The sequence below is a fragment of the Singulisphaera rosea genome, assembly GCF_054877945.1.
In genome coordinates this window covers 1-57671 of sequence record NZ_JBTYIP020000012.1, presented here as the reverse complement: position 1 = coordinate 57671, position 57671 = coordinate 1, and the positions used below count along the sequence as shown (strand labels likewise).

General features: G+C 63.6%; 35 protein-coding genes and 1 pseudogene (1 of these 36 running past the window's edge). 15 read left to right on the top strand and 21 right to left on the bottom strand.

Going from position 1 to position 57671, the window contains the following annotated elements; all coding sequences use genetic code 11:
• Positions 1 to 2029, top strand: partial view of a protein kinase domain-containing protein gene (locus ACYOEI_RS20420; protein WP_462851409.1) — the 3' portion only. The gene continues 1574 nt to the left of window position 1, outside the view; the window shows 2029 of its 3603 coding nt (coding positions 1575-3603); its start codon lies beyond the left edge, outside the window; the stop codon is at positions 2027 to 2029.
• Between the two features lie 98 nt (positions 2030 to 2127).
• Here ACYOEI_RS20420 and ACYOEI_RS20415 read toward each other — a convergent pair whose 3' ends face one another.
• Positions 2128 to 2631: a hypothetical protein gene (locus tag ACYOEI_RS20415; RefSeq protein ID WP_462851408.1), complete on the bottom strand. Its 504-nt coding sequence runs from the start codon at positions 2629 to 2631 to the stop codon at positions 2128 to 2130.
• Between the two features lie 370 nt (positions 2632 to 3001).
• Here ACYOEI_RS20415 and ACYOEI_RS20410 point away from each other — a divergent pair, with 370 nt between their 5' ends.
• Complete coding sequence (locus ACYOEI_RS20410) at positions 3002 to 4057, top strand: aldo/keto reductase (protein ID WP_462851407.1); 1056 nt, start codon at positions 3002 to 3004, stop codon at positions 4055 to 4057.
• Between the two features lie 200 nt (positions 4058 to 4257).
• Positions 4258 to 4392, top strand: coding sequence for a hypothetical protein (locus ACYOEI_RS20405; protein WP_462851406.1), 135 nt, complete (start codon positions 4258 to 4260; stop codon positions 4390 to 4392).
• A 208-nt stretch (positions 4393 to 4600) separates the two neighbouring features.
• Here the strand turns inward: ACYOEI_RS20405 and ACYOEI_RS20400 are convergent, their stop codons facing one another.
• Positions 4601 to 5719, bottom strand: coding sequence for a tetratricopeptide repeat protein (locus ACYOEI_RS20400; RefSeq protein ID WP_462851405.1), 1119 nt, complete (start codon positions 5717 to 5719; stop codon positions 4601 to 4603).
• A gap of 935 nt (positions 5720 to 6654) precedes the next feature.
• Positions 6655 to 7314, bottom strand: a complete 660-nt coding sequence (locus ACYOEI_RS20395) for a TetR/AcrR family transcriptional regulator (protein WP_462851404.1) — start codon at positions 7312 to 7314, stop codon at positions 6655 to 6657.
• Between the two features lie 202 nt (positions 7315 to 7516).
• Between ACYOEI_RS20395 and ACYOEI_RS20390 the strand changes: the two genes are divergently transcribed.
• Positions 7517 to 8869, top strand: coding sequence for an efflux RND transporter periplasmic adaptor subunit (locus ACYOEI_RS20390; RefSeq protein WP_462851403.1), 1353 nt, complete (start codon positions 7517 to 7519; stop codon positions 8867 to 8869).
• 30 nt (positions 8870 to 8899) lie between these two features.
• Positions 8900 to 12103 carry an efflux RND transporter permease subunit gene (locus tag ACYOEI_RS20385; RefSeq protein WP_462851402.1) on the top strand — a complete coding sequence of 1068 codons (3204 nt, stop codon included), beginning with the start codon at positions 8900 to 8902 and terminating at the stop codon, positions 12101 to 12103.
• A 209-nt stretch (positions 12104 to 12312) separates the two neighbouring features.
• On the opposite strand, the gene ACYOEI_RS20380 is transcribed toward ACYOEI_RS20385, so the two are convergent.
• The 4 genes from ACYOEI_RS20380 to ACYOEI_RS20365 form a co-directional block, all read right to left on the bottom strand.
• A complete protein-coding gene (locus ACYOEI_RS20380; protein WP_462851401.1) occupies positions 12313 to 13794 on the bottom strand; it encodes a hypothetical protein in 1482 nt (493 codons plus the stop codon).
• Between the two features lie 338 nt (positions 13795 to 14132).
• Positions 14133 to 16124 (bottom strand): sulfatase, encoded by a 1992-nt coding sequence (locus tag ACYOEI_RS20375; RefSeq protein ID WP_462851400.1) that lies wholly within the window; start codon positions 16122 to 16124, stop codon positions 14133 to 14135.
• 128 nt (positions 16125 to 16252) lie between these two features.
• Entirely contained in the window at positions 16253 to 17359 is a 1107-nt protein-coding gene (locus ACYOEI_RS20370) for a DUF1559 family PulG-like putative transporter (protein WP_462851399.1), read from the bottom strand.
• A 129-nt stretch (positions 17360 to 17488) separates the two neighbouring features.
• Positions 17489 to 17707, bottom strand: a complete 219-nt coding sequence (locus tag ACYOEI_RS20365; RefSeq protein ID WP_462851398.1) for a hypothetical protein — start codon at positions 17705 to 17707, stop codon at positions 17489 to 17491.
• An 817-nt stretch (positions 17708 to 18524) separates the two neighbouring features.
• On the opposite strand from ACYOEI_RS20365, the gene ACYOEI_RS20360 reads away from it, so the two are divergent.
• Complete coding sequence (locus ACYOEI_RS20360; protein ID WP_462851397.1) at positions 18525 to 19256, top strand: zinc-ribbon domain-containing protein; 732 nt, start codon at positions 18525 to 18527, stop codon at positions 19254 to 19256.
• A gap of 130 nt (positions 19257 to 19386) precedes the next feature.
• Here ACYOEI_RS20360 and ACYOEI_RS20355 read toward each other — a convergent pair whose 3' ends face one another.
• Entirely contained in the window at positions 19387 to 21174 is a 1788-nt protein-coding gene (locus tag ACYOEI_RS20355; RefSeq protein ID WP_462851396.1) for an ATP-binding cassette domain-containing protein, read from the bottom strand.
• A gap of 263 nt (positions 21175 to 21437) precedes the next feature.
• On the opposite strand from ACYOEI_RS20355, the gene ACYOEI_RS20350 reads away from it, so the two are divergent.
• Complete coding sequence (locus tag ACYOEI_RS20350) at positions 21438 to 22724, top strand: sensor histidine kinase (RefSeq protein WP_462851395.1); 1287 nt, start codon at positions 21438 to 21440, stop codon at positions 22722 to 22724.
• Between the two features lie 42 nt (positions 22725 to 22766).
• On the opposite strand, the gene ACYOEI_RS20345 is transcribed toward ACYOEI_RS20350, so the two are convergent.
• Positions 22767 to 25946, bottom strand: coding sequence for an efflux RND transporter permease subunit (locus ACYOEI_RS20345; RefSeq protein ID WP_462851394.1), 3180 nt, complete (start codon positions 25944 to 25946; stop codon positions 22767 to 22769).
• Positions 25947 to 25966: 20 nt separating this feature from the next.
• Positions 25967 to 27400 carry an efflux RND transporter periplasmic adaptor subunit gene (locus ACYOEI_RS20340; protein WP_462851393.1) on the bottom strand — a complete coding sequence of 478 codons (1434 nt, stop codon included), beginning with the start codon at positions 27398 to 27400 and terminating at the stop codon, positions 25967 to 25969.
• A 593-nt stretch (positions 27401 to 27993) separates the two neighbouring features.
• Between ACYOEI_RS20340 and ACYOEI_RS20335 the strand changes: the two genes are divergently transcribed.
• The 3 genes from ACYOEI_RS20335 to ACYOEI_RS20325 all read left to right on the top strand — a co-directional run bounded on the left by ACYOEI_RS20335 (position 27994) and on the right by ACYOEI_RS20325 (position 32760).
• Entirely contained in the window at positions 27994 to 29691 is a 1698-nt protein-coding gene (locus ACYOEI_RS20335) for a S41 family peptidase (protein WP_462851392.1), read from the top strand.
• Between the two features lie 208 nt (positions 29692 to 29899).
• A complete protein-coding gene (locus tag ACYOEI_RS20330) occupies positions 29900 to 31861 on the top strand; it encodes a WD40 repeat domain-containing protein (RefSeq protein ID WP_462851391.1) in 1962 nt (653 codons plus the stop codon).
• A 443-nt stretch (positions 31862 to 32304) separates the two neighbouring features.
• Entirely contained in the window at positions 32305 to 32760 is a 456-nt protein-coding gene (locus ACYOEI_RS20325; RefSeq protein ID WP_462851390.1) for a hypothetical protein, read from the top strand.
• A gap of 71 nt (positions 32761 to 32831) precedes the next feature.
• Here ACYOEI_RS20325 and ACYOEI_RS20320 read toward each other — a convergent pair whose 3' ends face one another.
• On the bottom strand, positions 32832 to 34304 hold the full coding sequence (locus ACYOEI_RS20320; protein WP_462851389.1) for a leucyl aminopeptidase: 1473 nt from the start codon (positions 34302 to 34304) through the stop codon (positions 32832 to 32834).
• Between the two features lie 319 nt (positions 34305 to 34623).
• Between ACYOEI_RS20320 and ACYOEI_RS20315 the strand changes: the two genes are divergently transcribed.
• Together ACYOEI_RS20315 and ACYOEI_RS20310 are read left to right on the top strand one after the other, a co-directional pair.
• Positions 34624 to 35085, top strand: coding sequence for a PEGA domain-containing protein (locus tag ACYOEI_RS20315; protein WP_462851388.1), 462 nt, complete (start codon positions 34624 to 34626; stop codon positions 35083 to 35085).
• A 461-nt stretch (positions 35086 to 35546) separates the two neighbouring features.
• A complete protein-coding gene (locus ACYOEI_RS20310) occupies positions 35547 to 38552 on the top strand; it encodes a beta strand repeat-containing protein (RefSeq protein ID WP_462851387.1) in 3006 nt (1001 codons plus the stop codon).
• Between the two features lie 516 nt (positions 38553 to 39068).
• Here the strand turns inward: ACYOEI_RS20310 and ACYOEI_RS20305 are convergent.
• A complete protein-coding gene (locus ACYOEI_RS20305; RefSeq protein WP_462851386.1) occupies positions 39069 to 39431 on the bottom strand; it encodes a hypothetical protein in 363 nt (120 codons plus the stop codon).
• A 37-nt stretch (positions 39432 to 39468) separates the two neighbouring features.
• Here ACYOEI_RS20305 and ACYOEI_RS20300 point away from each other — a divergent pair, with 37 nt between their 5' ends.
• Complete coding sequence (locus ACYOEI_RS20300) at positions 39469 to 40446, top strand: hypothetical protein (protein WP_462851385.1); 978 nt, start codon at positions 39469 to 39471, stop codon at positions 40444 to 40446.
• 614 nt (positions 40447 to 41060) lie between these two features.
• The gene (locus ACYOEI_RS20295) at positions 41061 to 42284 is read left to right on the top strand and encodes a serine hydrolase domain-containing protein (RefSeq protein WP_462851384.1); all 1224 of its coding nucleotides are present in this window, start codon (positions 41061 to 41063) and stop codon (positions 42282 to 42284) included.
• Positions 42285 to 42459: 175 nt separating this feature from the next.
• Here the strand turns inward: ACYOEI_RS20295 and ACYOEI_RS20290 are convergent, their stop codons facing one another.
• Both ACYOEI_RS20290 and ACYOEI_RS20285 read right to left on the bottom strand, forming a co-directional pair.
• Entirely contained in the window at positions 42460 to 45906 is a 3447-nt protein-coding gene (locus tag ACYOEI_RS20290) for a protein kinase domain-containing protein (RefSeq protein ID WP_462851383.1), read from the bottom strand.
• An 88-nt stretch (positions 45907 to 45994) separates the two neighbouring features.
• Positions 45995 to 46786: a PEP-CTERM sorting domain-containing protein gene (locus ACYOEI_RS20285; RefSeq protein ID WP_462851382.1), complete on the bottom strand. Its 792-nt coding sequence runs from the start codon at positions 46784 to 46786 to the stop codon at positions 45995 to 45997.
• A 338-nt stretch (positions 46787 to 47124) separates the two neighbouring features.
• On the opposite strand from ACYOEI_RS20285, the gene ACYOEI_RS20280 reads away from it, so the two are divergent.
• Complete coding sequence (locus ACYOEI_RS20280; protein ID WP_462851381.1) at positions 47125 to 48570, top strand: amidohydrolase; 1446 nt, start codon at positions 47125 to 47127, stop codon at positions 48568 to 48570.
• 148 nt (positions 48571 to 48718) lie between these two features.
• Here ACYOEI_RS20280 and ACYOEI_RS20275 read toward each other — a convergent pair whose 3' ends face one another.
• From ACYOEI_RS20275 to ACYOEI_RS20245, 7 genes and pseudogenes are all read right to left on the bottom strand, one after another.
• Positions 48719 to 50203 (bottom strand): aldehyde dehydrogenase family protein, encoded by a 1485-nt coding sequence (locus tag ACYOEI_RS20275; RefSeq protein ID WP_462851380.1) that lies wholly within the window; start codon positions 50201 to 50203, stop codon positions 48719 to 48721.
• 224 nt (positions 50204 to 50427) lie between these two features.
• The gene (locus ACYOEI_RS20270; protein ID WP_462851379.1) at positions 50428 to 52038 is read right to left on the bottom strand and encodes a DHA2 family efflux MFS transporter permease subunit; all 1611 of its coding nucleotides are present in this window, start codon (positions 52036 to 52038) and stop codon (positions 50428 to 50430) included.
• Entirely contained in the window at positions 52038 to 53699 is a 1662-nt protein-coding gene (locus ACYOEI_RS20265; RefSeq protein ID WP_462851378.1) for an HlyD family secretion protein, read from the bottom strand. The genes ACYOEI_RS20270 and ACYOEI_RS20265 overlap by 1 nt, the downstream gene beginning before the upstream one ends.
• 512 nt (positions 53700 to 54211) lie before the next feature.
• The gene (locus ACYOEI_RS20260; protein ID WP_462851377.1) at positions 54212 to 55135 is read right to left on the bottom strand and encodes a macrolide 2'-phosphotransferase; all 924 of its coding nucleotides are present in this window, start codon (positions 55133 to 55135) and stop codon (positions 54212 to 54214) included.
• 57 nt (positions 55136 to 55192) lie between these two features.
• Positions 55193 to 56614, bottom strand: a complete 1422-nt coding sequence (locus ACYOEI_RS20255; RefSeq protein WP_462851376.1) for a DUF1501 domain-containing protein — start codon at positions 56612 to 56614, stop codon at positions 55193 to 55195.
• 324 nt (positions 56615 to 56938) lie between these two features.
• The gene (locus tag ACYOEI_RS20250; protein ID WP_462851375.1) at positions 56939 to 57157 is read right to left on the bottom strand and encodes a hypothetical protein; all 219 of its coding nucleotides are present in this window, start codon (positions 57155 to 57157) and stop codon (positions 56939 to 56941) included.
• Positions 57158 to 57285: 128 nt separating this feature from the next.
• Positions 57286 to 57671: pseudogene (locus ACYOEI_RS20245) on the bottom strand (hypothetical protein); the annotation flags it as partial.

Below are 57671 nucleotides of genomic sequence, written 5' to 3'. Positions count from 1 at the left end.
GTTGAAGATCCCATTGTCCGCCGAGGATGTTGGCGTTCTCGTCGCGGCCCCCGACCGACTCGAGATCGGGTCGATGAGCGACCTTGGGCTTCGGCTAACGGACCTGGATGGAGCGTCTTCGAAGGTCATCCCGATTCACTCGGGACGCGGTCCCGATGCGTTCAGCGCCTCGCAGACTCGACAAGGATTGCGAATCGCCTCCTGGGTCGGGAAGTCGAGCTTCGACCTGCTCGACGACTCCGGCTCCGTGCTTTGTCGAGTCCAGCCGAGGGTCACCGAACCCGTCCCCGTCGTGATGAGCCCGGACGGGACTCGACTCGCGTGCACGTTCGTCGACGGGGATTGGAAACGGATCTCGATCTTCGACGCGACGACCGGCAAGCCGACCGGGGTTTGCGACGGCCACCGCGAAAGTCTCTGGTCGCTCAGCTTCAGCCCCGACGGCGAGCGTCTGGCCTCTTGCGGCGAGGATGGCACGGCCTGCGTGTGGGACGTCGCCACGGGATCGCTGCTGGCGACCTGCCGAGGGCACACGAGCAAGGTCCTGGGCGTCGCGTTCGACCCAAACGGCACTCGGCTCGTGACGACTTCCTCGGACGGTACCGTAAGACAGTGGGATTCCGAGGACGGTCGGCAGGTCGAACCACCTTACGAGCGACATACGGGCGAGGTCGTCACGGCGACTTATAGTCCCGATGGGCAGTGGATCGCGTCGGCGGGCGACGATCGAACCATCCGGGTGTGGAGAGCCCGGGGCGGACAGGATGTCACCGTCCTTCTGGGCCACACGGGGGGCGTGATCGCGGTCGCGTTCGCGCCGGACGGCCGTCGCCTGGCTTCGCTCAGTCGGAAATCGATCTTCGTGACGGCGAGCGATCAAACGATTCGCGTCTGGGACGTCGACCCAGAATCGCCCTTGCCGGTCTTGCGCGGGCACACCGCGGGTATCTATCCCGTGACCTATAGCCCGGATGGTCGTTGGATCGCATCGGGTGGTTGGGATCGCACCGAGCGAATCTGGGACGCGACGACCGGCGAGGCTTGCGCCACGCTGCACCACCCTTACTTCGTCTGGGACTCGGCCTTCGGCCCCGACGGGACCTGGTTGGTGACCGGGATTCACCACGAGGTCTCGCTGCGGTTCTTCGACGTGGCGCTGGGTCGCGTTCGCAAGTCGATCCCGTCTACCGGCCTCAATTTCCACTCCCTCGCCGTGAACTCGGATGGGACGCGAGTCGCCACGACCGGCTTCGATCCGAAGAGCCACAAGTTCCGGCTTACTATCATCGATAGGAAGTCCGGGAAGTCGGTTTTTTGGACCGAGGGTGCTTCCCTGTCCTACAGCACCGACGGCCGTTGGTTGGCCACCGTGGCCGCGGACGAGAAAACGGTCTTGCTCCTCGATGCGAAGACTCACGAAACGGTCGCCCGATTCAGGGGCCACGAGGCTCGAGTCCACAAGGCCACGTTTCGTCCCGATAACCGTCTACTTGCCACGTGCAGCCGGGATCAAACGGTCCGACTGTGGAAGCTCGACGACATCTCCGCTCAATCGGTTTCGAGGGACGCAACGGAGGGTCGCACGGGGGATTGCCAGGTGTTGCGAGGACACTCGGACGAGGTCTACGCGGTCGCTTTCCATCCCGATGGCTCGCGATTGGCCTCGGGCGGTCGCGATGGGGCGGTCTGGCTTTGGGACGTCGCGCGAGGCGTCGACGTGGTACGACTGCCCGGTCACGGAAGCTACATCTGGTCGCTGGCCTTCAGCCCCGACGGGGCGACCCTGGCCTCCGGATCCTGGGACACCACCGTCCGGCTCTGGGATACGATCCCATTGAAGACCCGCTATCACGCCAGGCGAGTGGCTCGGGCCCTACTCCCCGAGGCCGAACGATTGGTCGACACGCTCTGGCGCGAGAAGGACGACCCGTCCCTGGTCGTGGACGCACTCCGTACCGACCGCACCCTGAGCGACCCGATCCGCGACGCGGCACTCCGCGCGGTGATGCGTCGGATGAACCCGCCTTAATTCGGCGAGGGTCGTTTATGTAGAGCAAGATTAATTATGAATTTATATAAGAATACAAAAAATGTTCTTGAAATATAAAGGTGCCCGTTCGAAGCCCCTCAGTTCCAGAGCGACGTCAGGAGCTCGACCGACTCCGGGGCGAGGTCGAGAGGGGGCATCGAGAGCCCGCCCGCCTGCAGGACGTCGCCGGCCGGGGTGTCGCCCGACAACTTGGTCCACGTCTGGGCCATCAGGTGCGAGTTGTGCTTTTCTTGCCCCAACGCATGAATGAACTCGTGGGCGACGATCACCTCGAGGACCCCGGGCCCGGCATCTCGCACCGCGCTCGGGGTGCTGATGATGACCTTGAGCGGCAGTCGGACGACGGCGCTCAGCATCCTGCCGGAGCCGTCGATCTCGGCATTTGTTTTTCCATGAACTAATGTGCCTATAATCGAAGAATCCGTCTTCACGGTGATGGCCGGCCCCTCGGAGCCGCTCAACGAGAGGACGATGTCGATGCCCTTTTTCTTGAACAGTACGTTAAGATCGGCGACCGCCTTCTTACACGCCTTCGTCCACCCGGCGCCGATCTCGCTGAGGTTGACCTGAATCGTCGGCATCGAGAACTCCTACCACTCCGCTCGCCCATTCGTTGAAGCCGTTTTTGGAATATCCTAACGGTCGCCGTCGTCGCTTGTGACGCCTCGTTCTCGACCTCGAGCGAAGACGCCGTTCGGTTTGAACACCGATCGCTCCTCGGCTTCGCCGACTCTCCTGCCCTGCGCAAGTTTTACGGGCTGGTCGATAGGGCATATTGCCGCAGTTAGATTTCTTGAGGAACCGCAGGATCAGGCAAGAACTCGAGAGGTTCAGGCGTTGTCTCGGAGGGTCTCCAGGTGATTGATTGTTGAGGGATCCGACGGTCCGCCGCTGCAGGGGCGGCAGGGTCGGGATTCGGGGATACGCGAAGCTTCGCGAGGAGAGGCGAACGTGGAATACAAGACACTCGGCAACACAGGGCTGCTGGTGTCGAAGCTTTGCTTCGGGACCATGACCTTCGGCGATGGCCGTGGGTTCTTCAAGGCCATCGGCGCCCAGGGACAGGATGAGGCCGACTCGCTGGTCAAGGCCTCGCTGGGCGGCGGCATCAACTTCTTCGACACGGCGGACGTCTACACCGAGGGTGAGAGCGAGAAGATCCTCGGGCAGTCGCTGAAGAACCTCAAGGTCGCGCGTAAAGACGTGGTCATCGCCACGAAGGTTTATGGCCGTGTCGGGATGGGCCACAACGATGTCGGGGCCTCGCGTGGCCACATCATGGACGGTGTCGAGGCCAGTCTCAAACGTCTCCAGACCGACCACATCGACCTCTACCAGATTCACGCCAACGACTCGGTAACCCCCGTCGAGGAGACGCTCCGCGCCCTCGACACCCTGGTCCAGCAAGGGAAGGTCCGCTACGTCGGCTGCTCCAACTGGCCGGCCTGGAAGCTCGCCAAGTCTCTTGGAATCTCCGAGTACAAGAACCTGGCCCGATTCGAGACGCTCCAGGCCTACTATTCGATCGCGGGTCGCGACCTCGAACGCGAACTCGTCCCGCTCATGGAAGCAGAGAAGGTCGGCCTTCTCGTCTGGAGCCCCTTGGCCGGCGGCCTGCTCTCGGGCAAGTACAGCCGAGAGAACCCCAAGCCGGCGGACTCCCGGCGCAATGCCTTCGACTTCCCCCTCGTCGACAAGGAGCGGACCTGGAGGATCCTGGAAGCGATCGCCCCGATCGCGAAGGCTCACAACTGCACCGCAGCCCGAATCTCACTCGCCTGGCTCCTGGCCAAGCCCGTCGTCTCGTCGGTCATCATCGGTGCCAAACGGCTCGACCAGTTCCACGACAATCTCGCGGCGATGGATGTCGTGCTCTCGCCGGACGAGCTCAAGCAACTCGACGAGGTCAGCGGCCTGCCGCCGGAATATCCGGGCTGGATGATTCCATTCCAAGGGGCCGACCGCACCGACCCGTCCAAGACCCGATTCGGGAAGAGAGACACCTGAGACCCTGTCCCGATCCCGCAGCCCGAAACTCTCTAGGATAAAAAGGTTGCTGCGGGATCGGGAGATCCCGCTCCCCCCGTCGTCCCCATCTCGTACGGCTTTTAAGATTCGTAAACGGCCGTTACCCAGAGCCTCCCTCGGGGTTCAGGCCTGGTGATGACGTGTTGTGATGATGACGCCGTTCGAGTTGCGGAAGGACCATGATGGGCCGGATTGAGGATCGGGTACTCAACTACCTCGCGTTACTCTCACTCTTCTTTTTCACGGCGTTCCTTGTCGTCGTGGCGATCGTCGCCCTGGTGGGATGGCTGAAGTCCGGAGCGGCTTTGAAATAAGTGTTCTCTGACGAAAGATTTCGGGCGATCTAGAACCGTCGGGCGATGTTCGTCTTTCCTCGGTGTCGTGACGAATCCCTGATCCAGTGCCGAGACCAGGGCGAGCGAGTCTCCCGAAATGAGACTGGCTCGGCTGATCTCGGTTCAAATTCGTCCGGTGAATTGCTTCAACGGGGCCATTTGGCCGAGCGCCAGCTCATCGCCTTGGTTATTCCGGCTCGGCGCCGACGAGTTCTCGGAGTTCGATTCGGGGATTGTCGAGGAACTTCAAGGCCGCCTCGGTCGCTTCGCCCGGGGCCAGGGCGTGGAGGCTCTTGGAGAGGAAGGTGTGGTCCTCGCGGCCGAGTTTTCCCTGGCGCGAGACCACGAGTTGCCGGGACACCAGGGCCAACTCGTGGGCTCCGGCCTCCTGACATCCCTCGGAGAGTCGGCCGAGCACTTCAACGGGTACGGGCTTTCCGTGGGCGGTGGCGATCGTTTGCCAGGCCTTCAGGGCGGACCCGAGCGCGACGAGCTTGGGGAGGGCGTCCTGGGCATTCCCTTGATAGGCCTCGAGGCGGAGCGGGTCATGCTCGCGTGATTTCGCGAAGCACACCTCGACTTCGGGCATCTTCGGGAGGTTGGCCTCGACCTGGAACGTGCCTGCTCTGGGGATCGGCTTGCCTTTCTCCTCCATCATCCGAGCCCGCAGGGTCAGCCCGAGCTCGTAGTGGGCGAAGGAATTCTGAGGCCACACCTTGAGGGCATCGCGATAAAACACGATTGCGCCGGGCTTATCCCCCTTATCGTAGAGTGCGATCCCCTTCGCGACTGTCTCGTTAGCGTCCTGGATCACGCGTTCGGTGATCATGAGCATCTGGTTGAGGGCGTCGCGGACCGCCTTGGGAGTTCCGCGACTTTGCAAACCTAGTCCGAGAATCTGCTGGGCGCGGGTTGCCTCGCCGGCGGTCAGGAGCATCCCGGCGTGGACGTAGAACCAACCCGGATCCCCCGGACGGAGCTCGTAATTGGCCCGCCAGAAGTTCGGGTTCCGCGTGACGAGCGCATCGACATCGAGCGCCGGCCATGTCTCCGGAGCACGACCGAGGTCGATCCCCTTGACGGCCTTGCGGTAGTCCCGGCAGAAGGCCATGAGTCCGGGAAACTTCTCGGGATCGCTCTGCTCGACGTTGTCGATCAGTGGACCGATCGCCTCCAGGCCGAATCGTCGGGCCTCGACGAGATGCTCCTTCGCGGATGACCGGTCCGCCGCGCCCTCTTGCCCGAACGCCGAGATCCCGAGGACCAGGACCGAGAGCCGTCCGATGAAGCTCGCCCCGCGATTCATCGATTCCCCCGCGATTCGTGTGACCAAGGTTCATTCGGAACGGCGCCGCGAATATCGCTGGCGACCACTTCTCTGATGAATGGTCATCCTTGCGAATCTATGCCTAATTGTCAAACTTGGTCGGCGCTTTTCACGAATCTCGACCATACGATTGAACGTTTGAATTGGATTGAATAGAGCGTCTCTTCAATCAGACCTGATGGGGCATAGCCACCCGCTCGTCCCGGAGTGGAGACGCCCTGCTGACCGGCGTTACGCTCGGTGGACGGACAGGCCGCTTTGCGTGAACTCTTTGACTGAGGATCCGATCGGCCCGGATACCTCCGCTGCGCCGTGATTAGTGAATAGCGGAGCCATTGAGAGGACGTCTCCGAGCATGGAGGCGCAATGTGTTTGCGAAGACGTCCGAATGGCAAGACGAGGTCGTCCCGAACACGCCGCCATCGATTCGGCCGTGATCACTTTGTCTTCGAGCGATCGGTTGGGAAGAGGATCCAACCTCGTCCGAGGACGCCTGCGGTGAGGAAGAAGACGCCGAACAGCAGGAGCCCGCTACCGACTAACTGGAAAGTCATGGCATCTTCCTTCGGTTACGTAACAGCCAAACCAGCTTCGGACCGTGATTTGTCGCAAGACCCTCGGCTCGAGAGTCGAGGTGCCTGACGACAAGCATCCAAATGCAGCATCGATGCCAACAGGTTCGGTTTGTCCTAATAGATTCCAGCCCAACATGTTACATCCTTGAGAAAAGGACTCCCCAAGACTCGGATATTGGCTTCGACGAGTTTTCGTGAGTCATTTGACGAGATTTCGTGTTCTCTCGCGAAATTGTGGCAGAACGTGTGGGGTCTTTCGACTGCGGGTGGTGTGTGCAAGGAGATGCCCATGGACTGGGCGAAATGGCATTGGGGGAACGGATGGAATCAGGACGATCTTCAAGCTTGCGCGGACGGGGCCTCGGCGGCAGCATGGGACCGGGCTTCGGAGGCATTCGGGAGGGGTGAAGTCCCGCGTTCGACGAGGGCGATGGCCTGGCGGAGATAGTCTTGCTCGTTGACCGCGTCGCCGAAGCGCTCGACGAAGTGCTCGCGATTCTCGACCCAGAAATGGACCAGCCCGAGCATCATGAGGCTGAGATGGGTCGGGTTGAAGTCGTCGCGGATGAGGCCACGTTCCTGCGAGACCCGGATCCGGCCGCGAAGCGTGTCGAGCATGTCGGGCTCGCCGGGCCAGACCTGCTTGTCGCGGTCGAGTCGGGTCCGGAGGCAGAGGCGGAGGAGCATGGGACTGTCGCCGAGGAACGTCATGATCCGACGCATCTCCGCACGGATCCCCACCGGCCGGTTCACCGCGCGGGCGGCGCGGGGGAAGCGTCGTGCGTAGCCCTCGGCGAGGCGGCGCTTGACCGCCGTGTACAGGCTCTCCTTGCTGCCGAAATGGTGGTGGATCAGCGGGTGAGAAATTCCGGATGCGTTGGAAATGTCGCGCATCGACGTGGCGGCGAAGCCGTCTTCGGCGAAGAGTCGCTCCGCCGCGTCGAGGACCGCGGCCTTCGTCCCCTCGGGGTCTCTGCCGCGATCGCCCTCGTCCTTCATCTCCGCCTCCCCCTCGTTTGTTCGCCCGACACACCAACAGTATAGGGGCCTCGTCCCCCCGTCAACTCGCAAAAACCGGCGAACCTCGCGAACCCGCCCCGTGTCAAATTGTGCTTGACGAATCGGCAAATAGGGTCGATTATAACTGACCGGGTGGTCAATTCGGTTGACCGATCGGTCAACTCATTTTTGGGAGTCGGCGATGAGAAGCCAGGCAGGTCCACGTCCCCCTCGGGCCCGCGCGACCCGCGCCTGGCTCCTGGCACTCCTGGCGGTGGTCGCGTCCCCGGGTTGCAACGAGACGAACAAGTACGTCGAGCCGCCGCCCCCCGAAGTGACCGTCGCCACCCCGGTAACCCAGGACGTCACGAACTACATCGACGTCACCGGGACGACCCAGCCGATCCTCTCGGTCGACATCCGGGCCCGTGTCCGTGGATTCCTCAAGGAACGGCATTTCAAGGAAGGCTCGATCGTCAAGAAGGATCAGCTCCTCCTTGTGATCGACGATGTCCCGTTCCAGGTCCGCCTCGAGCAGGCGAAGTCGCGGCTGGCGGAGTCGGAGGCGATGCTCAAGAAGGCCAAGCAATCCCGACTCAGGGAGGTGGCGCGGGCCCAAGTCGCCCTCGACCAGTCCCAGCTCAAGCTCGCCCAACTCGACGAGACCCGCCAGCGCAACCTGTTCACCAAGAACGCCGGGACGCGCGAGGAAATGGACCGGACCGAGGCCAACCGCAAGAAGAACGAAGCCCAGGTCGACGCCGCCAGCGCCAATCTCGACCAGGCCGAGGCCGACTACGAGACCACCATCCTGGCGGCCGAGGCCAACGCCGCGACGGCCAGGACGGCCGTCAAGGATGCCGAAATCGAGCTCGGCTACTGCCGGATGTATTCTCCCATCGACGGCCGGATCAGTCGGATCAACTTCCACGAGGGGAACCTCGTCGGCGACGGCATGTCCTCGCTCCTGGCGACGGTCATCAAGATCGACCCGATTTATGCCTATGTGAATATGAGCGAGGCCGACCTGCTTCGATATCGCGCGGCGAATACGTCCCCCGGACAATCCGGCTCCGGGGCCGAGACGGCACCGATGACGATGGAGCTGGGATTGTCGAACGAGGCCGACCGATATCCGCATCTTGGGGTGGCGGACTATCAGGACCCCGGCGTCGATGCGGGGACCGGCACGATCCGGGTCCGCGGCGTCTTCCCGAATCCGAATGGGAGGATCCTCCCCGGATTCTTCGTCAGGGTCCGTGTCCCGCTCGACCGTAGGAAGGATGCTTTACTTGTCCCCGACCGGGCGCTCGGGATCGACCAGAGTGGCTCCTACCTGCTCGTGGTGAACAAGGAGAACGTCGTCGAGTATCGCCCGGTGAAGACCGGTGCGTCTCGGGACGGGCTGCGGGTCGTGGAAGGGGCGATCGGCCCCAAGGACCTCGTCGTCATCGACGGGCTACTCCGGGCCCGCCCCAAGCTGAAGGTGACGCCGAAGCCCGAGGCTCCCGAAGCCAAGTCCATCGCCAGCAATGCCAGCTCTCCTCGTCCCTGATCCGACCGAAGGCCCTCGGCGAGCCCCCTCATGTTCTCTCGGTTCTTCATCGAACGGCCGATCTTCGCCAACGTCATCGCGATCATGACGATGCTCGTCGGCGGCGTCACCCTCGTCGGCCTACCGATCGAGCGATATCCCGACATCACCCCACCCACGGTCCTGGTCTCGACGACCTATCCGGGGGCCGATGCCAAGGTGCTCTCCGACACCGTGGCGTCTCTGGTCGAGCAGGAGGTCAACGGCGTGCAAGGCATGCTGTACATGAACTCCACTTGCTCGAGCGACGGCTCCTACAAGCTGACGGTGACCTTCGAAGTCGGCACCGACCTCGACCGCGCCCAAGTGCTCGTCCAGAACCGCCTGGCCATCGCCGAGCCGAGGCTGCCGACCGAGGTCCAAAGGCAGGGGATCACGGCGAAGAAGCAGTCGACCAACATCATCATGGCTGTCTCGCTGATCGCCCCCGAGGGACGATTCAACGATCTTTACTTGAGCAACTTCGCCAACCTCCGCATCAAGGACGAGCTGAGCCGGATCTACGGCGTGGGCGAGGTCCAGATCGTCGGCGCGGGCAACTATGGGATGAGGATCTGGCTCGACCCCCAGAAGCTCAAGGCCCGCAACCTGACGACCGAGGTCGTGTTGAATGCGATCCGGGAGCAGAACGTCCAGGTCGCCGCCGGGCAGGTCGGGCAATATCCGTCCCCCAAGGCCCAGGGGTTCCAATACAACGTCACGACCCTCGGCCGCCTGAGCGATCCCGAGGAGTTTGGCGAGATCATCGTCAAGACCGACGACAGCGGCATCACGAACACGGATGAGAACGGGCGGGGGGCGTCGCGACTCACCCGCGTCAAGGACGTGGCCACCGTGGAGCTGGGCTCCCAGGTCTATGACCAGTGGTGCGAGATCGGTGGGAAGCCCGCGGCGACGCTCGCCGTCTTCCAACTCCCGGGCGCCAACGCCCTCGACGTCGCCAAACGCGTCGAGCAGGCGATGGAACGCCTCGCCCCCACGTTCCCCGAAGGCCTTGAATATATCATCCCGTTCGACACGACGATCTTCGTCGAAGAGTCGATCCACGAAGTCTACAAGACCCTGTTCGAGGCCGGTGTCCTCGTCTTGATCGTGATCCTGGTCTTCCTCCAGGATTGGCGAGCGGTCTTGATCCCCGCGACGACGGTCCCCGTCACGATCGTCGGGGCCTTCGCGGCGCTCGGGATGTTGGGCTTCAGCGTCAACATGCTGACCCTATTCGGCCTCGTGCTCGCGATCGGCATCGTCGTCGACGACGCCATCGTCATCGTCGAGAACGCCGCCCACCACATCGACCACGAGAAGTTGCCCGCGAAAGAGGCGACGATCAAGGCGATGAGCGAGGTGATCGGGCCGGTGATCGGGATCACCTTGGTGCTCATGGCCGTGTTCCTCCCCACCGCCTTCCTCGGCGGGATCACCGGCCAGCTCTATCGGCAGTTCGCCCTCACCATCGCCGCGACCGCCGTGATTAGCGCGATCAATGCCGTGACGCTCAAGCCCGCCCAGTGCGCGACCTACCTCCGGCCGACCCCCGCCCGGAAGAACGCCTTCTACCGGGGCTTCAACGCGGTGTATGACCGAGTCGAAGCGATCTACATCGCGATCGTCCGGCGCCTGGTCCGTCACGTGTTCACCGTGATGGTCGTCTTCGTCGCACTGGTGGGGTTCACCGGCTGGTGGTTCGTCCAGCTTCCCACCGGTTTCCTCCCCGTCGAGGATCAGGGGTTTGCCATCGTCGGTATCCAGCTCCCCGACGCGGCCTCTCAGGAACGTACGAGGGCCGTGGTCGACAAGGTGAGCGCGATTTTGAAGAAGACCCCGGGGGTGAAGAGCTGGTTCCTGATCGGCGGCCAGTCGATCCTCGACTCGTCGGTCGGCTCGAACGCCGCGGCGATGTACATTACGTATACGCCCTGGTCGCAACGGACCGGCAAGCCCGGGCTGAGCCAGGAGGAGATCATCGGCAGCCTGATGGGCCAGTTCCAGCAGGTCCGCGAGGCGATGATCTTCGCCTTCCCGCCCCCCGCGATCATGGGGCTCGGCGTCGCGGGCGGCTTCCAGTTGCAACTCGAGGACCGGGGGAACGTCGGGCTCCGCGAGCTCCAGCAGGTCGTCGACGAGATGGTCCAGGACGGCAACGCCCAGACCGGCCTGAGTCAGCTCCAGAGCACCTTCCGCGCAGCAGTCCCGATGATCTATGCCGACGTCGACCGGGTGAAGGCCAAGAGCCTGGGCGTGCCCCTCGACTCGATCTTCGGCACGCTCCAGACGGCGCTCGGATCCGCGTATGTCAACGACTTCAACAAGTTCGGCAAGAGCTACCAGGTCCGAGTCCAGGCGGATCAAAGATTCCGCCTCGAACCCGAAGACATCCGCCGACTCGAAGTCCGCAACCTCCAGGGGCAGATGGTCCCGCTCGGGACGCTGGTCAAAGTTGAAAAGCGGCTCGGGCCGCTCGTCATCCCTCGGTACAACCTCTACCCCTCGGCCTCGATCAACGGCTCCGCCGCACCCGGGTATAGCTCGGGTCAGGCGATGAACCTGATGGAGCAGATGGCGGCGAGGAAGCTTCCGTCGGGGATGGACAGCGAGTGGACCGGGATGTCGTATCAGGAGAAACGTGTCGGCGGTCAGGCGAGCTTCGTGTTCGCCCTGGCCGTGCTGATGGTCTATCTCGTGCTCGCCGCGCAGTACGAGAGCTGGCTGATGCCGGCCGCGGTGATCCTGGTCGTCCCCCTGGCGCTCCTCGGGACGGTGGCCGCCGTGGCCTACCGTGGTATGGATAACAATATCTATACGCAGATCGGCATCGTGCTCATCATCGCCCTGGCGAGCAAGAACGCGATCCTGATCGTCGAGTTCGCCCGCGAGTTGAGGGGCAAGGGACGTTCGATCCTGGATGCGGCCATCGAGGCCTCCCGGCTCCGGTTCCGACCGATCTTGATGACGTCGTTCGCGTTCATCCTGGGGATCTACCCGCTCGTCAACGCGACGGGCGCCGGGGCCACGAGCCGACGATCCCTGGGGACGGCCGTGTTCGGCGGCATGCTCGCCGCGACGTTGCTCGCCGTTTTCTTCGTCCCCGTCTTCTTCGTGCTGATGCAAAGCCTGAGCGAATTCCGCCGCCGGCCCACCGCCGCCCGACCGTCCAAGGTCGCCCATGAAGAGCCGGCCCTGAGCTCGAGCCGGTAGACCCCCCGGCTCGAGCTTCGACCGTTTGGGGGAGTTCGTGCTACCAGACGGCTAAAGGCAACACCGGAGAATGCGTCGGTATCGCGGACCGACGCAGGTCACCTGACAATTGAGGGACTCCCGGAGAAGTCCTGTCTCGGACAGCGAATGATGACTCTGCAACTCCTTCCAAGGCTGATTCGCCGACGCCCCTTCGCCTCGTAATCCCGTTATGTTCCATCGGCTGCGGGCCGGGTCCTTTGCGTCGTAGGAAGACGGCACCACCACTCGAAAACCGGAGCGGCCCCGCCACAGGGCAGCCAGGCACCCTCGTTCCCCGGAGGGCCAAGAAACTCTCCGAATAGGTCGTGCAGTATCTCGTATTGGGCCCGCATCTCGGCCCTTCTGACGCGTTCGGCAGCCTCCTCAACGCTCGGGCGGGGCCGGCCCGAGCTTAGCTTTCCATGTTCCGTCATGAGGGCAGAATCGAGAAAGGAATCTAGGGAATCTGGTTCTGACTCGGATTTTTCATCTACAAGGAATGAATAGACGTTCCAGCGAGCGGCGGCGACTGCCCACTCGTTACTAGGTGCCCAGCGTTTGGCCTTGTAGGTGCCGGGTTCGGCGTCGGTCATGCGAGGGTCGCGGCACACCGTGCTTCGAGCCGCTTGGGCCGCGAATAAGGCTCGACTCACCGCGGCATACCCGGGAGTTACGCAAAAGTTCTCTTCGGCTTCGGTGGACCACTCGGTGCGTTTCGCCTCCTCTTGGGCCTCTTGGGCTGCCGTTCGGGCCTCCTCCAATTCTTCGTCGGTCGCTGTTCCCTCCGCGTACCGTTCAGCCACCTCGACCGCTCGTCGGCTTCGGTCGTCGGTTATGAATCGGTCGATTCGTTTGCAGCAGGCCACGGCGAACAGTCGCCATTGTCGCTCGGTCCCCTTGTCGGTCAGGAAGTGCAGCAGCGAGGTCGGGTCCTGGCAGTCACGCCAGTCCGAGGCTGTCATCAAGCCGTTGTAGACGGCAGGCTCGCGTCCGAGCAGTGCATCAAGGACCCAGCAGCCCCGGACGTGTGACTCGTAAGCCCGGCAGTGGTCGAGAACCGCGGGGTCGCCGCACCCGACCCTCACGAGGGTTTCGGCGAGGAGCGGAACGTCGCCGAAGCGGCCGGTCTGTTCAACCTGCCGTGCCAACGCCACGGCGGGACCGCCCTGGCCGGATAGCCAAGCCGGGTCGAATCGGAAGGGGCGGGAGGGAGACCCGAAGATATCGCGAAGCATCGAGCACTGGTGGGTCTCTTCAGCCTCGCGGGTGGCCTGCCAAGGCGGGCTTTCCTCCTCACCTCTCAGGCACGCCAATCCCCGAGCCGCGAAGCTCGCGGCAAACTTCGTCTCCCCTCCGCCCGTGAGATGACGGGTCGCAGCGGTCAAGTAATGGGACGGCTCCCAGCCAACCTCCGTGCGGTTCGGGATGTCAGCCCACAACTCGACGACGGGTTTTAGGGCTTGCTCGAACGCTTCGGGGCCCAGGTCACCGTCTGCGGCACGCTCGGCCGCCTCCGTCGCCTCGCGGTGCCTTGGGTCGGTGCTCAGAGGCAATGCTCGTCGGCAGCACGCCGCGGCGAAGAGCTGCAACTTACGTCGAGATGCCCGCCGTTCGAGGAACGAAAGCATCTCCCAGGGGTCGGTGCAAACCGACCATTCCGCCTCTTCCATTCCGATGGCTCCGAACCAAGCACGAGATGGTGGGCCGAGTTGACCATCACATCCGAGACGCGTTCCGTCAGACTGACTCAGGATAGCAGGTGCGTGTCTCGAAAGCCGGAGCCCGTTTTGCAGGAGCTAATTCCCTTTATCTTGGGTTGCTCGTGATGGGTACGAATTTAAAGCCCTGATCGCTTCGAGGCGTGCTTCGGTGTGGTCGACCGAAGCACCTTCGTCGGAGGCTCACGGCTCGCCGCGATCTTGTACATTTGTTACCATCAGGTCGTGGATGTGTATCTGGAAAATTCATTTGTCTTAAAATGAAGAAGTCTTAAGGCCGCGTCATCCTCCTAGTCCCGAGAGGGCATATCCGCAATTGGACCAGAGGTCTTGCGACGATTCGCTCGACTTGGACGCAGGAGGGTTCGGAGGTAGCTCCGGAAACCCTGGAGGATCCCCCCGACGTCGGGGCGGTCGGCTAGGTTGGACTGCTCGTCGGGGTCGGCGGTGAGGGCGTAGAGTTCTTCGTGGCCGTCGCCGGTGCGGATGTAGTGCATTCCCCCGGCGATCGTGGATCTCATCGGTCCTTTCGAAGCCGGCTCGCGGCCCTGGTTCGTGAGGACCGTGGGGGGCTCCAATTCCATCAGGAGCGGTTCGAACGCCGGGGGTGGCTCACCTTCGTGGCGGTCGGTCAACCGTTTCAGTGAACGGCCGGGGAGAGTTGGGGACGTCTCCAACCCGAGCAGATCGAGGATCGTGGCCGGCACGTCGCGCAAGCTCACCGGCTCGTCGATCACCCGGCCCGCCGGGAGAACTTTCGGGTCGACGAGGACGAGGGGGACTTCGACGAGCGGGCGATAGAGGCTGCAACCGTGGAAGAAGAGGCCGTGGTCGCCGAGGTGCTCGCCGTGGTCGGAGGTGACGACGATGAGGGTGTCGTCGAGCTGTTGACGACGTTCGAGCTCGGCGACCAGGATCCCGAGGCGTCGGTCGAGGTATGCGATGGCGTCGTCGTAGAGATCCCGGGCCATGCGCACGTCTCTGTAGGGGAGTTTTCGCTTGTCGAGGAGGTTCCATTGCTGGAGGGCGAGCTGGTCGTGCCACGACTCGGGACGAATCCCGAAAGGAGGGGTGGACGGGTCGGGGGCCTCGTAGGGGGTGTGGGCGTCGTTGTAGTTCAGGAAGGCGAAGTATGGGCGACCCCTCGGGCGCTGCCAGGCGAGCCAATCGAGGAACGCCCGGTCGATGTCGGCGGCCGACTTGGCGTGCTCCTTGGAGAGCGGGATCCAGGGGCGGGCGGCGCCTCGACGCCTTCCGGTCAGGAGGTCGGCCGCCATCGCGATGGAAGCCCGGTCGATCCTGCGGCCGACCCCGACGTAGCGGGTGAAGATCTCGAGGACGCCCCACGGATAATCCTCATAGTGGGCGAAACCTCGGCTCAAGCCGGTTTCCCGGCCGCAATAGTCGAGGTTGGCGACGAACCCGGCCGTGTCGTATCCGAGCGAGCTGAGTCGGGCGGCGAGCGTCGGCCGGGCGTCATCGAGCGGACGCTTCCAACCCGCCGAAAGTTCGTGGGGCCATCGACCCGTGAACAGGCTCGCATGGGATGGGAGTGTCCACGAGGACGTGGCGAAAGCCCGGCTGAACCGCACTCCTCGGGAGGCCAGCCGCTCGAGGTTGGGAGAGGTTGAGCGTTCGTGTCCGTACAGGCTGAGGTTTTTCGCGCGGACCGTGTCCCATACGATGAGGATGACATTTTTCGAGTGGCGGGGAGGCGGGGGAAGACTCGCGATGGTCGACCACTCCGACCACGCATGTCGTCCCGAGGTGAGGATGGCCGTGGCCAGCAGGGTCGTCGCGAGGAGCGGCGTCGAGAGCCGCACCGCCCGCAGTGTCTTCAACGGTCGGGTCGAGAGATAACGAACCGACTGGACCGTCAGCCCGAGCGCGAGCAGGAGCGCCGACCACAGCTCGAGCGGTAAGGTGGCGATCACATCCAGAAAGCCGAGGAAGGCGAGTGGAGCGACCCCGAGCCACAAGGCGAGTCCCCGGGGGCGTGTCGCGGCGACGAGAGCCAGGAGCAGTCCCGGGACCATCACCATCGACGCGACTCCGAAGGGGATGACCCAGGGGAATCCGTGGCCCAGGCGGTAGAACTCGCCATGGATCAGGCAGTTCTGGAGGATGGTCGACGCAAGGTCGAGGAACCCGGCCGCCAATCCGAACCAAGAGGCGAACCAGAGGATCGTCGGCGCGTCGAGCCCGTGAGCGAGGGGTCTCGGGTCCGCGCCAATTGCCGAGGGGTGGGAGGCCACGGACGTGTCGACGACTGCTGAGTCCATGCCATCCTCTGCGGTCGTTCGAGGCAGGTCTAAGCGTTGAGGTGGAGATGGACTCGGCCCGCTCCGCGTCCCTCCTCATCGAGGAAGGACGCGCAGCGGGCCTGCGGTCGGAATCGGGATGAACGAGATCAATAGCTGTCGGCGCTAATCACCTCACCATACGCTCGGGTGCCGAGAGACCAGTAGACGGGCATGCCGATCGTCGCCTTCAGGAATTTGGCACCACCGTCGGCGAAGAGGTAGTTCGCGCCTCCGGAGTGGTAGCTCGAGGCGTTGTCGAACTGGGCGTCGGTCGGGACGCAACCGGCGCATCCGCCCATATAGCAGTGGCCCCACGGGGCGATCGTCGAATTTGGCGGGATGACGGTGTTGAACAGGGTGAGCGACCGCCCGCCGGTCGCCCAGAACCACCCCGCCCGCTCCTTCATGCCGGCGCCCCAGGTGCTTCCGGCCGGTAAGGTCTGCCAGAAGGCGTTGCACTCGGCGATCGCCGCGTTGAGGGAGGAGGCCGGCTTCTGCTCCACGTCCTGCCCGTCCCAGTCCTTGTTGAAGTTCGTGGAGGACTTTGAAGTCATCGACATCCCGTTGCCTCGGAAGCTGTTACCCTTGCCCTCGATCCCGACCATCGCCTCACCGAACGCGATCGTGTTCGATGTCCCGTCGGTGATCGAGCTGATCGAGATCGTCGGATTGGCCCCTCCGTAGGAATTTCTTTGGGAGCTCATCGAGAACAATCCGCTGACCTGAAGGCTGGGAATCCCCTGGACGACGGTGGTCCCGATGCTCGCGCGATAGCTGTTGATGTGGGCGGTGCCGGATGGCCCGTCCGACGGGCAAAGGAAGCCGGCGATCCGGGTCAGGTACACCGTGGAGTTGGCCGCGTCGGTGTACGCGTCGTCGAGGCCGGCGTCGAGGTTGAAGTTTGCCGCGGTGTAGAGCGGGGATTGCTCGAGATAAGGCAGTAACAGGGCGTGGATGCTCCAGTTCGCCCAGCCGCCGAGGCCGTAACTCGGCGTGAAGTTGAGCGACTGGCCCATCGGGAAGCTGTCGTTGGTCGTGTGATAGTTATGGAGGGCGAGGCCGATTTGCTTCAGGTTGTTGATGCACTGGGCGCGTCTTGCCGCCTCCCGCGCCGCCTGGACGGCCGGGAGGAGGAGTGCGATGAGAACCGCGATGATGGCGATGACGACCAACAACTCGATCAGGGTAAAGCCTCGTCGGGGGTGAAGTCTCAAGGGCTTACTCCTTCATCTCGGCGAAGTTGAGAACGTTAAGAGGACGCGGAGTCTGACAGGACGCATACGCCCTGCCCTTCGACGGGCCGGCGCACGCGGCGATGCGTCATGTTTGGAAGTTTCAGGGCCCTACTTCTTTTTGCGGCGATCGATGCGTTCTTGTTTCTGCGTCGCACGCTGGGCCTTCATGGCCGCCCTCATCCCCTCGATTTGCGCCTTGTCTTTGGCCGTGAGTTGGAGTTGAGTACCGGTCGTCTTGGAATCGTCGCCGCAACCGGGCAGTGAAAGGCTGCCAAGCAAGATCCCGCCAGCCGTGACCAGGAACGCCATCTTCCGCCTGGAATGCAAGTCACGCCTCCTTCCAGACTCGGGGGGCCGCTCGTCTTGAGAGCATGACCGAAACGCGGGTTTGATGACGAGCGGAGAAACGTCGGCGAGCCGTCGTCGTCCGAGGAGATCTTACTTGAAGAATCTCGAGATGTCGACGCATTAAAGATCACTGGACTGCCTGCGCATGGGTCGCAATCGACGTTGGGGCCTGCAACTTGCCTAGTTTGTGGGTCCACCGGCCGGGACTCATCGTCTTTTCGTCAGGCACGAGCCGTTCGAGGATTCAAGGAAAACCTTGAACGCGAGAGAAATCCCTTCGTCTGTGTGTCGAAAACAAACAAAAGCTATCAGAGTGTTACCAGGAATAGTCTTGAGTCGGATTCCAGGCCAAGCTGAAGGACCTTTAACGGGACTTGCTGCATTGTTAGTGCCAGGGTCGCGGAGAATTGTCGATTTCTCGGTAACAATGCAATTTAAATCGCGAGGCGTTTCCTTAAACTCAGTGGAATCCAAATGTTGTGGATTGTCAAAGCCTGTGGATGATCCATGGCAGTAGGCTTGTAGCTTGTTCGACCAACGTCTGCAATGCTCAATATCCCGACATGCATGCATCCGGACCGGGAGATATGTGAGCCTTCATCCCTCGGAGGGATCGCTTGTGCAAAGTTAGTTGAATCGAGCGTTTTATCATCGCTCGATGGCTTCACCAAATCCTCGTTCGAGGTAGATTTTGCGTTCACGACTTCATGCGCCGGCAGCCACTCGAGGCGACGTTGCGGTATGCTGAATCATCGGACGCGAAAGTCGAGGCGGGAGTTACGTCAGGATTGGGCCCTTGGACGATCGCGTTGAACGCGAGGTTACGATGAGCGGGAAGCGGCGTCACCGAGAACGAATCGAGATGAGAGAGGCGAGGGCGCAGCGAGACAGGGATGAGGCCTTGGTCAAAGGCGTCAAGGTCGACGTGGAGGCGCTCACCCCACACAATCGCTATGATCGGCCCGATTTCGTGGAAAGTGGCTCCTACGTCGACAAGCCGTTTGTTTGCAAGTCGTGCGGATCATCCCAGATCTGGTCGGCGATGCAGCAGAAGTGGTGGTACGAGGTTGCCAAGGGCGACGTCTTCTCGACGGCCAGGTTGTGCCGCCCCTGCCGACAACGAGAGCGGGCCCGCCGAGACGAGTCGCTTATCATGGGCGGGGATCCAAACCATTACAAGGATCCCAAGCGACTCCTCGCGAAACTTCGCTCGGATATCGAACCCGAAATCCTCCTGGCGCGTTACGCCTTCGTCCACAGAAGCAAGCCAGTTGGACCCGTATATTTCCTCGACTACAGCCGATCGGACAGTCTCTTGACCCTCTCATGGCACAAGTATTATCGGGAGCTGGTCGCAGAACTGTGGCTTGAAGACACAGACGAGCTCCGAGTCATTGCCAAGTCTGACTTCTCAGAGATCCGATCCAGGTTGGACATCGAGGCCCGGATGCCTGAGTTCGTTGCCACAGTGCGAAGCTTCCTCGCGAGCCAAGGCGAAGGTCAGGCTGGCGACGTGGGATCTCTTTGATATCAGGCCGAAGCGTCCGCGAGCGAATCGACCCTGATTTTTCGCGAAGAGATTCACTCGCTGGCGCTTCGGCCTTCTCGAGTCATTCCGTGGGAGCCATCGGGTGGATGCAAACCGAATGTGATTCGCTCTAAGTGGCAAGACCTTCCAACTCCTCCCAGCGTTCATAGGCGAGGCCCAGTTCGGCCTCGAGTTCCTGGAGGCGAGTGCTATCCTTGGCGATCTCGGCGGCGTCTCGGCGGTAGTAGGCCGGATCGGCCATGGCATCGTGCAGTTCGCGCCGAGAGGACTCGAGGGTCTCGATGCGGGCTGGGAGGACTTCGAGCTCCTTCTGCTCTTTATAGGAAAGACGGCGAGCCCGTTCTTTGGGAGCGTTTGCCTCTTTGGTCGGAGTTTGCGCAGAGTTAGGTCCGGAGTCAGCAGTCTTGGTGGGGCGTTGGCGGAGGTAGTCGTCGTACCCACCGTCATATTCCTTGACCCGCCCGTCGGCCTCGATGGCCAGGGTGCTGGTCACGACGTCGTTGAGGAACGCCCGGTCGTGGCTGACGAGGAGGACGGTCCCCTGGTAGTCGACCAGGAGACTCTCCAACAACTCGAGGGTCTCGACGTCGAGGTCGTTCGTCGGCTCGTCGAGGACGAGGACGTTGGAGGGCTTGGTGAAGAGCTTGGCCAGGAGGAGCCGACTCCGTTCGCCCCCCGAGAGAACCCTGACGAGGCATCGCGAGCGCTCGGGAGGGAAGAGGAAGTCCTGAAGGTAGCCGAGGACGTGACGTGATTGCCCGTTGATGTTGATCGTGTCGTAGCCGTCAGCGACGGATTCCTGGACCGTCTGTTCGTCGTCGAGTATGGCTTTGAGCTGGTCGAAGTAGGCGATCTCGAGGTTGGTACCCTGCTTGACCGTCCCTTCGGTCGGCTCGAGTCCCTCCAGCAGGAGCCGGAGGAGGGTCGTTTTGCCCGACCCGTTAGGGCCGATGATACCGATCTTGTCGCCTCGGGTGATCGTGGTCGTGAGCTCGTTGATGACGACGCGATCGCCGTACCGGAACATGACATCCTTGGCGGCGAGCACGAGACTTCCGGACTTCTCGGCCTCCTGCACCTGGATCTTCGCGGTGCCGACTCGCTCCCGACGCTTCTGGCGAGCTTCGCGCATCGCCTTGAGGGCGCGCACGCGGCCTTCGTTTCGGGTGCGCCGGGCTTCGATCCCCTTGCGGATCCAGACTTCCTCCTGGGCGAGCTTCTTGTCGAAGAGCGACTGCTGACGGGTCTCGGCGGCGAGTAGTTCTTCGCGACGCTTCAAGAAGGTCGGGTAGTCGCAGGCCCAGTCGTAGAGCCTCCCGCGATCGAGCTCGAGGATGCGCGTGGCGAGCTTTCCGAGGAAGACTCGGTCGTGGGTCACGAAGATGAGGGTGACTCCGGCCCGGACCAGGAAATCCTCGAGCCAACGGATCGAGTCGATATCGAGGTGGTTGGTCGGCTCGTCGAGCAGGAGGATGTCAGGCTCTCCGACCAGGGCCTTGGCGAGTAGCACGCGACGCTTCATCCCCGACGAGAGTGAGGCAAAGATCGCGTCCGGGTCGAGGCCCATCCTCGAGAGGATCGCATCGACGCGATGGTCGTGCCCTCCGGAGGCTCCGAGGTCGGTCAGGCCTGCCGCGACCTCATCATAGGCGGTGCCTCCCCGGCCGGGGGGGATGACCTGCGGCAGTTGCGTGATCCGCAACCCTTGCTGGCGAAGGACTTCCCCTTCGTCGGGACGGATTTCCCCTTGTAAGACGCGGAGTAGCGTGCTTTTTCCCTCGCCGTTTCGGCCGAGGAGGCTGACCCGTTCGCCTCGCTCGATCTGGAAATCGACCCGATCCAGCAGTCGCGGTCCCCCGAAGGCCAGGCTGACTTCCCGAAGACTCAACAGTGCCATATTGCTCTCGATCTCGCGCGGCGAACCGACAGGGCTCCCGACGATCGGCCGCCCCTAGGCGGGGCGCGTCGTGCGGGAAGACCCCAGCAACGTAACAAAGATGATGGGCGCAGATCGAGACGAGCTGGAATCGTCCCGAAGGCGCCCGCAGGAATTTGCTCGAGGATCCCGATTGGCATGTCGGGTGCTTTTCTTGACCGCCGCGGACACCCTACCCATACTGTTGGCCGGAAACCGGATCCGAAAGGCTTCGAGGAGGTGGAATGCTCTTGAACTGGGTAGGCCTCGGAGTCGTCCTGGCCGTCTCGGCCATCATCCTCTCCCGGCGCATGAAGACACTCTCGGAAATCGAGCGCGGATTCGTCGCTCTGGCGGACGGGAGGCCTCCCCGGCCGATCCTTTCGCGGACGTTCGGGCCCGTCGGGAGACTCGCAAGGCGGTTCGACGAGCTGGCCCCTCGCCTTCAGGCACGGATCTCGCTCCTGGAGCAGGATCGTCAGCAGCTCCGCGCCGTGCTCAGCGGGATGGCCGAAGGGGTCATCGCGATCGACGCTCGTCGACGGCTCCTCTTCGCCAACGCGAGTGCCAACCGCCTCTTCGGTTTCGACGCCGCATCCGTCGGCCGGCTCATCCCCGAGTTGATCCGCAGCCCCCAGGTCCAGGAGGCGGTCGAGGCGACGCTCGCGTCGCCAGGCCCCTATCAAGGTGAGATCGCCCTGGCGAGTCGCGAGCCGCTGCTCCGATTGCACCCGAGCGTCCTGGCGGTGTACGGCACCCCCCTGCCCGGCCCGCCGCCGGGTGCCGTGATCGTCTTCCACGACGTGACCGAGCTGAGGCGGCTCGAACGGATGCGGCAGGACTTCGTCGCGAACGTCTCTCACGAGCTCAAGACGCCGCTTGCCTCGATCAAGGCCTATACCGAAACCCTCCTCGATTGGGCCCTGACCGACGAGACCGTCAACGTTCGCTACCTGAATCGGATCGAGGAGCAGGCCGAGCGGCTTAACCAACTCATCCTCGACCTCCTGAGCCTGGCCCGACTCGAGTCTGGGCAAGAACTCTTCGACCATGGCCCGCTTGCGCTTGCCCCACTGGTCGGTTCGTGCGTCGGCTCGCACCGAGACCGGGCCGACGCCAAGGGGCTATCCCTCACCCTGGACCTCGGCCAGCTCAACGATCAGACCCTGGTCCTCGCGGACGAAGAAGCGATCCGGCAGATCCTGGACAACCTCATCGACAACGCGATCAAGTACACCCCCGAAGGGGGCAAGGTCAGCGTGATCTGTCAGCTCGCCGACGACGTGACGATCGAAGTGGCGGATACCGGGATCGGAATCCCTCGCGACGACCTCCCTCGAGTCTTCGAACGGTTCTACCGAGTGGACAAGGCGAGGAGCCGGGAGCTCGGGGGGACGGGCCTTGGCCTCTCGATCGTCAAGCACCTCGTCCAGTCGATCGGCGGCCAGGTCAACGTCACCAGCCGCGTCGGCGCCGGCACTCGATTCACCATCCATCTCCCGAGGCACGTCCAGCACGCACCGAGATCCTGAGCGAAAGCGTGCCGAGGAACTTTGGTAGGGCCAAGTCCAGGGTCACGACTCGGCAACCATCCCGTCAAGATCCGTGGCCGAGTCGGACGCGAACGGCGGTGAGGGCCGGCCTCGCTCGATAAAGCCCTGGACGATGACGAAGAAGATCGGGACGAAGAAGATCGCGAGGAACGTCGCCGCGAGCATCCCGCCGAAGACGGCGGTTCCCAGGGCTCGCCGGCTGGCGGCGCCCGCCCCTTCGGCGTTGACGAGGGGGACGATGCCCAGGATGAACGCGAAAGACGTCATCAAGATCGGGCGGAATCGCAGGCGGGCCGAACGGACCGCCGCCTCGGCAATCCCGAGCCCTTGCGCCCGGAGGTCGCGGGCGAACTCGACGATCAGGATCGCGTTCTTGCTCGCCAGGGCGATGATGAGCACGATACCGATTTGTGTGTAGATGTTATTGTCCATCCCCCGGATCGAGACCGCGGCCACCGTCCCGAGGAGCGCCAGGGGGACGACCAGGATGACCGCGATCGGGAGGATCCAGCTCTCGTACTGGCCCGCGAGGACCAGGTAAACGAGGAGGATCGCGAGGGCGAAGACGTAGATCGCCTGCGAGCCGACCTGCTTTTCCTGGTACGACATCGCCGTCCACTCGTAATCCATGGCCGTGCTCAGTTTGCTCTCGGCCATCTGCTCCATGAGCTTCAGCGCTTGACCCGAGCTGAACCCGGGGGCGGCCTCGCCGTTGATCGTTGAGGAGGGATAGAGGTTGTACCGGGTGATGATCTGCGGGCCGAGGGCGTCTTTGACGTCGACGATCGTGCTCAACGGGATCATCATCCCTTTCAGGTTCCGCACTTCGAGCCTTCCGATGTCCTCGGGTTTCATCCGAAACCTCTCGTCGGCCTGGACGCGAACCTGATACGTGCGGCCGTACTTGTTGAAGTCGTTGACGTAGCTCGACCCGAGCGCGGATTGCAGCGCCCCGAAGACGACTTCGAGGGGGATATCGAGGTTCTTCGCCTTGACCCGGTCGATGTCGGCATAAAGCTGGGGGACCCGGGCGCGGAACGTCGTGTTCAATGCCCGAAGTCCGGTCTGCGAGTTGCCGTCGGCGATCATCTCGTCGGTGACTTCTTGCAGCTCGGAGAGCCCGACTCCGCCGCGATCTTCGAGCTGGAGCTGGAAGCCGCCGGCGACGCCGAGCCCCTGGATGGCCGGGGGTGCGAAGGCGAAGATGATCGCATCCTGGATGGCGGAGAAGTCCTTGCGAAGTCTTGCGAGGATCGAGGCCTGATCCTCGCCGGCTCCGGTGCGTTCCTCCCAGGGTTTCCAGACGACATAGAACGTGGCCGCGTTGGAGGCCACGGTCGCGTCGAGGATCGAGTTGCCGCCGATCTGGACCCAGGTCGACACCCCCGGGGTCTTCTTCAGGATCGACTCGATCCGGTCGACCACCACTCGAGTCCTGGACTGCGAGGCCGCGTCGGGGAGTTGTACGCCCACGATGGCGTACCCTTGATCCTCGGTCGGTAGGAAGCCGGTGGGGAGCTGCGTAAACCACCAGCCGGTCAGCGCCACGAGTCCCATGAAGGCGACCATCATGAGGAACTTGAGGCGGACGAGAGTCCCGACGATCGAAGCATAGGCCCCCTCGAATCGGTCGTAAACCGCGTTGAACCCTCGGAAGAAGGCGTTGCGGCGTTCGGGGGACGGCCGGAGATAGGTGGCGCACTGGGCGGGCTTGAGCGTCACGGCATTGATCGCACTGATGGCGGCCGTGGCGGCGATCGTGAGGGCGAACTGGCGATAGAGCTGGCCGGTGATCCCGCCGAGGAACGCCGTGGGGAGGAAGACCGACATCAGGACGAGGGTGATCCCGATGACCGGTCCGATCACCTCGCTCATCGCCTTGATCGTCGCCTCTTTCGGGGGGAGGCCGTCGTGGTCGATGTGGTGGGCGGCGTTCTCGACGATGACGATGGCGTCGTCGACGACGATGCCGATCGCCAGCACGAGACCGAACAACGTCAGCATGTTGACGCTGAACCCGAGCATCGCCATCGCCGCGAAGGCGCCGATGATGGTGACGGGGACGGTCGTGGCGGGGACGAGGGTCGCCCGCCAGTCCTGGAGAAAGAGCAGGATCACGATCAAGACGAGGACGCCGGCCTCGAACAGGGTCTTGTAGACCTCCGAAATCGACTCTTCGACGAAGACCGTGGTATTGAAGGGGATCGAGTATTCAAGTCCTTTGGGGAACGACTTCTTGAGGTTCTCCATCGCGGCCCGGACTTTTTTGGCCACGTCGAGCGCGTTCGCGCCCGGGAGTTGATAGACGGCGATCCCCGCGGCCGTCTTGCCGCCGACGTCGCACCACTGGTCGTAGGTCTGGCCGCCGAGCTCGACGCGGGCCACGTCCCGGATCCGGGTCTGCCGGGCCGAGATGGCCTGGTCGCCGGTGCGGTCGGACTTGATGATGATGTCGCCGAACTTCTCGGGGTCCGCGAGTCTCCCCAGCGTGGTGACGGTGAGCTGGAAGTTCTGATCGCTCGGCGTCGGGGGCTGGCCGATCTGGCCCGCGGCGACCTGGACGTTCTGCTCTCGGATCGAATTGAGTACGTCCAGGGTCGTCAAGTTGCGGGCGCGGAGCTTGTCGGGGTCGAGCCAGACCCGCATGCCGTAAGTGCTACTGCCGAAGACGTTGATGTCGCCGACACCTTTGATTCGGCTCAACACGTCCTTGACCCGCAAGGTCGCGAAGTTGCTCAGGAAGAGTCCGTCGTGCTGGGCGTCGGCCGAGGTAAGGGCGACGACCATGATGATGCTCGTCGACTTCTTCTTGGTCGTGATCCCCTGGCGCTGGACGTCCTCCGGGAGCCTCGGCTCGGCGATTGCGACGCGGTTCTGCACGAGGACCTGCGCCATGTCGAGGTTCGTTCCCACCTCGAAGGTGACGGTCAGGTTGTACGACCCGTTGCTCGCGCAGGTGGAGGACATGTAGAGCATCCCCTCGACCCCGTTGACTTCCTGCTCGATGGGCGAGGCGACGGTGTCGGAGAGGACCTGGGCGTCGGCGCCGGGGTACGTCGTCGAGACTTGCACGGTCGGCGGCGTGATCTGCGGATACTGTTCGATCGGCAGGACGAACAGCGTGACGACTCCGACGAGGACCGTCACGAAGGCGATCACGTTGGCGAAGATCGGCCGCTCGATGAAGAAGCGGGAAAACATCGGTGGGCGCTCGGTCGAGATCAGGGATGTGAGGTCTTCATCGACGGCGAGGTCGTGGTCGTGGTCGGGGTCGTCGTTGCCCCTTCGGTGGACTTGATCGCGGGCGAGGCGGCCGCCGCATTGGACGAGGACAGAGGAGTCGACGACGGCTTGAGGTCGGCGGATGTCGTCGTCCCCGGGTCGACCCGGCGCGGGTTGACCTTCGCGTCGGGCCTCGCACGTTGGAGGCCGTTCACGACGATGAGGTCGTCGGCTTTCAAGTTTTCCTCGACCACACGCATCCCGTCGACCGCGGCCCCGACCTTGACGGGGCGTCGCTCCACCACGTTGTTCTTGTCGACGACGAGGACGAACGTCCCCACTTGGTCGGCGCCGAGGGCTCGTTCGGGGACGAGCAACGCGTCCTTCCGTTCCTCGAGCGCGACGCGAATCCGGACGAAGAGGCCGGAGATGATCTGGTGGTCGACGTTCGGGAAGAGGCCTCGGGCCGTGACCGTGCCGCTGCCGGGGTCGACGCCAGGGTCGGTGTACTCGACCCGTCCCTTGTGGGGAAAGCCCTCCTCGTTCGCGAGCCCGAGGTCGAGCGGAACATTGCCTGTGCGGTAGTCGACTCGGGTCCCCTGCCGGACCTGCTCCCGAAAACGGAGGAGGTCGGCCTCGCTGACGCTCATGTAGGCGTAGATCGGGTCTTCTTTGAGGATCGTCGCCACCACCGTCGCCTGCCCGTCTCCGACGAGGTTGCCGACGTCGACGAGGTTGCGGCTGATCCTCCCGTCGATGGGGGCGAAGACGCGGCAATAGCTGAGGTCGATCTCGGCGTTGCGGACCTCGGCCTTGGTGGCCTCGACGTTCGCCTTGGCCGAGAGGATGTTTGTCTCGTAGTCGGCCTGGGCCTGTTCGAGGTCGGCCCGATCCGACTCGACTTGGGCGGCGTCCTTCTTGAGTTCGGCCTGGGCCTTGTCGAGATCTTCGCGGGACGACGCATTGCGAGAAAAGAGGTTCCGCTGGCGAGTCTCCTCGACCTTGGCGAGGAGGTAAAGGGCCTGGTCGTAAGCGAGCTTCGCGGTCGCGACCTCGCGGCGCTTCGACTGCTCGGCCGTCTTCAGCTTCGAATCGGCCGCCGCCCGATTCGCCTTCGCCTCCTCGAGCGTCGCCTGGAAGGGTTCCTCCTCGATCACGAAGAGCAACTGGCCCGCCTTGACGTCCGCACCGGCCTGGAAGTGCTTCTCTTTGAGGAAGCCTTTGACCCGGGCGCGGAGGTCGACGGTCTCCACGGCCTTGGTCGTGCCCGTGTACTGGAGGTAGTTGGTCACCGACTTCCGCAACGGGACGCTGACGGTCACCTCGGGTGGAGGCGGCGGTACATAAGTGTTGCCTCGTTCGCAGCCGGCGATGAGGCTCGCGACCACGACGGTCGCCGCGCAGGAGGTTGCGATCGCTCGGGGACGTCCCATGTTCAAAAGAGTACCTGTTCGCAATGTAACGGACCTCGGTCTTCGAGGTCCGAAGGGGCTCCAAGAGACTAGCACGCGTGTCGAGTGCGAAGCAATCCGGCGCGTCGGTCCAGGTGTCGTGTCGCTCGGTCTCCCGATCGGCGTGGAAAAAATGGCCGATTGCGGCCCAGGTCGGAGGCTTTCGTCGAAATTCGCTTCAAACTTTGGGGAGAATTTTCAAAGCGTATGGGGCAGCCTTGCCGGGCCACCTCGTGTGTTATAATTGGAATCGAACGGGGGCCCGACGGAGTTCGGACACCCCCTTTCCGGACCGACGAGGAGAGGCCCGAGGGTTCCCCCGCCCATTCCTTTCCCCCCGTCGCGCCCGCCTTACTTGAGCAACTCCATCGAATAGCAACCATGGAGCGGTGTGCGGTCGGATTGCAGCGGCCTCGATAACGGTCTGAACTCTCGAACGAATTGGCGAGGTCAACTCGTGACATGTCCCCATGTCGCGATGAGGACACATGGCCGATGGCTCGAGCCAGCTTCGTCCTGTCGAAAGCCGTACGCGATCCCACTCGTTGCGCTCCGCAGTGGGAGGATCGAAGGCGATGCGATCCCTGGTCTTGAGCCGAGCAGCATGGCTACTCTCCATCGCCTTGGCATTGCCGGGCCTGTCCTCGTGGGCCCTGGCCGACCCCCCACTCCAGCCTCCTGTCACGGCCCCCCCGACCGCAACAGTCGAGCCGGCCAGCACCCCGGAAGTGATCTTCCAGCGGGCGCTCGACCTCGAGCGGAAGCGGAACTGGCAGGCGGCGATCCGGACCTATGAAGAAGCCCTCGATCAGTGGCCGAGCCACGTCGAGTTCAGTCATAGACGTCGGTTGTGCGAGATCCACTACCGACTGGTTCGCCGTTACCAGGACCAGAGCTTCCGCAACGTCCTGCTCCGGCTTCCCCAGGACAAGGCGCTCGGGCTTTACGACGAGCTGCTCGAACGGATCGAGTCGCATTACGTCGACCCGGTGCCGTTCGAACCGTTGCTCCGTCGGGGCCTGGATAACCTCGAAGTCGCCCTGCGTGACCCCGAGTTCCTCCGGTTGAACGCCTTGGCCGCGTCGCCTGAAGAAGTTTCCAAGCTTCGCAACATGCTCCGCGCCCGTCGAGACGGGCTAAAGGTGCCCGACCGGGCGGCCGCCCAGTGGCTCGTGCTCGCGGTCTGCGGACAGGCTGCCCAGACGCTCCGGATGGGACCCGCCCCGGTGATCCTCGAGTTCACCTACGGCGCGTGCGACGTGCTCGACGACTACACAAGCTACCTGACGCCCGACAAGCTCGAGGATCTCTACGCGATGATCGACGGCAACTTCGTCGGTCTCGGCATTGAGCTGAAGCTCGATACGGAGGGTCTCCGTCTCGTCGGTGTGATCCGGCGCGGACCGGCCTGGGAAGCCGGTCTGAAGGTCGGTGATCAGATCATCAAGGTGGCCGGTCAGCCCGTCCGGGGGCTCAGCCTCGACGAGGCGGCGGGGCGGCTCCAGGGGTCAGAAGGGACCGCGATCGACCTCACCGTGCTCCACTCCGATGGGAGCTCGCAGGGTTTCAAGATCATCCGACGCCACGTCGAAGTCGAGAGCGTCGCTCAGGCGAAGATCGTCGACCAAGCGGGGGGAATCGGTTACATCCAGCTCACCGGGTTCCAGAAGAACTCGGCCGAGGAACTCGACAAGGCGGTCGCCTCGCTCAAGCGTCAAGGGATGAAGTCCCTGGTCCTCGACCTCCGAGGTAACCCGGGCGGCTTGCTGAATGTGGCCGTGGACATCGCCGAGAAGTTCATCGATCGCGGGGTTATCGTCTCCACTCGAGGGCGCGCGGCCGGGCAGACCCAGATCTATCGGGCCCGGTCGAAGGCCCTTTGGACCATGCCCATGACCGTACTGATCGACCGCGATAGCGCGAGTGCCAGCGAAATCCTCGCCGGAGCCCTCAAGGACCACAATCGGGCTGTCGTCATGGGGCAGCGGAGTTACGGCAAAGGGTCGGTCCAGAGCATCTTCTCCCTCCGTTCGGCACCCGCGGGCTTGAAGCTCACGACGGCCAAGTTCTACTCGCCGAACGACCGTCCTTACAGCGAGCAAGGGGTCGAGCCCCACATCGCGATCCGGGTCGATGCCAAGCCCGCCGAGACCAAGGCCGGCGACGAGCGTGATGAGACTGCCGCCGACCTCGCCTTCGGCGATCCCGAGCACGACCCCGTGCTCGAGCAGGCGATCCTTCATGTCCGCAAGAGTCTGAACGCGTCTCGATGATGAGGATCCGACGAAGGGGTTGACGGTGGGCCTGGCCGACCGTCAACTCTCTTTGCGTTTCGAATGGCCGCACCACACACGACCTTGAGAGCGTTCGGGAACCGAAACCCGAGCGTCTCGATCGACCGCGACGGACGCCGTGTCGATGTGTCGACGGCGGCCCGACGTCACGTCGTTGAACCCTCGAACGAACCCGCGCGAAGGACCGATGATGGCCTCATCCACGGGTCGACAACCGTCCCGTCTCGAACCCGAGCCGGCCTGGACCGTCTTGACCGACGCCCCGCTCAAAGGCTTGGCGTTGGCGCGTGAGGCCGGGACGATCCTGGCGTGGGACGAACGAGATCAACTCTACTTGATCGACCTCCTCGGCCAGCATCGATCGACGGGGATCGCCCCGGGACGTATCTCCGCGGGGGCGATCAGCGATGACGGCTCGCTCATCGCATTGCTCGGCGAGGGCAACCGCCTCTGGCTGTTCGGTGCCGACCTCGAATCGATCTCGGACCGCCAGGCGCCTCCCGAGTCGTCGACGCTCGCGATCGATCCCCACGGCCGTTACGTCGCGGTCGGATCTCGCCTGAGCTTGACGCAGCTCTTCACCCGCCAGGGCCGGCAGGCTGGCCGCTTCGAGACGATGCAGGCGCTCGCGCATATCGCCTTCGTCCCCGACCGACCGTTCCTCGTGGCCGCGGCGACCTACGGGATGCTCGTGGGCATCGAACTGAGCCCCGGGGATTCCGGCAAGCTCGACGCCGAAGTCGTCTGGCAAGAGTCGGTCCTCTCCAACGTCGGACGGCTGGCCACGACCGGCGACGGGGGAATGATCCTGGCCAGTTGCTTCACGCATGGCGTCCAGCGCTTCGACATCCGAGGCCAGAACGAAGGGGCCTACCATCTTGGCGGGACCGCGGCCCACGCCGTCCCCGACTTCGCCGGGCGTTTGTTCGCCGTCTCGACGGTCGAGGGAGAACTCGCGGTCCTCGGGCCTGCCGGCAACATCCGTTGGAAGACCGCCCTGAACCGTCCCGTCCAGTTCCTCGAGACCGACCCCCTCGGCCGTTATCTGATCTACGGGCATGCAACCGGCGAGATCGTCCGCCTCGACCTCTACCCGTCCGAGCGGCCCGAGTCGACGCGCCCTGCCCCGTCGCAGCCGGTCGCGATCCGAGGGACTGCCTCGGTCCGGGCCCCCGATTGGACGGCCGTGGTGTCGTCGACCGACGAACGCGCGGAGACCGCGGTCTTGACCGTCCTCGACGACCCCCCTCGAGTCGGCCTGTTCAGCAACTCGAACCACCTCCAGGTGTTCACCGCCGATGGCCAGAACCTTGGCCAGGCGCCCGATATCCTCGGGATGGGCCGGATCTTGCGGACGTCTCCCGGCTGGATCACGGCCGCGACCGACCGGGCCATTGTCCTTTTCGACGCGAGGCGGAACACCGCCCAGCGCGTCGACCTGAGCCTGGTCGAGGTCACGCACCTCGCCGCCCGTCCCGATACGTTCGGTCTCGCAATCGTGCAGGAACGCGACCGGGTCGGCCGGGCGACGCTCGCCGGACGTTGGGTCTGGAAGCAGGCGCTCCCCTCCCCCGTCGAAGAACTCGCCATCGGTCCCGACGGATACTCCGCGGTCAGCACCAACGACGGGAAGCTCCGGATCTTCGACCCCGCGGGCACTCCGACTGAGATCCCGGTGAGCGCGGCCGGCGATCCCCTTTGCCTGGTGGAGGCGCCGGACGGTTCGCCGTCGAACGTGACATGGATCACCCTGGCTCGACGGGCCCAGGTCCTGCGCGGTCACGACCGGAGAGGCCGGGTTGTCTGGGAGGCGCCGATCCCCTGGGAGGGTTGGCAACTCGTGCGACTTGGCTCGATCGCCCTGACCTCGGCACCCGACGGGCGGGCCCTCGCCTTCGACGGTGCGGGTCACCTTCGGGCCCAGGGCCGCAGTTCCGACTCCGCCAACGACGTCTTCGGCGCCAGCCCCCAGGGCGATGCGTGGCGGATCTCAAGGCAGGGGATCCACCTCATTTGCACCGACCTCGCCGGTCGAGTCCGTTGGCGAGCCGTCGTCGAAGGACCCCTCGGTCCGCTCGCGGTCGGCGCCTCGGGGACTGCCACGATGATCGGTCGATCGCTCGCCTGGTTCGGCAACGCCGACGCCTAACCCCCTCGATTCTACACTCTCTCCAACATCCCCTTTCTTTTAAAGCCATTGGAAATCTGTATGTTTGGTTTTTCCGAATAGGCGGGTCGGGAAATCTGGGGAAAATGGTCTATAAAATCGTTCCAGCACAAGTTTGATCCAAAGACTTGCTGGTGACGAGATTGTGGAATCCAGCACGAGGCTCGGATGTCGTTTTGGATCGACACGACACGACGGTCCGGCTTGCGGGATTCCCGATTTTCCATTACAGTCATGGAGAAATCCCTCCTGGTGACTGTGAAGACTCAGGTACGTTAAATTGCCGAGGGTCGTGAACCGAAAACAATGGCGGGTGGGCCTGTTCGTATTCAGCTCGGTCCGGCTCGACCTCGACCATTGATTTCTCTTTGGATCCAAGGGCCTGGTTGGCGTTCGGCGAGACTGCGATCCATGCGGAGGTCTCGATGTCTCGATGTAGTCCCCCCGTTCCTGCCCCTCCCCGGCCCAGCGTTCGGCTCAGTGTCCACGACAGCGGGGCCCTCGAAGCCTTGCGACACAAGTGGATCGAGAGCGAAAAGGCCGGGCGCGACCTCGGGGAGTGGGCGATCCGATGCTGGATTCGCGAGCACTGGAATGGTTTTCTCCGCGATCGTTGGCTCGAGCATCTCCAGGGCCGAAACTTCTGGATCGAGCTCGACCACGACGATTTCGGCCTGCTCCAGAGAGCGTTCCAGGACTCGCCCTTGATCGACGAGATCCTCCGCCAGCTCAAGGCCGGCAGGGAGAATCTCGACATCCTCAACTGGGCCATCGATAACGAGTTGGCGATGGAAGAGGTCTTCGAGATCCTCGAGGCCCTCGACATTAACAGCCGACGGATCGAGTGCCTCCTAGCAATCCGCCTCTCTCACGCCGGCTGAGTCGTGCCCCGCAGACCTTCCTGACGAATCGTCTTCCCTGGACCCGATCCGAGCGACCAACGCGAGTCGCCTCAAGAGGACTCGACGAGACGGACCAGTGTGCGCACGAAGCACCCGGTTCCTCCCGAGTCTCGAGCGGGACCGTCGGAGTCGGCCCAACTCGGCCCGGCGATGTCGAGGTGGACCCAAGGGGTCTCGTCGACGAAGGCCTCGAGGAACTTGGCGGCGGTAACCGCTCCCCCCCAGCGGCCCCCCACGTTCTTGAGGTCGGCCACCTGGCTCTTGAGCGCCTCCTTGTAATCGTCGTCGAGCGGGAGCCGCCAGACGCGCTCGCCGGTGTGTTGGCTCGCGTCCGAGACCGCTTCGGCGAACGAGTCGTCATTGCTGAAGAGACCGGCGACCTTGGTCCCGAGGGCGACCATGCAGGCCCCGGTCAAGGTTGCGAGGTCGAGGATCCGCGCGGGTTTCGACTCGGCGACGTAGCTGAGGGCATCGGCCAGGATCAGCCGCCCCTCCGCGTCGGTGTTCAGGACCTCGACCGTCTTGCCATTCCGCATCGTAAGCACGTCGCCGAGCTTCATGGCGCGGCCGCCGGTCATGTTTTCGGTCATGACCATCGCGCCGACGAGGTTGACGGGGAGCTTGAGACGGGCGACCGCCTGGAGCGTGGCGAGCACGACGGCCGCGCCACTCATGTCGCACTTCATGTCCTCCATCGACGCGCTCGGCTTGATCGAGAGGCCGCCCGAATCGAAGGTGACCCCTTTTCCGACCAAAGCGAGGGTGGGCCGATCGCCCCCCTGGCGATGCTCCAGGAGCACGAAGGCTGGGGGCTCATCAGAGCCGGCCGCGACGCCGAGCAGGCCGCCGAAGCGCTCCTCGCGGATCTTCGACTCGTCCCAGACCGTGACCGCAAGGCCCGCGGCGGTCGCGACTTCGCGAGCTCGCTCGGCGAGGACCTTGGGGGCCTTCTCCGAAGGCGGGGTATTGATCAAGTCTCTGGCCAGATTCACGGCCTCGCCGACGACCCTCCCTCGCTCAACGGCCGAAGCGAGCTCCTGCTCGGGGACCGCGTCAGTCGTGGCGACGACCTGGAGCGTCTCGAAGGGATGTCGGTTGGGCTCGGATTTTCGCAGACCCGGCCCTCGGGTCCCGACGACGAGCCCCTCGACCAGGGCGGAGGCGATGTCTCCCGTCTCACCTTCATCGGGCAAGACCACCGCGACGGTCCCCCTCGGCTTCGAAGCGAGCCGTTTGGCCGCGGCCACCCCTGCCAAGAACGCGGCTCCGGGGCCAAAGCTTCGTCGAGGTCCGAGCCCGACGACCAGCACCCCTTCCTCGGCCGGGCTCAATGGGCCGTGCAGCACGGTCGTCTCGCCGAGCCCGCCGGAGATCTCCTTCACCGAGAGCAGTCGACCCACCCGCTCACCCAGGGGCAATTCTTTCGTCGAGGCCGGGGGTTCGAGGCCGTCGTCGAAGACGCCCACGACGAGCCAAGGGGTCTCGAGGGCGGAAAGGGGCCGGAGGATCGACTGGATGTTCATGAGTGGTGGTTCGTCGGTGTTGGATCCTGGCCGGAAACGACGCGAGGGCGTCGGTCTCCGGCCTCGAACGAAGGGAGACATCTTCGCACCCGGCCTTCGGTGCGCCAAGCGGCCTTGCCCACCTGGACCCGACTCGCTAGAATCCGCGGCCAATCACCTCGGAGACGGGAGCGGGTCCGATTCTTTCCGGCCTTCCGCCCCGGAGACAACCCGGAAATCACGGAGCAGTGCGGGCAATCGCCCGCTGGCAGACGCGATCGCCGCGGCGTCGAGAGGTCACTCTCGGGCTGTGTTCGACCGTGATAGGGGAGGCCCCAGGATGGTCAGGCTTCGCGAACCGGGACGCCGATTGGCTCTGGCGCTGACTTTCGTCAGTCTCGTCGGCCTTTCCGGCTGCGTCGAACGGCGATATACGATCCGGTCGAACCCGCCGGGCGCCTTGGCCATCGTCAACGGCGAGGAAGTCGGGCCGACCCCCGTTTCGAAGAGCTTCACCTTCTACGGCGACCGCGAGGTGACGCTCATGCTCGACGGACACGAGACCCAGACCATCATCCAGCCGATCAAGGCACCGTGGTGGGACAACTACCTCACCGAGTTCTTCACGGAAAACATGGTACCGTACACGTTTCGAGACGAGCGAGATTATACATATCAGCTGCAGCCCACCGTCATCCCCTCCCAAGAGGAGTTGATCGGACGAGGGCAGGATCTGCGGAACCAGTCCCAGACGAACCCGCCTCCCCGACGTGGCGGTATTCTCGGGTATTTTGGGTTTTGATTCGTGAATCGGACGGTGTGGCTCGCTCCTAAACTCGAGGATGCGAAGGCCCAGCCGGGAATGGATCGCGACGGCTGTTGCGTCCGGAATCTCGTCGACCTCGACGGAAGCTTAGCCCGGGGCGGTTGACAGTCGATCGGCAGGGAAGGGTTGGGCGGTCGGAGCGACCCATTTCCGACCCCAACCCCGTTTTTGCGAGGCGTTCAAGGCCTGCACCGTTGTGAATCGCTCGACGGCCGCGTCTCGAGATGGTCGCGAGGTTCGCCGGGTGTCGGCATCGGCCCGGCGGTGATTGACTTCGGTAATGAGTACAGCACTACCCCTCCGCGGGCGTGCCGACCTCGCTTTGGCCGATGGGCCTATCGACGTCGCGTGCGCGATCACCGACCTCGGGCGAGTTCATGATGACATCCAGCTCTTGGCGCGAAAGGTCGAACTCCAGTCCCCCGGACTTGCCATCTGTGCGTCTCTCCAGGCGCCGACGATCGCAAGAGCACTGGGAACGTTGCGAGTCCCGGACCTTGCTCTCGCTGAGCATCGCGAACGTCAGCATCGTCGAGCCGACGTCGGGGACGGCCCAGGCGGTGTTCACCGTGACGCTGGACGCTCCAAGCAGCGATACCGTCTCGGTCCAATATGGGACCGCCGACGGTACCGCCCTTTCGGGTATCGACTACCGGTCGGCGAGCGGCACCTTGACCTTCGCGCCGGGCGAGACGACCCAGTCGTTCGAGGTCCCGATCATCGGCGGGCGTCCCTCGAAGCCGAGCGACCAGTTCACGATCGCTCTCAGCAACCCTCAGAACGACACCATCGACCCGACTCAAGGGGTCGCCACGGGGACGATCCTCCCCGCCTCAGGCCTGTCCATCAACGACGTGAGCGTCGTCGAGGGAACCTCTGGGACGACCGACGCCATCTTCACGGTCACGCTCGACCCGCCGAACATCGAGGAGCCTGTCACCGTCGACTATAGTACGGCCGACGGGACCGCCAAGGCCGGCGTCGACTACCAGGCGGTGAGCGGAACGTTGACGTACCAGCCCGACGAGACGACGCAAACCATCGACGTGCCAATCATCGGCGGGACGAACGTCAAGCCGCCGGAAACCTTCCTCGTCAACCTCACCAACGCCACGAACGCGGTGATCGACCGCGGGACGGGCACCGGCACGATCGTCGACAATTCCCAGGGCGGATCGCTCCAGTTCAGCTCCCCGACCTACAGCGTCGGGATGAATGCGGGAACGGCGACGATCACCGTGACCCGCACCAACGGCAACGCCAGCGACGTAGGAGTCGCCTATTCCACCTCGGGCGGCACGGCCGTACCCGGGGTCGACTATACCCCGGTTTCGGGCACGCTGAACTTCGCGGCCAATCAGTCCAGCCAGACGTTCACGATCCCGATCCTCTCCAGTTCGTCCCTCGGCGCCGACAAGACGGTCGGACTTGTGCTCGGCAACCCGACGGGAGGTGGCTCGCTCGGGAACCAGAGTCTGGCGACCCTCTCGATCGTCAACTCCAACTCGCTGGTCGTCACGAATACGAACGACAGCGGCAAGGGTTCACTCCGCCAGGCGATTCTCTCGGCGAACGCGACCACCGGGACTGACACGATTACCTTCGACATCCCGGGGGCGGGGCCGTTCACGATCAAGCCCCTTTCGGCCCTTCCCACGATCACCGACCCGGTCAACATCGACGCAACCACCGAGCCCGGCTATCAGGGATCGCCGTTGATCGAGATCGACGGCGAGGCGGCCGGCACCCAGGTCGACGGCCTGACGATCAACGCCGGCGGCAGCCTCGTCGAAGGGCTGGCGATCAACCGATTCCAGGGATCGGGGATCCTCCTCCAGCAAGGTGGAGGCAACCGGGTCATCGGCGACCGGATCGGCACCGACCTCTCCGGTCAGAAGGCTCAAGGTAACAGATTCGACGGAATCGAGATCGACGGTTCGGCCAACAACACGATCGGCGGCAGCGACCCGGCGTCGGCCAACCTGATCTCGGGGAACGGGATCGCGGGTGTGCAGATCACGGGGGCCTCGTCGACGGGGAATGTGATCGCGGGGAACCTGATCGGCACCGACCTCTCGGGCAAGAAGTCGCTCGGCAACGCGAGCGCGGGGGTCTATCTTGACGGCGTCTCGAACACCCTGCTCGGGGGCTCCGGCTCGGGTTCTCGGAACGTGATCTCGGGAAACAATGGCGCCGGAGTCCAGATCACGGGGCAAGTCGCGACGGGCAACCGCGTGCAAGGAAACCTGATCGGGACCGACATCTCCGGAGCTTCTTCGCTGGGGAATGCTCTCGACGGCATCTACCTCGAGGGCTCGGCCAACAACACCATAGGCGGTAACAGCACGAGCCTTGGAAACCTCATCTCGGGGAATGGCCTCACCGGGATTCGAATTGTCGGTAACACGGCGTCGGGCAACCTCATCGAGGGGAATCAGGTCGGGACCAATCTTGCCGGCTCGAGGGCCCTCGGGAACAGGTTCGACGGCATCTTCGTCAACGGTGCGCCGAGTAACACCATCGGCGGGGATGTCGCCGGAACGGGAAACGTCATCTCCGGGAATGGCGGGGTCGGAGTCCAACTCTACGGCGAGGGCACCTCGGGGAACGCGGTCGAGGGAAACCTCATCGGTACGGATGGATCGGGACTCAAGGCCGTCCCCAACCTCCACGACGGGGTTTACCTCAATCGGGCGGTTGGCAACACAATCGGCGGCGCGACTGCGGGAGCCCGGAACGTTATCTCGGGGAACCGTCTGGTTGGTGTCCAGTTCTCGCCGAGTGGCTCGACCGCCAACATCGTCCAGGGGAACCTGATCGGGGCAAACATCAACGGCCAGCCCAGTCTCGGCAACGACTTCGGCCTCTTCCTCGACGGTGCCGTCGGGAACACGATCGGAGGGGCGGGGGACGCCGCTAACTTGATCGCGGGAAACCACGTCGCCAATAATTTCCAGGGCTCATCGGCCAGGGTTTCGCGACGCTCGGCCTCGGGCCAGTCCCAGAGCAAGAACCCGATCCAAAGTCAGAGCCTGGGCGACGGGCCGGTGGTGACGCAGGTGACCCCGACGGTCGCGAACTCCGTCGTGACCTCGGTTGTCCTCACGTTTGACGAGCCACTGGACCCCTCGCGGGCACAAAGCATCCGCAACTATCGGCTTCGCCTCGCGGGCCGATCGGGGGGATTCACCGGCCAGGGCGCGGTGCCGATCCCCCTGAATTCGGCGACCTACGATGCGGCCACCAATCGCGTGACCCTGAACCTCGTCGCCCCGCTCGACGCGGCCCGGACCTTCCAACTTCGGGTGGTGGGCACGGGAGCCCGCGGGCTGACCGATTCGAACGGCAATCCGTTGAGGATCGGGGACGGTGGGTCAGCGGGCGACTACGTAGCCGTCCTCGGTAACGGTGGGGGCGGGACTCGGTCGAATGGGGCCCAATAAGGCGACCTTTTGAGATAGACGAGAATTGTAAAATAGATAATAAGATGATTCGATTTGCCAGCGTGTTAATCCAGGACAGTTCACCCCGACGACGGGAGTCGACGTCCCACCGAGCGAAGGGCTCGGCGGCGAGCGAACATCGGCCCAGCCAGGGGGGACGGACATGAGCTCGATCCACATAAGGCGGCTGTTCTGGATAAGCGCGACCATGCTGGCCGCCCCGGTCGTCCGCGCCGTCGAGCCGGAACCCCTGCCCCCGCTCCAGGGCCCGGTGACGTCCGACCCTCCGGCATCGTCAGGGAAGAAGGGACCCCATGTCGTGATCTTGGTCCCGGCTTCAGGCCCCAAGGTTTCCTTCGTCGTCGGCCCCCTCCAGGCCGTGAACGCGTCGGAATCGGCCACGAAATCGAAACCCGTGAGTCCGGGCGCTCGGTCGAATTTCCGCAAGGGCGGGCCGAAAGCCACGTTCTTGATTCCGACCGAGATCCCGACCCTCGATGACGATGTCCAGCGCATTCAGGCGCCCGTGATCCCGAGTGTGCCGAGGCCGAGGGTTCCCGCCGGCAACCCCCCTCCGTCGAGTGCGACCGAGGGTCCGAGGGTACGGTTCTTGCCACCAACCCCTGGACCGTTGTCCGCCCCGACGACCACACCGCCGGCGTCGAGACCGACGCCTTCGCCCGTACCGGCCGACAACGCATCCCCTCCGGCCACCACGCCGCCGGGAGAGACGACCGCGCCGGCCGAGCCGAATCCCTCTGCCGTCGCCTCGGCCCCGACAACCTCGGATACTTCGACGGACGACCCCTTCGCCCGGGCTCCTGCGTCGAACCTCGCAGGAGACTCGAGCGGCTCTGGGGCGGCCGAGGCCGGTTTCAACTACTCGCCGGTGATGCTCGGCGACCAGGCTCCCGCGATGATCCATAGGTTGGCCATCACCGGCGCACCGCCGATACCGCAAGCGCCGGTCCCGGGCCAGCCGCCGACACCCCCCTCCCCTTACTCGGCGAGGAACAACCGGACGACGGCGTTCGTCCCCTGGGCTCGCGGCTTCAAGGTGGCCGACAACCAGAGCCCGATGCCCCAGGATCGATTCTTCTACACGTTCGACTATTTCAATAACCTCGGCGGCGAGGCTAATCGTCGTGCCGGGTCGATCGTCAGTAGTATGCAGGCCTACCGGCAACTGCTCGGGGTCGAGAAGACGTTCCTGCAAGGGAATGCGTCGATCGGGATCCGCCTCCCGATCAACACCCTCTGGACCGAGAGCCACGACGCGACGCTCGCGGGGAATAACACGGCCGTCGGGAACATGACGATCTTCTCGAAATATGTGCTCTGGGCGAATCGAAAAGCGGGCAATCTCGTCTCCGGTGGCCTGGCGATCACCGTCCCGAACGGCCCCACGTCGTTCGCCGGGGCGCCCGGCGCGAACGGGTTCCACGACGCGCAGTTCCAACCGTTCGTCGGATACATCGTCCACCGAGGCAAGTTCTTCTTGCAGGGCTTCACGGCGATCGACGTCCCGACCGACTCGCGTGACGTCACCATGTGGTACAACGATGCCGCGATCGGATACTACGCCTACCGGAGTGCCGACCCGTCCGCCTGCCTCTCCGCGATCATCCCCACCCTCGAATTCCACCTGAGCGACCCGCTCAACCACCGAGGACTGTTCCGGCCGAACGACCCTGCCGGAACGCCTGATGTCCTCGACATGACGGTCGGCACGAGCTTCGTCTTCCGCAAACGCGTGATTGCGTCACTCTGCTGTGCGTTCCCTGTGACGGGGCCTCATCCATTCGACGTCGAGGCCCTCGCCCTGCTCAACGTCTACTACGGCCCGATGGCTGGGCTGCAGGCGGGAGCAACGCCCCCGATTGCGGGACAATAGAACCTCGACCCCACATGTCGAGCCGGGTTCTGCCCAGTCCTGGGCGTCCTGCATCGTCCCGCGGGCGAAAAGCCAACCTCCCTCGGCGACTGCTCCCACCTCGAGGCCGAATTGCCGCTCGCAAGCGGGCCTGCCGTGTGGGGTGGAGCGACGCGATCCTCTGCTCAGATCCCGCTCGAGCCCCGTAAAGGCGCCCTACGGGGCCACACTGGCAGCACACCCCAGCATCGATCGCGAACATGATAAGCGCAATCTCCTGATATGAAGATGCATTGTTAATGATTGTTTTGTTGTGTAAAAATTCTTGAAGAAAATGCCAATTCTGCGGCAATCGTAGAATGTTGTTCGTGCAGTCTCGAACGAGTTTCGTCAACGGGCGACATCCAATACAAATCCGAAATTGGCCTGGTGGTTGGACGAAGCACTCTGGGGATTTCTCGTAAGGTCAAGTCTCCAGTCGGAGGCTCGGCCTTCTCCTGTCAAGGAACCCGGCTTCCCGTGACGCACTCGTTTTCGAGTCGGATCGAAAGAAACGACGCCGGCTGACGAATGGCTCTACGTTTCCAAGGATCGAGATCCTGGTCACGGACAGGATCGGGATACGGAGTCGCCCAATGATTGGATATTCGCGGCGTAAATTCCTCCAGCACGGGGGCGGGGGCCTGATGGCCCTGGCTCTTGAAACCGGCTCACTTCGCGCCGAAGCGTCCGGCGATTCACTTGACGATTTCCTCGAGGCCGAGATGTTGGCGAACCGGATTCCCGGTCTGGCGGCCTGCATCGTGAAGTCTGGCAAGGTCGTCTGGTCGAAAGGCTATGGTTGGGCCGACATCAAGCGGCGAGTTGCGATGGATCCCGAACGGTCCATCCAGAACATCGGCTCGATCTCGAAGACGGTGACGGCGACGGCCGCCATGCAACTCTGGGAGAAGGGCAAGTTCGACCTGGACGACGATGTCGGCCGATACCTGCCCTTTCCCGTAAGGAACCCCGCCTATCCCGACGAGGTCATCTCATTCCGAGACCTGCTGACGCATCGCTCGAGCATTGCGGACAGCCCCGCCTATGGCGAGAGCTACGCGTGCGGCGATCCGGTCATGTCGCTGGAGTCTTGGATCAAAGACTATTTCACCACCGATGGACGATACTATCAGAAAGAGAAGAATTTCCACCCTTGGAAGCCGGGCGAAAAATATCGGTATTCCAACGTGGGATTCGGCCTGATCGGCTATCTGGTGGAACGACTCTCGGGCCAATCGTTTGCCGAGTTTACCAAGACGTCGATCTTCGATCCGTTGGGGATGTCGACTACGGGTTGGATGGTGTCAGGGCTCGCCGCAGGGGCCCACGCTGTGCCTTACGTGCCCGTGATCCCCAAGAAGACCGACGAAGACATCGAGGTCTACCGCAAGTTCGGGATCTTGGCCGGCGAGGTCGAAAGCGATCCCGTGCGAGGGGTCTTTCAGCCGCTCTGCGCCTACAGCTTCCCGAATTACCCCGACGGCTCGCTCCGCACGAGTGTCACGCAGTTGGCGCGATTCCTGCTCGCCTATATCAATCAAGGGCAATTTGGCGGGAAGCGAATCCTCGAGCCCGAGACCGTCCGATTGATGCTCACTCGACAGAACCCGACCCCTACTTATCAGGGGCTGTGCTGGGTGATGCTGCCCGTAAACGGCCAGGAGCACTGGTTCCATAACGGCAGCGATCCCGGGATCCGGACAAACATGTCATTCCGGTCGTCGGACGGAGTGGGGGCGATCGTATTCGCGAATCGGACCGACATCGAGCTGACAAGGATCAACGATCGCCTCTTCCAGGAATCGGCCCGTTTCTGAATTCGGCACTATCGACGATGCGTTCCGAATCCCGGCTCATCGTGACCGCCGGGTTTCGAACACCTCGGAAGAGGGCACTTCGGGGTGTTATTGATGTCCCCAGACTCTCCTCGAGAAGCCGACTCTGCATAACCCACCTGAGGTCAGGCTTGACCTAGGGGCCTTGTCAGGACCGTCAAGCCGGCCTCGGATTCGCACCGAGGGAGGACCCGATCTGTTGAAAATCCCGACGATCCCGGATCACATCGAAGACGGGGTCTTCGAGCGATTTGGCGGAGTTGAACCCTTGTGCCCCCGCTTTCTTGAGAAGCGCCACGGCCCGGTCAGCAGCGGGCTCTGATCGACGCTTCTGCTGGTCGACCGCAAGGCGACCGTCGAGGGTGGCAGCCCTGGCGAACAGCCGAGCGGCCTGAAAATTGGCGGCGGGGTCGTCGGGCAGGTCGCGAGCGAGGTTCGCGCCTGCCGAGGCGCATTGCGTCGCGTCCCGGAGGAAGCCCGCCATCCTCTCGAGGTATTGATAGTCGGTGAGGAGGTATTGGCGGAAGTAGACGTTCCGCATGCCCGACCGCATCGCGGCCCGTTGGTGAATGATCGCCTCCTCGACAAGTCGTGAGGCGTCGAGGACCTTGCCTTGGGCGTCGAGGAGTAGGCTCAGGTTGTCGAGAGAAAGCCCCAACTCGCTGCGGTACTCGGGGACCTCAGGATGGTCCCGGACCAACTCCCGAAAAGTCTCGAGCGATGCGCGGAAGCTCGACTCCGCTTCCGCCTTGTGTCCGCTGTCGGCGAGCAGGATCCCTAGACTTCGGCGCGTCAGGGCGGACTTCCAGCGATAGTCGGGACGATGCGGAAACCGGGCAAGGAGCGTCGTGCCAATGCGTAGTGCGGACCGGAGGAGTTGTTCCGACTCCGGGTTCCCTTTCTTGATCCGGCGGAGAGCCATGGCCAGGTTGCTGCTGACGACGGCGAGTTCGCTCTGATAGTCAGGAACTGTCGGATAGTCGTCGGCCAGCCGCTTGAGCCGATCGAGGGCTTCGCGATAGGTGTCGGCCGCCTGGTCGAATTGTTTGTCGAACTCGAGTGGGGTCCCGAGGTTGCTCAAGGTCCTGGCCAGTTGCCATTGGAAGGCGGTCACGGTCGGGGAGCGCTGCGCCAGCTCTTCCTGGATCCCCAGGGCCTCGCGATATACCTTTTCCGCAGACTGGGGCTCGTTCCGTGCGAGGAGGATCCCCTGGTTGTTGAGGTAACGCGCGAGCTCGCTTCGATGCTGGGGCCGGCTCGGGTCGTCGGCTGCGAGCGCCTTTTGTTCGTCGATCGCCTCGCGATAGGCGGTCTCGACTTCCTGCCGAGAGGCGCCCAGCCTGGCGAGGAGGGCTCCCAGGTGATACACGGTATTCTTTTCGGACGCGCGGTCGTCGGCGGTGGCACCGGCCTCGGCGATCAACCCTTTGCGGATTCGGAGGGCGTCTCGGAAGGACGCCTCGGCTTCGCGGAAGCGGTTGGATTTCCGCAGGAGGATCCCGAGGTTATGGCGAGTGCGGGCCAGGTCGCGACGGAGATCGATCGCATTGGGCTGGCTGGCATTCAACGGGACGAGCAGGCCGACCGCCCGCACGTAGGCCCTCTCGGCGTCGTCGTAGTCGCCGAGCATCTCCTCGATGTCGCCCAGCCGTAGGTTCGCGCGGGCGGTTTCCCGACGGATTGTCCGGTCGTCACCATGTGTCTTGAGAAACGTCTGGTAGAAGGCGAGCGCCTCACCCAGCATCCGTTTTCGCACCGGTTCCATCTGGGGAATGTCGGCGAGATCGACCTGGCCCAGTTGGGTGAGCATTTGATCGACGGCGGCGCGGGCGAGTTGGAAGTTGGCCTCGGTCCGTCGTTTCTCGCGATTGATGAGCACGGCGCCGATGGCGAGCGCCGACGTCGCCAAGACCATCAGTGCCACCGAAGTGGTGACCAACGTTTTGTGCCGCTTCGCCCAACGGGCGCATCGCGTTGGGAAGGGTTCGCGGTAGGCGGTGACTGGCTCGTCGGCCAGCCAGTGTTCAACGTCGGCGGCCAATGCACGCGACGTGGGATATCGATCCTCCGGACGATTCGCCATCGCCTTGACGCAGAGGGCACTCAAGGCCGCGGGGACGCCTCGGTTGGCCTCTCGGGGGGACGGAAAGTCGCCGGACTTGACCTTGGCGAGGAGGGCCGTCACGGATTTCTCGCGGAACGGGGTCCGACCGACGAGTAGGCAGTAGAGGGTCGCGCCGAGGCTGTAGACGTCGCTAGCAGGGCCGAGGGCGTCAAGTCGTCCGTCCGCCTGCTCCGGACTCATGTAGTGGGGCGTGCCGATCGTTGAGCCGTAGTGCGTCTCGCTATTCCCGCTCGAGGAGAGGGGGCGGAGCGGTGCCAGTCCCTCGATCTCCTCGCTATCGGGGCGGTCGAGGGCCTTTGCCAGCCCCCAATCGACGAGGAGCGTCTCGCCGAACGAGCCGAGCATGATGTTGTCGGGCTTGATGTCGCGGTGGAGAATGCCCCGGGAATGGGCGTAGGCCATGGCGTCGCAGACGTCGATAAACCGGCCGAGGAGTTGACGCAGGTCGACCTCGCGCGCCCTCAAGCTTTGGCCCGGCCCGAGCGAGGAATGAAAGGCATTGATCGCTTCGGTCAGGGAGCGGCCGCGGATAAACCGCATGGCATAATAGGGCCGGCCGTCGGGATAACGCCCCAGGCCATAGACCGGGACGATTCCCGGATGTTCGAGGCCTCCTGTCACTTCGGCCTCGAGCAGGAACCGCGAACGGCTGTCGAGGCGGTCCGCGTACTTCGCCTGGATCTCCTTCAGCGCCACCTCACGTCCGAGCTCCTCGTCGAATGCGACGAAGACCTCGCCGAGACCTCCTTTGGCATGGGGGCGGAGTGTCCGATATCGCTGGCCGCCGAGCCCGCTGCTCACCCCCGACGACGGCCCTGACCAAGGAGGGAACGAGCCGAGGCTTGACAGGCCTTCGGAGTCTCTCGTCTCCTCGAGCACGTCGCCGGAACGGGGGGGCGTGTCGGGAAAGGTCGTCTGGTCGACATAGGCCCCTGTTGCGTCGGGGTCGCAGGTAGGGTCCAGCAGCGTGGTCGGGCCACCGGTCGCGGGCTCGGGGCGCATCGGGCCGGCGGTTGGTGACGACTGGAGAACTGCGGTCGCGTCCGGGCAAGGCGTCTCGTCGGCCAAGGTCGCGTCCGGGCAATGGGCCGCGTCGGCCACGGTGGCGTCCGGACCGGACGTCCCGTTCGCCAAGGTCGCATTCGAGCTTTCACGCCGAGGGTTATTGGCTCGGGTCAACTCGGCGTCGATCCCCTGGTCGGCCAGGAGTCTTAAAGCAGGCTCAACGGGGCCGATCGACGTGAGACTTGTGCGGGGGTCGCCTTGGTGGCGTTCCATCAGCGTTGTGAAGGCTTCGGCGACCTGACGTAATTGGTCGCCGTTCAGCGACCCATGGCCCACGAGGAGTTCGCGGAGCGGCCGGTCTTTCTCGGTCGCCCAGGAATGCAACGCGGCGTGGAGCGACTTGCGACTGAGGAACCCCATTTTGTGCGCAAGGAGGCCGAACAGCAGGTTCCGATCGGCATCGAGCGAATCCATGGGGCGGGACCTTCGAGGTGGCGAGCGATCGGCTAGGGCTCCTGGCTGGAGGGTCGCGAGCTCCGAGCCATTCTACCAGCCGCCGAGTCTATTGCTCGGCATCGCGTCGGCGGCGACGTCTCGAGCGGGTGAGGGCCGCCAGTCCGAAGAGGCCGACGGCCAGGAGCGTCGCGGACGCGGGCTCGGGAACGGCTCGGACGTATTGGACGTCGTCGACACCGAAGGCATCGCGCCGATTCGGCAGGACGTTGCGTTCCTCGATCGTGATCTTCGTGATCGACGCGCCGGGGTCGGTGAACCCGATGAAGAGGATGCCCCCCGTGACGTCCCCCGTGATCGGGATGTCATGAGGGGTGCCGTCGTCGTCGAAAACCAGATGGATGTCGCCGGGGATGTTACCCAGGCCGGTGAGGTTGACCCCAAATCCCTGGATCGGGGAGTCGAAGGAGAAGACCAGCGAGGCTGTCCCTCCCGAGAGACTCGGCACGAATTCGACGAACTGCGAGCCACCGGGCGTGGTGTTGTAGCCTCCGGTGATTGGATTTGGGCTCGCGTTGCTGATCCCGAAAGGGTAGCCGGCGACTACCGTCTGGTCGGTGTTGTTGAGAGTCAGGCCGACGCCCGGGGCCACGGTGAGCGAAGCCCCGCCTTGAGGCGTCCCCAGCGGGAGACTTTCGAATGTGATCGCGTTCGAGACGCCGAACTGACTCGCCGTACTCGCGAATGACGCGGCGGCAGCGTCGGTGTTCGGATGGGAGTCGGCGGGACCAACTCCCGCATCACCCCCCGTATATGTCGTCACGCCGGCGGTCGCCTGGTGTGAAGCGATCAACACCAGGACGATCGTGAGACACCCATACAATCCGTGTGGATGGCGCATGATGACCACTTCGTCCGAAAGTTCGGGACCGCATGCACCGCGATCCAACAGCCGAGTGGCCTCGTGGCCAGCTCGGAGCCCCCATGCATGGATCTTATACGGAATCGTGAACAGCGGCAACAGATGTCGGTTTGATTGCCTCGCCAACGTTGTCTTTTGGAACTAGTCCCGAAGATCCCGGGCCGACGTCGAACGAGACGACCTCTCTTCTCACCAGTCTGACGGGTTGCGGCGTCGTCTCGTGCGGCGTAGCGTGTCGAAGTGTGATCGGCAAATCGCCTTTAACGAGATGCCTGTCCCACAGGTGCCACCGAGAAAATCGAGCCGGGAGGGTCCGGATGCCGAAGCGATTGCTCCTCGTCGCAATGGTCATGCTCGTGACGCCGGGGTCCATCGCCTGGGCACAGAAAGCTCGACTCGATGCGTCGATCCGGGCGAGGTCCGACGCTTCCTGGGAGATGGCCCGCACGATATGGAATTGGGCCGAGCTCGGATATAAAGAAACTCGCTCGTCGGCAATGCTCGCCGGCGCCTTGAAGGCGGGAGGATTCTCGGTAGAGACGGGCGTCGCGGGGATCCCGACGTCTTTCGTGGCGACGATCGGCTCGGGCGCTCCCGTGATCGCGATCCTGGGCGAATACGACGCGTTGCCCGGACTCTCTCAAGAGGCCGTCCCGGAGCGAAAGTCTCGCGCGGGGGCCTCGACGGGCCACGGCTGTGGGCACCACCTCTTCGGCGTGGCGACGACCTCCGCGGCCCTCGCGCTCGGCGAGCAGATACGCGCCGGGGATTTGAAGGGGACCTTGCGAGTCTACGGGTGCCCCGCCGAGGAAGGAGGAAGCGCCAAGGCGTTCATGGTCCGAGAGGGACTGTTCCGCGACTGCGACGCCGTCTTGCACTGGCATCCCTCGAGCCGAAATGCGGCGGGCGACGAGTCGTGCCTCGCGCGCATCGCGGTGAAGTTCCGATTCTCGGGGACCAGCGCCCACGCCGCCGAGTCTCCCGAAACGGGGCGTTCCGCACTCGACGCCGTCGAGCTCACGAACCACGCCGCCGAGATGCTCCGCGAGCACACGCCCGACTTCACCCGGATCCACCACATCATCACGGCCGGCGGTGGGGCACCGAACGTCGTCCCCGACTTTGCCGAGGTCTTCTACTACATCAGGCATCCCAAAGCCGAAGTCGTCCGACAGCTTTATCCACGCCTGCTCAAGTGTGCCCAGGCCGGGGCGTTAGCGACCGAGACTCGGCTCGAGGTCGAGTATCTTGGTGGGACCCTCGAAATCCTGCCCAATGACACCCTGGCGAGAGTCACCAAGTCAAATCTGGAAGCGATGAACGACCTTGTCTACGACGATCGGGAAACGGCCTTTTCTTCCCGTCTCGGGAAGACGCTGACAAGCCCCCTGCCCCTCTCGTCGCTCTCGGAGGTCGAGGACCGGAGCGGGGCGGTCGGAAAGGGTTCGAGCGACGTCGGCGACGTCTCCTGGGTCGTGCCGACGGCGGGTTTTGCGACGGTCTGCTGGGTCCCAGGGACGTCGCCCCACTCCTGGCAGGCGGTCGCCGCAGGGGGGACCAGCATCGGACGCAAGGGGATGCAACTGGCGGCGCGGGTCCTCGCCGCCTCGGCCTGGGACCTCTTCCACGACCCCAAACTCCTGGCCAGCGTCAAGGCCGAGCAAGCCCGACGCCTCCGAGGTCGAGCCTATCAGTCACTCCTCGACCCTGGGCAAGCCCCTCCCTTGAATTACCGCGATGCCCCGGCCCCTCGCGAGAAATGAGTCGATTGCGAAGCCTGTCCGTTAGGGGCCTTTGATCAGGGGCGCACGAAAGACCCGGTTTCCGTGAGGAAACCGGGTCTCGGTGGTCTGAGGATGTTGCCAAGCTTGAGCTAAGCTCTCTCACTTCGAAGTCGGGCTGGTTCGTCTCTCACTTCGAGGTGTCGTTCAGTTTGATGGTCACGGTCTTGAGCTCGGTGTAGTGCTCGAGGGCCGCCTCGCCGTTTTCGCGGCCCTGGCCGGACATCTTGAACCCGCCGAACGGGGTATTCGTCTCGACGACGTGGTAGCAGTTGACCCAAACGGTCCCGGCCTTGACCTTCTTGGCGAAGAGATGGGCTTTGTCGATGTCCTTCGTCCAGATCGCGGCGGCGAGGCCGTATGTCGTGTCATTGGCGCGTCGGATCACCTCGTCGACCTGACCGAACGGGAGGACGCTGACGACCGGCCCGAAGATCTCCTCGCGGGCGATGGCCATGTCATCCTTCACATTGTCGAAGATGGTCGGCTCGACGAAGAAGCCCTGGTCGCCGACGCGCTCGCCACCGGCGCGGAGTGTGGCCCCTTGCGACTTGCCGAGCTTGACGTAGTGGAGGATCTTGTCGAGTTGTTCCTGCGAGACCTGCGGCCCTTGCTCGGTATTCGGGTCGAGCGGATCACCGACGGCGCGGGTTTTCGCCTTCTCGGCGAGTCGGTCGACGAACTCGGCGTGGATCCGGTCCTCGACGAACAGCCGGCTGCCCGCGGTGCAGCACTGGCCGCCGTGGAAGTAGATCGCGTGGAATGCCCCGTCGACGGCGGCGTCCAGGTCCGCGTCGGCGAAGATCACGTTGGGGCTCTTGCCGCCGAGCTCGAAAGTCGTCCGCTTGAGGGTCTCGGCCGCCTGGCGCTGGATGATCTTGGCGGTGTCGACGTGGCCGGTGAAGGCGATCTTGTCGACGTCGGGGTGATTGACCAGGGCGGCCCCGGCGGTCTCGCCGAACCCGTTGATGATGTTGACGACGCCCGCGGGGAAACCGGCCTCGAGCGCCAACTCGGTCACCCGGAGTGCCGAGAGGGGAGTCTGCTCCGCCGGCTTCATCACCACGGTATTCCCGCAAGCCAGCGCCGGGCCCCACTTCCAGGCCAGCATCAAGAGCGGGAAATTCCAAGGGATGATCTGACCGACCACGCCGACCGGCTGACGCAGGGTGTACGCCAGGAAGCTCCCCGCGATGGGGATCGTCCGGCCCTCGACCTTGTCCGCCCACCCGGCGTAATACCGGAGGGAGTTGATCACCCCCTGAATATCGCCCTTGGAGTCGCGGATCGTCTTGCCGCAGTTCAGCGATTCGAGCGAGGCAATTTCCTGCGCGTTCTTCTCGATGAGATCCGAGAGCTTGTACAGCAACCGACCTCGTTCGGCCGCGTCCATCCGGCTCCAGGGCCCGGTCTCCAGGGCCCGTCGTGCGGCCTTGACCGCCTTGTCGACGTCGGCCGCCGTCCCGGCCGCCACGCTCGCGATGACCTCGCCCGTGGCCGGATTATATGTCTCGAACTCTCCGCCATCGGCCGCGTCGACCCATTGGTTGTCGATCAGGAGTCGGGTCTGGCGGATCGCCGGCGAGGCCGGCCGCGCCGTCAAAGTCTGAGCCATGGAGAGCCCCTCGAGGAGAAGATATGCGGTGCCCAAGTCACCGCATCGTCCTATGCGAGAGGGGGCGTGTCAACCCGGCGGTGGACTGGAAGGCCAGGAGTCGATCTGGCCGCGGATGAAACACGGATTGAACACGGATAAACTCAAGTAATTATATTGTATCGATATGTAAGAATGTTGAAATTGGCGTGATTTCTCCGGTTTCGGCTCGTCTTAGACCTGGGTTAATGCACCGAAGCTCCCTCACGGGCGACCGACTTCTTCATGAAGAAGATTAGTGGGATGGGGAGGAGGATCATGACCCAGTAGATCCAGAAGATGTCGAGATAGGCGAGTTCACGGGCTTGCTCGTTGACCATCTGGGCGAGCAGCCCGACGCTCTGCTGGTCGCCGACAACGGGGGTGCTCCCGCCTCGGACGACGCTCGTCTGCGAGAGGGTCCGGAGCATCGGATCGAGGGCGGGGTTGGAAGGGCGGACGTGTTCCGCGAGGCGGAGGTGATGGAATTGAGTGCGACGGTCGACCATCGTCGAGACGATCGCGATACCAAGGCTCCCCCCTTCGTTGCGAAGCATGTTGAAGAGGCCCGTCGCGTTGTTGGTCTGGTCCTTGGCAATGTAGAGGTAGGCCGCGTTGTTCAAAGGAACGAACAAAAGGCCTACCCCCAGCATCTGAAGGCAACGCGGCATGATGATCGCGTATGGGGACGCCTCGAGGTTGAGATGCGCCTGCCAGTAGCACGCTCCCGCGACGGCGAATAACCCGAAGGGGATGATGAACCGTGCGTCGACCCTCTTCCCGAGAAGAAAGCCGACGATCGGCATCATCGCCATGGTGAAGAACGCCGAAGGAGACAGGATCAAGCCGGCCCGGAATGCGTCATATCCGAACAGGTCCTGGAGCATCTGCGGGGTGTTGACGTTCGCTCCATAAAGGACGGCGAACGTGACGTAGATCAACAGCCCACAAATCAGGAAGTTTCGCTCGCCGAGGAGGCGCAGGTTGACGATCGGATTCGGGTGGAGGAGCTCCCAGGCCGCGAACGCGCCTAGCCCGATGATGGCGGAAACGGCGAATGCGTGGACGCGGTAGGAGGGATCGCCCAGCCAGTCCCATTCCTGCCCCTTGGCGTAGAGGACCTCCAGCGATCCGAGGCCGAGGGAGACCAGGATGATTCCCACGTAGTCGATCCCCAGGCCGTTCGCCCGATTCCGCCTCCGTTCCTCGCGCATTCCCGGCGGGTCCTGGACGACGATGCTGGTGAGGAAGAGCGAGAGGATCCCGATGGGGATATTGATATAAAAAATCCACCGCCACGAATAGTTGTCACTAATGTATCCACCAAGCACCGGCCCGAGGATTGGCGCGACGACGACGGCGACCCCGTACATAGCCATCGCCATCCCCCGCGACTGGACGGGGAACGTGTCGACGAGGATCCCCTGCTCCGAAGGCTGGAGGCCACCCCCGCCGATCCCCTGGAGGATCCGAAAGAAGATCAGCATCTCGATGTTCGGGGCTGCCCCGCAGAGCGCCGAGCTGACCGTGAAGAGGAACACGCACGTCATGTAGAACCGCTTGCGGCCGATCAGTCCCATCAACCATCCCGAGAGAGGCAGGACGATGGCGTTCGCCACGAGGTAGCTGGTGAGGACCCACGTGCTCTGGCTCTTGCCCACCGAGAGCCCGCCCGCGATGTAGGGCAACGCGACGTTCGCGATCGAGGTGTCGAGAACTTCCATGAATGTGGCGAGAGTCACGGTCAGGGCGACAATCCAATGGTTGACGGGTGCCTTGACCTTGGGTCCGCCTCGGGATCCGGATTCGGCATTCATCACTTCGACGGCCCTCGGGACGCGTCGGCGTTCCCGGGCAGGACTCCCGTAGGACCCTGGCCGACATCGCGTCGTGCCGTTCGTCCCGTCGAATGAAGTCTCGCACCGGCGCCTGGTCCCGTCGGGGTTTCCTTGATTCGGACGTAGGGCACGACGGAGAGGCCGACAAATAAGGGAGCGTCGTCGGGATTTGGCCCCGCAAGCTCGATCCGGACCGGCAGGCGCTGGGTCACCTTCACATAGTTCCCCGTCGCGTTCTCGGGGGGCAAGAGCGACTCGGAAAGCCCGGTCCCCGGGCTGAAGCCGGCGACTCGACCGCGGAAGACCTTCTTGGGATAGGCATCGACATACAAGTCAACCGGTAGGCCGATCCTGAGGTGCTGGAGCTGGGTTTCCTTGTAGTTCGCGGTGACCCAGACGTACGAAGGGCGGATCGTGATCAGGGTCTGGCCCGGCGAGACGCGGTTGCCCGGGTGGACTGAGCGATCTTGAACATACCCGGCGATCTCGGACCGAATCTCGGTGTAACCGAGTTTTCGCTTCGCATCGTCGACGTCTCGCTCGGCCTTGACGACCGACGCACGGGCAACCTGAACGGCCGGAGCACGCTCTACAGCATTATCGAACGCCTGGGAAAGCCCCTCGCTCGAATCGAGTCGGAGGAGCTGCTCGAACGCATCACCGTCCTTGATCGCGTGGGCATCGAATGGTATGCCGATCTGCGCGAGGGCCGAGGAGATGTCTGACACCGCCGACTGGATCCGAGATTGCTGTTCCTCCAGATCCTTGGGGAGTTTCAGCGGGTCCTGGGAATCGGGGGATAGGCCGAGCGAGGCGCGGGTCTCCTGGATCGCCGCCCAGGCTTCCTTCACTTCTTCGCTCGCCACGTCGAGCGTGTTGTTTCGAGTGTCGAGTTCGGCCTGCGTGGCCGAGCCTCGCTTGACCAGATTATCGATCCGGCGGTGATCGACTTCGGCCAGGCGGAGACTCGACTCTTTTGCGTGGAGGGTCGCAACCTGGGCCTTCAGAGTTGTCGCCGTGCGCCGGAGCTGCTCCTGCTCGTTCTTGCGCCGGAAGAAGCTGCCGCGGGCCTGGGCTAGCTGCGAGTTGACCTGGGCATGCGCCAGAGAGAGCTGCGAGCGGGATTCTTCCAGGGCCGCCTCGGCCTGGCCGAGGGCAATCTCGAAGGGCTGACGGTCGAGCCGGACGAGGAGGGTCCCTGCCTCGACGTGGTCGTTCTGGTCGACGAGGACCTCGGTTACCACATCCTCGAGCCTCGGGCTGATGTTCGAGACGTGGGCCGTGACGAACGCGTCGTCGGTCGAGACCGTCTCCAACGACTCGCGGACGAGCGGGGCGCCAAAATAGATTCCCGCTCCGGAGAGCCCGAGGACCAGGGCACCGATTAGGATCCAGCGGCCCCGGTGTCGCTTCGGCCGTTCCGGTTTCGGGAATGCCGGGTGTCCCTCGTCCGAAAGCCGGGTCCCTCGTGGATCGACGAGGACCAGCGAGTCGACCGGGCTCTCGATCCCCTCGACCCCGGCCCCGTCGACATCCGAGGGACCAACGGGTCGTCCAAGGCCGTCGAAGTTCCACTGACCACGGAAAACCTGGTCCGTCGCGGTCGAGTAGCCTTGATCGATCAGTCCGTTCGATGCCATCGCCCGTTCGCCTCGAAACGATGACCGGAACCGCATCGTCCGCGATAGCCCATTCGGACCATCGGCGATCGAGCTACCCGTCACCCGACGGGAGCGACCGGCGTCCGGCAGACCTTATTACGCTAACTCCTGAAAGGTTGAGCAATTTTTGTGCCGTATCGCCTGCCTCCGGCCGACGGCGGGCCGAGGTCCACAACGTTTGAGTGGGCCTCGCCGTGGACGACGCTCAGAACAAATTGAATTTTCAAGAAATGAATGAGTGTCTCTCGGTGGGGCGGGCCCGCATGCAACTCTCGACGCACCTCGATCCGCTACAACGACGCGGGCCGATCTCGGATCCGGGTAAGGACGAAGAGATCGGCCCACGGGTACCGTGCCGTCGTAACTCCTCGCCTCCGCCGGGCAGTCGAACGGTCGGCTTCGCCCGATTGAGACTCGTCAATTTCACGCGAACGCCGTAAAGCGAGCGGCGGGTCCGTAGCACGTTTGCCGACATCGGCAGGTCGAGTTGATCAACCCGCGATTGGGCCGACGCCTAGCTGCGCCTTGGCGGCCTCGAGCATCCCCGCGTCACCACTCGTCAGAGCGAATAAGCCGAACTTGATGGGAAACGCGGAGAGCCGTTCCTTGATCTGGCTCCGCATCCCGGGCCAGATGCGGCCTTCCGCAGCCTCATACTCCGCGAGCAGGCGATCGAGGCCTTCTTCTCCGAATCCCATGAGATGAAAGATGAAGTCGATGGAGGGGTCGCTGACTTCGGCTTCGGTCCAATCCAGGATGCCCGAGGCTTTGGAAGATTCATCGACGACGACGTGGCCGACGTGGAGGTCGCCATGGATCAGCGTCGTTATCGGAGGCCATGCCGCATCGTCGTCGAGCCACGTCTTCCAGCGCCGCGAAAGTTCCTCGCCGACGCCGATATCCTGTTTCACCCGCTCGAGATCGGCGGCGAACTCGCGTCGGGCGTCCGAAGGAGATAAGACCTTCAAGCCCGAGGCGGCTGCCTCATCGCGGTCGACCCTATGCAGCGCCGCCAACGCCTGAGCGAGGCTCGCCACGAAGGTAGGCGATTCCTTGTCAATCTTCCAGGTCGGCTCTTTCGAAATCGGGTCGACGACGACGGCCGTCCTCCCGGCAAGTCGAGGATAGGCGATCAACTCCGGGGCGAAGATCTGCCAATCCGGGACCGCGACCGGAAGTCGCCCCTTGAGGAGCTTCAGGACTTTGGCTTCGTTCTCGGCTCTCGGCCATACGTCAGGGCGTCGAGGGATTCGTAAGACCCAATCAATCCCCTGTTCGTCGGAGGCGAACACCGCGCGAAAATCCAATCCGACCTCGTCCACCTCGATCTCGCCCGTCAGGAGAAGGCCATGACGACGTGCGAGCGCCACCAACTCCTGCGCATCGGCGGGGGCTCCATCCGACGGAAGAGTCATGGGCAAACTCCCGGGCACGACCGACGCCTTGAATTGGAAACGTTCAGGGGTCCGGCTTCAGAACAGGCCAGCAATCGGATCGCCATGATAGATGAAGTGGGGGCGATCTTGCTCGTCATTCCAGGCGGTCGTCGGCGGGATGCCGAGGGCGTGGTAAATCGTGGCGGCCATCGACTCCGGAGTTTGCGGGTCGGACGCGGGGTAGCCGCCGATCTTGTCGGTCGAACCGAGGACGTGTCCGCCTCGGACCCCGCCTCCGGCGAAGAATACGGTCTGGGCGTGTCCCCAGTGGTCGCGACCGGGATCTTTATACGCCTCTTTGAGCGTTGAGATCCGAGGGGTTCGGCCGAATTCGCCCGCCATGACGATCAAGGTCGAGTCGAGCAAGCCGTTCTGGTGCAAGTCGTCGAGGAGCGCGGAGACCGCGCGATCCGTCGGAGGGAAAAGATTGTCCTTCAGGTGAGGGAACGCGTTGCCGTGCGTATCCCAGGTCTCATTATTACCGAGATTCACCTGGACCAGGTTCACGCCGGCCTCGACGAGCCTCCGTGCCATCAAGAGCGACCAGCCGAACGAGTTCTTGCCGTAACGTTCGAGGACCTCGGCAGGCGCATCGGAAACGTCGAACGCCCGACGGACTTTCGAGTCGGTCAACAGGGAAACGGCGTCCTGACGATGCCGATTGAATTGTTGAGATTCGGCCAATCCTTCCATGTCGCGCCGTTGTCGGTCGATCGTTTCCAGCAGGGACAATCGGTTGGCGAGTCGGTCGAGACCGAATCCCTCGGGCAGAGACAGATTCGGCCCCTGGAAGCGTGACCGCCGGGGGGGTCGCTTGCGATCTTGATGGTCGAACTCATATTCCGGAAAGGCGCCATAGGCGCCCGGATCGTACGGCGATGCCTCGATCAGCCATGGGTCGCGCCGAGATCCCATGATCCCCGCGAATTGGCCGGGGATGATGCGGCCTGTGCTGTGGACGAGCTTTTCCGGGAGGACGACGGCGGGGGGCAGGTTGTGTCGAGGAGTCGTGACGGCCCCAGCCACCGCGGCGATCGAGGGCCAGTCGGTCGGCTTGGGTGCGAGAGGGTCGAAGCCGGTGGGGAGTTTGGTCTGCCCCGACAGCATGATCAGATGACCTGCGGAGTGGTCATTCGACGAGTGTGTCAGGGAACGGACCATGGCCCAGCGGTCGCTCTGCTTCGCGAGTCGCGGCAGGTGCTCGCAGATGAATGTGCCTGGTGTCTTCGCCGCGATCGGCTTGAATTCGCCGCGGACCTGATCGGGGGCGTCCGGCTTCGGGTCGAAACTGTCGTGCTGACCCAGGCCACCGGAGAGAAAGATATAGATGACCGATCGGGCTCGCCCGAACGATCCGGCGAGTCCTGGGCTGCCACCCGTCGTGGCGGCGGCCCTGAGCCCGGTCAAGTGGTCGGCACCTAGCCCGAGCAACCCGACGGCCCCCGCTTGGATCGCCATCCGCCTCGTGAACATCGGATGCCGAAACGAGGCCGTCGACTGTCCACCCGAGTGTTGCACGGCACCCCTCCCCTACGGACCAAGCGTCCCGCCCAACCATCGGTCCTCGCTCGATTGTTGGACACTTCTTGGATAATAACCGGGCCTTCGCCAGATGGCCAACGGTCTTTTCCAAAAGTTGTCGGAAGCGTGGTCACTTAAATCCTTGGGGAGACATGTGGGCTTGAGGCCGAAATGAGTCGGACTTCGTATGCGGAGGTTGGGTCGTCCCTTCGACCTTCGCCCGAACGACTCGAGCAAAGGACGAAGGCACGATCCCTCGTCTCAGTTTCTCGAGTCCGCGACGGAGCCCTTCATCGGGGACCGACGGGACAGGGTCGGTCGCAGAACTCCGACCCGGATCGGTCCGGTGGCGGCCCTGCGGAAGAACGTCGTCGAAAACCGGAAGGCAACTCGCCCGAACATCATCGCGATGCCGGCGACCGTCGCGATGATCGAGGTCACGGGCAGCATCGTCTCCGGGCCGAAATAGGCGAAAATCATGAACGAATCCCCAGTTCAGGTACGAAGGCACGAGTGCTCGCGCCCGTCAGTCGGTCTCCGAACACTCGGAGACTCGGTAAGTTTTGGACTCGTGGGTTGCTCTAAAAAACGTTATCGCGGTGAATAAATCATGAAAACAGTCTTATGTTTGGTTGTATCTGCAGTCCGCGATGAAAAAGGTCGAGCCATGCGTTAATGCTGGGGCTCGACCAGAGCGACCAGAGTACGGCGATCGTCGTGAACGTGGCGACCACCTTCATCCCCTGCGCGGCGAGTCGGCCGATCGACTCAGAGTCTCTTTTGACAACCCGGCCTCGAGCCCGACGGGCGTCGAGTTGGACATTGACGAGCACCAAGACTCCGAGGATCGCCCAGAACAGGGCGTCAGGCCCGCTGAACCCCCAGCTCCCCTTCAGCCAGAACGACTGATAGGCGTGGAGGAACCACGTCGTCACGAACACCACCACCGTCGCCGCCGCCAGCGCCAACGGCTGCGGCCGCCGCTTCAAGCGGA

Bases quoted from the DNA above. Each gene is read 5' to 3' on its own strand.
- ACYOEI_RS20385 (WP_462851402.1), top strand. From the start codon at position 8,900: ATGTTCTCTCGGTTCTTCATCGAACGGCCGATCTTCGCCAACGTCATC.
- ACYOEI_RS20275 (WP_462851380.1), bottom strand. From the start codon at position 50,203: ATGGCTCAGACTTTGACGGCGCGGCCGGCCTCGCCGGCGATCCGCCAG.
- ACYOEI_RS20400 (WP_462851405.1), bottom strand. From the start codon at position 5,719: ATGAATCGCGGGGCGAGCTTCATCGGACGGCTCTCGGTCCTGGTCCTC.
- ACYOEI_RS20255 (WP_462851376.1), bottom strand. From the start codon at position 56,614: ATGGCGATCCAAGCGGGGGCCGTCGGGTTGCTCGGGCTAGGTGCCGAC.
- ACYOEI_RS20380 (WP_462851401.1), bottom strand. From the start codon at position 13,794: ATGGAAGAGGCGGAATGGTCGGTTTGCACCGACCCCTGGGAGATGCTT.
- ACYOEI_RS20300 (WP_462851385.1), top strand. From the start codon at position 39,469: ATGATCCATAGGTTGGCCATCACCGGCGCACCGCCGATACCGCAAGCG.
- ACYOEI_RS20340 (WP_462851393.1), bottom strand. From the start codon at position 27,400: ATGGGACGTCCCCGAGCGATCGCAACCTCCTGCGCGGCGACCGTCGTG.
- ACYOEI_RS20390 (WP_462851403.1), top strand. From the start codon at position 7,517: ATGAGAAGCCAGGCAGGTCCACGTCCCCCTCGGGCCCGCGCGACCCGC.
- ACYOEI_RS20285 (WP_462851382.1), bottom strand. From the start codon at position 46,786: ATGCGCCATCCACACGGATTGTATGGGTGTCTCACGATCGTCCTGGTG.
- ACYOEI_RS20280 (WP_462851381.1), top strand. From the start codon at position 47,125: ATGCCGAAGCGATTGCTCCTCGTCGCAATGGTCATGCTCGTGACGCCG.
- ACYOEI_RS20315 (WP_462851388.1), top strand. From the start codon at position 34,624: ATGGTCAGGCTTCGCGAACCGGGACGCCGATTGGCTCTGGCGCTGACT.
- ACYOEI_RS20355 (WP_462851396.1), bottom strand. From the start codon at position 21,174: ATGGCACTGTTGAGTCTTCGGGAAGTCAGCCTGGCCTTCGGGGGACCG.
- ACYOEI_RS20330 (WP_462851391.1), top strand. From the start codon at position 29,900: ATGATGGCCTCATCCACGGGTCGACAACCGTCCCGTCTCGAACCCGAG.
- ACYOEI_RS20345 (WP_462851394.1), bottom strand. From the start codon at position 25,946: ATGTTTTCCCGCTTCTTCATCGAGCGGCCGATCTTCGCCAACGTGATC.
- ACYOEI_RS20295 (WP_462851384.1), top strand. From the start codon at position 41,061: ATGATTGGATATTCGCGGCGTAAATTCCTCCAGCACGGGGGCGGGGGC.
- ACYOEI_RS20405 (WP_462851406.1), top strand. From the start codon at position 4,258: ATGATGGGCCGGATTGAGGATCGGGTACTCAACTACCTCGCGTTACTC.
- ACYOEI_RS20395 (WP_462851404.1), bottom strand. From the start codon at position 7,314: ATGAAGGACGAGGGCGATCGCGGCAGAGACCCCGAGGGGACGAAGGCC.
- ACYOEI_RS20320 (WP_462851389.1), bottom strand. From the start codon at position 34,304: ATGAACATCCAGTCGATCCTCCGGCCCCTTTCCGCCCTCGAGACCCCT.
- ACYOEI_RS20415 (WP_462851408.1), bottom strand. From the start codon at position 2,631: ATGCCGACGATTCAGGTCAACCTCAGCGAGATCGGCGCCGGGTGGACG.
- ACYOEI_RS20350 (WP_462851395.1), top strand. From the start codon at position 21,438: ATGCTCTTGAACTGGGTAGGCCTCGGAGTCGTCCTGGCCGTCTCGGCC.
- ACYOEI_RS20270 (WP_462851379.1), bottom strand. From the start codon at position 52,038: ATGAATGCCGAATCCGGATCCCGAGGCGGACCCAAGGTCAAGGCACCC.
- ACYOEI_RS20260 (WP_462851377.1), bottom strand. From the start codon at position 55,135: ATGACTCTTCCGTCGGATGGAGCCCCCGCCGATGCGCAGGAGTTGGTG.
- ACYOEI_RS20325 (WP_462851390.1), top strand. From the start codon at position 32,305: ATGTCTCGATGTAGTCCCCCCGTTCCTGCCCCTCCCCGGCCCAGCGTT.
- ACYOEI_RS20250 (WP_462851375.1), bottom strand. From the start codon at position 57,157: ATGATTTTCGCCTATTTCGGCCCGGAGACGATGCTGCCCGTGACCTCG.
- ACYOEI_RS20375 (WP_462851400.1), bottom strand. From the start codon at position 16,124: ATGGACTCAGCAGTCGTCGACACGTCCGTGGCCTCCCACCCCTCGGCA.
- ACYOEI_RS20335 (WP_462851392.1), top strand. From the start codon at position 27,994: ATGCGATCCCTGGTCTTGAGCCGAGCAGCATGGCTACTCTCCATCGCC.
- ACYOEI_RS20290 (WP_462851383.1), bottom strand. From the start codon at position 45,906: ATGGATTCGCTCGATGCCGATCGGAACCTGCTGTTCGGCCTCCTTGCG.
- ACYOEI_RS20265 (WP_462851378.1), bottom strand. From the start codon at position 53,699: ATGGCATCGAACGGACTGATCGATCAAGGCTACTCGACCGCGACGGAC.